General features: G+C 68.0%; 52 protein-coding genes (2 of these 52 only partly in view). 19 read left to right on the top strand and 33 right to left on the bottom strand.

Going from position 1 to position 57,284, the window contains the following annotated elements; translation table 11 throughout:
* Positions 1-2,098: the 3' portion of an aminopeptidase N gene (pepN, locus tag DMB86_RS11230; protein WP_472239149.1), read on the top strand. 590 nt of this gene lie to the left of the window's left edge; only the last 2,098 of its 2,688 coding nucleotides appear in the window; its start codon lies off the left edge, out of view; it ends in the stop codon at positions 2,096-2,098.
* On the opposite strand, the gene DMB86_RS11225 is transcribed toward pepN, so the two are convergent.
* The 6 genes from DMB86_RS11225 to DMB86_RS11200 form a co-directional block, all read right to left on the bottom strand.
* The gene (locus DMB86_RS11225; RefSeq protein WP_113717893.1) at positions 2,095-3,198 is read right to left on the bottom strand and encodes a tellurite resistance/C4-dicarboxylate transporter family protein; all 1,104 of its coding nucleotides are present in this window, start codon (positions 3,196-3,198) and stop codon (positions 2,095-2,097) included. The two genes, pepN and DMB86_RS11225, sit on opposite strands and share 4 nt — an antisense overlap.
* Positions 3,177-4,238, bottom strand: coding sequence for a lipoate--protein ligase family protein (locus DMB86_RS11220; protein ID WP_113717892.1), 1,062 nt, complete (start codon positions 4,236-4,238; stop codon positions 3,177-3,179). The genes DMB86_RS11225 and DMB86_RS11220 overlap by 22 nt, the downstream gene beginning before the upstream one ends.
* 171 nt (positions 4,239-4,409) lie before the next feature.
* The gene (locus tag DMB86_RS11215; protein ID WP_113717891.1) at positions 4,410-4,664 is read right to left on the bottom strand and encodes a type B 50S ribosomal protein L31; all 255 of its coding nucleotides are present in this window, start codon (positions 4,662-4,664) and stop codon (positions 4,410-4,412) included.
* Between the two features lie 128 nt (positions 4,665-4,792).
* Positions 4,793-5,251: a peroxiredoxin gene (locus DMB86_RS11210; RefSeq protein WP_113717890.1), complete on the bottom strand. Its 459-nt coding sequence runs from the start codon at positions 5,249-5,251 to the stop codon at positions 4,793-4,795.
* Positions 5,252-5,260: 9 nt separating this feature from the next.
* Positions 5,261-6,076 (bottom strand): TrmH family RNA methyltransferase, encoded by an 816-nt coding sequence (locus DMB86_RS11205; protein WP_113717889.1) that lies wholly within the window; start codon positions 6,074-6,076, stop codon positions 5,261-5,263.
* A 52-nt stretch (positions 6,077-6,128) separates the two neighbouring features.
* Complete coding sequence (locus DMB86_RS11200; protein ID WP_113717888.1) at positions 6,129-6,914, bottom strand: ABC transporter ATP-binding protein; 786 nt, start codon at positions 6,912-6,914, stop codon at positions 6,129-6,131.
* A gap of 110 nt (positions 6,915-7,024) precedes the next feature.
* On the opposite strand from DMB86_RS11200, the gene serB reads away from it, so the two are divergent.
* Positions 7,025-7,930 (top strand): phosphoserine phosphatase SerB, encoded by a 906-nt coding sequence (gene serB, locus DMB86_RS11195; RefSeq protein WP_113717887.1) that lies wholly within the window; start codon positions 7,025-7,027, stop codon positions 7,928-7,930.
* Positions 7,931-7,970: 40 nt separating this feature from the next.
* On the opposite strand, the gene DMB86_RS11190 is transcribed toward serB, so the two are convergent.
* Entirely contained in the window at positions 7,971-8,711 is a 741-nt protein-coding gene (locus tag DMB86_RS11190) for an SDR family oxidoreductase (RefSeq protein WP_113717886.1), read from the bottom strand.
* 43 nt (positions 8,712-8,754) lie between these two features.
* Positions 8,755-9,489 (bottom strand): beta-ketoacyl-ACP reductase, encoded by a 735-nt coding sequence (locus DMB86_RS11185; RefSeq protein ID WP_113717885.1) that lies wholly within the window; start codon positions 9,487-9,489, stop codon positions 8,755-8,757.
* 120 nt (positions 9,490-9,609) lie between these two features.
* On the opposite strand from DMB86_RS11185, the gene DMB86_RS11180 reads away from it, so the two are divergent.
* From DMB86_RS11180 to DMB86_RS11165, 4 genes are read left to right on the top strand one after another with little or no spacing between them, the layout of a single operon-like run.
* On the top strand, positions 9,610-10,095 hold the full coding sequence (locus DMB86_RS11180; protein WP_227878327.1) for a DUF3099 domain-containing protein: 486 nt from the start codon (positions 9,610-9,612) through the stop codon (positions 10,093-10,095).
* Positions 10,096-10,106: 11 nt separating this feature from the next.
* Complete coding sequence (locus DMB86_RS11175) at positions 10,107-10,325, top strand: acetone carboxylase (protein ID WP_227878326.1); 219 nt, start codon at positions 10,107-10,109, stop codon at positions 10,323-10,325.
* Between the two features lie 3 nt (positions 10,326-10,328).
* Positions 10,329-11,222, top strand: coding sequence for an SURF1 family cytochrome oxidase biogenesis protein (locus DMB86_RS11170; RefSeq protein WP_113717883.1), 894 nt, complete (start codon positions 10,329-10,331; stop codon positions 11,220-11,222).
* A gap of 50 nt (positions 11,223-11,272) precedes the next feature.
* On the top strand, positions 11,273-11,764 hold the full coding sequence (locus DMB86_RS11165) for a YbaK/EbsC family protein (RefSeq protein ID WP_227878325.1): 492 nt from the start codon (positions 11,273-11,275) through the stop codon (positions 11,762-11,764).
* A gap of 18 nt (positions 11,765-11,782) precedes the next feature.
* Here DMB86_RS11165 and DMB86_RS11160 read toward each other — a convergent pair whose 3' ends face one another.
* Positions 11,783-13,381, bottom strand: coding sequence for an ABC-F family ATP-binding cassette domain-containing protein (locus DMB86_RS11160; protein ID WP_113717881.1), 1,599 nt, complete (start codon positions 13,379-13,381; stop codon positions 11,783-11,785).
* A gap of 136 nt (positions 13,382-13,517) precedes the next feature.
* On the opposite strand from DMB86_RS11160, the gene DMB86_RS11155 reads away from it, so the two are divergent.
* The 4 genes from DMB86_RS11155 to DMB86_RS11140 all read left to right on the top strand — a co-directional run bounded on the left by DMB86_RS11155 (position 13,518) and on the right by DMB86_RS11140 (position 18,657).
* Positions 13,518-14,165 carry a biotin transporter BioY gene (locus tag DMB86_RS11155; RefSeq protein ID WP_113717880.1) on the top strand — a complete coding sequence of 216 codons (648 nt, stop codon included), beginning with the start codon at positions 13,518-13,520 and terminating at the stop codon, positions 14,163-14,165.
* Positions 14,162-14,881, top strand: coding sequence for an energy-coupling factor ABC transporter ATP-binding protein (locus DMB86_RS11150; RefSeq protein ID WP_418202270.1), 720 nt, complete (start codon positions 14,162-14,164; stop codon positions 14,879-14,881). Before DMB86_RS11155 ends, DMB86_RS11150 begins: the two co-directional genes overlap by 4 nt.
* Positions 14,881-15,531, top strand: a complete 651-nt coding sequence (locus DMB86_RS11145; RefSeq protein ID WP_113717879.1) for an energy-coupling factor transporter transmembrane component T family protein — start codon at positions 14,881-14,883, stop codon at positions 15,529-15,531. The genes DMB86_RS11150 and DMB86_RS11145 overlap by 1 nt, the downstream gene beginning before the upstream one ends.
* Positions 15,532-15,675: 144 nt before the next feature.
* Entirely contained in the window at positions 15,676-18,657 is a 2,982-nt protein-coding gene (locus DMB86_RS11140; protein ID WP_113717878.1) for a hypothetical protein, read from the top strand.
* Here DMB86_RS11140 and DMB86_RS11135 read toward each other — a convergent pair.
* The 8 genes from DMB86_RS11135 to DMB86_RS11100 all read right to left on the bottom strand — a co-directional run bounded on the left by DMB86_RS11135 (position 18,641) and on the right by DMB86_RS11100 (position 26,607).
* Positions 18,641-19,903 (bottom strand): thiolase family protein, encoded by a 1,263-nt coding sequence (locus DMB86_RS11135; protein WP_113717877.1) that lies wholly within the window; start codon positions 19,901-19,903, stop codon positions 18,641-18,643. The two genes, DMB86_RS11140 and DMB86_RS11135, sit on opposite strands and share 17 nt — an antisense overlap.
* Positions 19,884-21,368 carry a class I adenylate-forming enzyme family protein gene (locus DMB86_RS11130; protein ID WP_113717876.1) on the bottom strand — a complete coding sequence of 495 codons (1,485 nt, stop codon included), beginning with the start codon at positions 21,366-21,368 and terminating at the stop codon, positions 19,884-19,886. The genes DMB86_RS11135 and DMB86_RS11130 overlap by 20 nt, the downstream gene beginning before the upstream one ends.
* A gap of 92 nt (positions 21,369-21,460) precedes the next feature.
* Positions 21,461-21,811: a metal-sulfur cluster assembly factor gene (locus DMB86_RS11125; RefSeq protein ID WP_113717875.1), complete on the bottom strand. Its 351-nt coding sequence runs from the start codon at positions 21,809-21,811 to the stop codon at positions 21,461-21,463.
* Between the two features lie 35 nt (positions 21,812-21,846).
* Positions 21,847-22,614 carry a Fe-S cluster assembly ATPase SufC gene (gene sufC / locus DMB86_RS11120; RefSeq protein WP_113717874.1) on the bottom strand — a complete coding sequence of 256 codons (768 nt, stop codon included), beginning with the start codon at positions 22,612-22,614 and terminating at the stop codon, positions 21,847-21,849.
* A gap of 47 nt (positions 22,615-22,661) precedes the next feature.
* Positions 22,662-23,024, bottom strand: a complete 363-nt coding sequence (locus DMB86_RS11115) for a non-heme iron oxygenase ferredoxin subunit (protein ID WP_113717873.1) — start codon at positions 23,022-23,024, stop codon at positions 22,662-22,664.
* Complete coding sequence (gene sufD / locus DMB86_RS11110) at positions 23,024-24,361, bottom strand: Fe-S cluster assembly protein SufD (RefSeq protein ID WP_171814450.1); 1,338 nt, start codon at positions 24,359-24,361, stop codon at positions 23,024-23,026. The genes DMB86_RS11115 and sufD overlap by 1 nt, the downstream gene beginning before the upstream one ends.
* On the bottom strand, positions 24,362-25,837 hold the full coding sequence (sufB, locus tag DMB86_RS11105; protein ID WP_113717872.1) for a Fe-S cluster assembly protein SufB: 1,476 nt from the start codon (positions 25,835-25,837) through the stop codon (positions 24,362-24,364). It lies immediately after the preceding gene.
* A complete protein-coding gene (locus DMB86_RS11100; protein ID WP_113717871.1) occupies positions 25,837-26,607 on the bottom strand; it encodes a helix-turn-helix transcriptional regulator in 771 nt (256 codons plus the stop codon). The genes sufB and DMB86_RS11100 overlap by 1 nt, the downstream gene beginning before the upstream one ends.
* Before the next feature lie 172 nt (positions 26,608-26,779).
* Here DMB86_RS11100 and DMB86_RS11095 point away from each other — a divergent pair, with 172 nt between their 5' ends.
* Genes DMB86_RS11095 through DMB86_RS11085 form a run of 3 tightly spaced genes read left to right on the top strand, consistent with a single transcriptional unit; the run spans position 26,780 to position 29,495 of the window.
* Positions 26,780-27,766 (top strand): ABC transporter ATP-binding protein, encoded by a 987-nt coding sequence (locus DMB86_RS11095; protein WP_113719503.1) that lies wholly within the window; start codon positions 26,780-26,782, stop codon positions 27,764-27,766.
* On the top strand, positions 27,763-28,533 hold the full coding sequence (locus tag DMB86_RS11090; protein ID WP_113717870.1) for an ABC transporter permease: 771 nt from the start codon (positions 27,763-27,765) through the stop codon (positions 28,531-28,533). The genes DMB86_RS11095 and DMB86_RS11090 overlap by 4 nt, the downstream gene beginning before the upstream one ends.
* 14 nt (positions 28,534-28,547) lie before the next feature.
* Positions 28,548-29,495 carry a COX15/CtaA family protein gene (locus DMB86_RS11085; RefSeq protein WP_227878324.1) on the top strand — a complete coding sequence of 316 codons (948 nt, stop codon included), beginning with the start codon at positions 28,548-28,550 and terminating at the stop codon, positions 29,493-29,495.
* 269 nt (positions 29,496-29,764) lie between these two features.
* Here the strand turns inward: DMB86_RS11085 and DMB86_RS11080 are convergent, their stop codons facing one another.
* Positions 29,765-30,745 (bottom strand): heme o synthase, encoded by a 981-nt coding sequence (locus DMB86_RS11080; RefSeq protein WP_113719502.1) that lies wholly within the window; start codon positions 30,743-30,745, stop codon positions 29,765-29,767.
* Between the two features lie 363 nt (positions 30,746-31,108).
* On the opposite strand from DMB86_RS11080, the gene tkt reads away from it, so the two are divergent.
* From tkt to pgl, 6 genes are all read left to right on the top strand, one after another.
* Positions 31,109-33,265 (top strand): transketolase, encoded by a 2,157-nt coding sequence (gene tkt, locus DMB86_RS11075; RefSeq protein WP_113717868.1) that lies wholly within the window; start codon positions 31,109-31,111, stop codon positions 33,263-33,265.
* Between the two features lie 67 nt (positions 33,266-33,332).
* The gene (gene tal, locus DMB86_RS11070; protein WP_113717867.1) at positions 33,333-34,454 is read left to right on the top strand and encodes a transaldolase; all 1,122 of its coding nucleotides are present in this window, start codon (positions 33,333-33,335) and stop codon (positions 34,452-34,454) included.
* A 2-nt stretch (positions 34,455-34,456) separates the two neighbouring features.
* Positions 34,457-36,094: a glucose-6-phosphate isomerase gene (locus DMB86_RS11065; RefSeq protein ID WP_113717866.1), complete on the top strand. Its 1,638-nt coding sequence runs from the start codon at positions 34,457-34,459 to the stop codon at positions 36,092-36,094.
* Positions 36,095-36,110: 16 nt separating this feature from the next.
* The gene (gene zwf / locus DMB86_RS11060) at positions 36,111-37,655 is read left to right on the top strand and encodes a glucose-6-phosphate dehydrogenase (protein WP_113717865.1); all 1,545 of its coding nucleotides are present in this window, start codon (positions 36,111-36,113) and stop codon (positions 37,653-37,655) included.
* Positions 37,652-38,593 carry a glucose-6-phosphate dehydrogenase assembly protein OpcA gene (locus DMB86_RS11055; protein ID WP_113719501.1) on the top strand — a complete coding sequence of 314 codons (942 nt, stop codon included), beginning with the start codon at positions 37,652-37,654 and terminating at the stop codon, positions 38,591-38,593. Before zwf ends, DMB86_RS11055 begins: the two co-directional genes overlap by 4 nt.
* The gene (gene pgl / locus DMB86_RS11050; RefSeq protein ID WP_113717864.1) at positions 38,590-39,390 is read left to right on the top strand and encodes a 6-phosphogluconolactonase; all 801 of its coding nucleotides are present in this window, start codon (positions 38,590-38,592) and stop codon (positions 39,388-39,390) included. Before DMB86_RS11055 ends, pgl begins: the two co-directional genes overlap by 4 nt.
* Before the next feature lie 175 nt (positions 39,391-39,565).
* Here pgl and secG read toward each other — a convergent pair whose 3' ends face one another.
* The 15 genes from secG to DMB86_RS10975 form a co-directional block, all read right to left on the bottom strand.
* Positions 39,566-39,811 carry a preprotein translocase subunit SecG gene (secG, locus tag DMB86_RS11045; RefSeq protein WP_113717863.1) on the bottom strand — a complete coding sequence of 82 codons (246 nt, stop codon included), beginning with the start codon at positions 39,809-39,811 and terminating at the stop codon, positions 39,566-39,568.
* 235 nt (positions 39,812-40,046) lie between these two features.
* Positions 40,047-40,862 (bottom strand): triose-phosphate isomerase, encoded by an 816-nt coding sequence (gene tpiA, locus DMB86_RS11040; protein WP_113717862.1) that lies wholly within the window; start codon positions 40,860-40,862, stop codon positions 40,047-40,049.
* A gap of 99 nt (positions 40,863-40,961) precedes the next feature.
* Entirely contained in the window at positions 40,962-42,200 is a 1,239-nt protein-coding gene (locus tag DMB86_RS11035) for a phosphoglycerate kinase (RefSeq protein WP_113717861.1), read from the bottom strand.
* A gap of 31 nt (positions 42,201-42,231) precedes the next feature.
* Entirely contained in the window at positions 42,232-43,239 is a 1,008-nt protein-coding gene (gene gap, locus DMB86_RS11030; protein ID WP_113717860.1) for a type I glyceraldehyde-3-phosphate dehydrogenase, read from the bottom strand.
* Between the two features lie 214 nt (positions 43,240-43,453).
* A complete protein-coding gene (locus DMB86_RS11025; RefSeq protein WP_113717859.1) occupies positions 43,454-44,077 on the bottom strand; it encodes a superoxide dismutase in 624 nt (207 codons plus the stop codon).
* 110 nt (positions 44,078-44,187) lie between these two features.
* Positions 44,188-45,168 carry a DNA-binding protein WhiA gene (whiA, locus tag DMB86_RS11020; RefSeq protein ID WP_113717858.1) on the bottom strand — a complete coding sequence of 327 codons (981 nt, stop codon included), beginning with the start codon at positions 45,166-45,168 and terminating at the stop codon, positions 44,188-44,190.
* Between the two features lie 3 nt (positions 45,169-45,171).
* Positions 45,172-46,200, bottom strand: coding sequence for a gluconeogenesis factor YvcK family protein (locus tag DMB86_RS11015; RefSeq protein WP_113717857.1), 1,029 nt, complete (start codon positions 46,198-46,200; stop codon positions 45,172-45,174).
* Between the two features lie 3 nt (positions 46,201-46,203).
* Entirely contained in the window at positions 46,204-47,124 is a 921-nt protein-coding gene (gene rapZ / locus DMB86_RS11010; RefSeq protein WP_113717856.1) for an RNase adapter RapZ, read from the bottom strand.
* 126 nt (positions 47,125-47,250) lie between these two features.
* Positions 47,251-49,221 (bottom strand): excinuclease ABC subunit UvrC, encoded by a 1,971-nt coding sequence (gene uvrC / locus DMB86_RS11005; RefSeq protein ID WP_113717855.1) that lies wholly within the window; start codon positions 49,219-49,221, stop codon positions 47,251-47,253.
* A 2-nt stretch (positions 49,222-49,223) separates the two neighbouring features.
* Positions 49,224-49,892 (bottom strand): lysophospholipid acyltransferase family protein, encoded by a 669-nt coding sequence (locus DMB86_RS11000; protein ID WP_113717854.1) that lies wholly within the window; start codon positions 49,890-49,892, stop codon positions 49,224-49,226.
* Positions 49,879-50,664, bottom strand: coding sequence for an HAD hydrolase-like protein (locus DMB86_RS10995; protein ID WP_227878322.1), 786 nt, complete (start codon positions 50,662-50,664; stop codon positions 49,879-49,881). The genes DMB86_RS11000 and DMB86_RS10995 overlap by 14 nt, the downstream gene beginning before the upstream one ends.
* Before the next feature lie 88 nt (positions 50,665-50,752).
* On the bottom strand, positions 50,753-53,641 hold the full coding sequence (uvrA, locus tag DMB86_RS10990) for an excinuclease ABC subunit UvrA (RefSeq protein WP_113717853.1): 2,889 nt from the start codon (positions 53,639-53,641) through the stop codon (positions 50,753-50,755).
* Between the two features lie 143 nt (positions 53,642-53,784).
* Positions 53,785-54,168 carry a GntR family transcriptional regulator gene (locus DMB86_RS10985; RefSeq protein WP_113719499.1) on the bottom strand — a complete coding sequence of 128 codons (384 nt, stop codon included), beginning with the start codon at positions 54,166-54,168 and terminating at the stop codon, positions 53,785-53,787.
* Positions 54,169-54,173: 5 nt separating this feature from the next.
* Positions 54,174-56,111: an ABC transporter ATP-binding protein gene (locus DMB86_RS10980; RefSeq protein WP_171814449.1), complete on the bottom strand. Its 1,938-nt coding sequence runs from the start codon at positions 56,109-56,111 to the stop codon at positions 54,174-54,176.
* On the bottom strand, positions 56,108-57,284 hold the 3' portion of the coding sequence (locus DMB86_RS10975) for an ABC transporter ATP-binding protein (RefSeq protein WP_113717851.1). The gene runs 566 nt beyond the window's last position; only the last 1,177 of its 1,743 coding nucleotides appear in the window; the start codon falls outside the window, past its right edge; the stop codon is at positions 56,108-56,110. Before DMB86_RS10975 ends, DMB86_RS10980 begins: the two co-directional genes overlap by 4 nt.

Here is a 57,284-nt window from a genome sequence, read left to right as displayed (position 1 = left end):
CTGCTGGGACTTTGCGCCCACGCTGCCGATCTCCACGTACATCACCACCATCCTGGCCGGGCCGTACTTTAAAGTCTCTGACCATTTCAGCATGGTGTTCGGCACGGACAGCGCGCATGCCGGAAAGTCCCTCGAGATCCCGCTGACCGCCTACTGCCGCGCCTCCCTGGCGGATCACTTCGACACCGATCCCATCTTCGCGGTCACCAAGGCGGGGCTGGCGTACTTTAACGAACTCTTTGACTACCCCTACCCCTTCGGCAAGTACGACCAAGCATTCGTGCCCGAATACAACCTTGGCGCCATGGAAAACCCGGGTCTCGTGACGTTCACCGAGGCCTACGTCCACACCTCCCGCGCCACCGACACCGAGTACCAGCAGCGGGCCAACACCATCATGCACGAGATGGCGCACATGTGGTTCGGCGACCTGGTCACCATGGGCTGGTGGGACGACCTCTGGCTGAAGGAATCCTTCGCCGACTTCATGGGCCACCTGGCCGTCGCCGACGCCACCGGCTGGGGGGCCAAGTCGTGGACGCTCTTCGCCAGCCGCCGCAAGGCCTGGGCCTACGTCCAGGACCAGCTGCCCACCACGCATCCCATTGTCGCTGACATCCCGGACCTTGAGGCGGCCAAGCAGAACTTTGACGGCATCACCTATGCCAAAGGCGCCTCGGTGCTCAAGCAGCTGGTGGCCTACGTGGGCCGGGACGCGTTCATGGCCGGCTCCCGGGAATACTTCCGCACCCACGAATATTCCAACACCTCCCTGACGGACCTGCTGGCGCCCTTGGAGGCGGCGTCGGGCCGCGGCCTGGCGCAGTGGGCCGCCGGCTGGCTCAAGACCGCCGGCATCTCCACGCTCACGCCCACGCTCACGGCGGCGGACGGGCTGATCACGTCCTTCTCCATCGCCCAGGAGGCCGTGGATCCCACCACGGGCCGTCGCGCCCTGCGCCCACACCGGCTCTCGGTGGGCCTGTTCAACTTTGGCACGTCCACGGACGACGTCGGACGGCTGGTCCGCACCCATTCGGCGGCCGTCGACGTGGCCGGGGACGTGACGGACGTGGCCTCGCTGGCAGGCCTGCCCGAGCCGGCGCTGATAGTGGTCAACGACCAGGACCTCAGCTATGCAAAGGTGCGGCTTGATCCTACGTCCCTTAAGACCGCGTTGGCGTCGGTGGACGTCGTTGAGGACCCGCTGGCCCGCAGCCTGGTGTGGTCTTCGCTGTGGAATGCCGTCCGTGATGCGCAGCTGCCCGCCAGCAGCTATGTGACGGCCGTGTGCCGTCACGCCGCCGGCGAGCCCGACATCGCCCTCCTGCAGACGCTGGCGGACAACGCGCGGTTTGCTGCCGCAAACTATTGCCCGCCCGGAACGCGTGGCCGGGTCCAGGCGGAACTGTTGGCCGCCGTCGAACGCCACCTGGACCAGGCGGCGGCGGGCAGCGACGAACAGCTGGTCTGGGCGCGGGCCTTCGCGTTGCTGGGCCGTGGCAGCGACGCCTCCACGGCAAGGATCCGGGGACTGCTGGCCGCGGAGGCCGTCCCTTCCGGGCTGGGAGTCGACAGCGGGCTGCGTTGGCTGCTGTGGGAAGCGCTGGCGGCACGCGGAGAGGCAACCGTGGCCGAGCTGGACGGGGAACTGGCGCGCAAGACCACCGCGGAAACACGGTCGGCCCGGACCACTGCGGTCGCCGCCCGGCCTGCGGAGGACGCCAAAGCGGCGGCCTGGGAGGACGCGGTGGTGGGGACGGCGTTGACCAACGAGCTCCTCAGCGCCACCATCGAGGGCTTCATGGCAGGCAGCCATGCACTGCTTGACGCCTACGTGGAACCGTATTTCGCGGTGCTGGCGGACGTCTGGGACAAACGCAGCATTGAAATAGCCGGGCGGATTGTGCGCGGGCTCTACCCGGCGCGTCAGGACCTGGAGCCCGGGATGGATCCGGCGGCCCACCCGGTGGTGGTGCGCACTGATGTCTGGCTGGCAGAGAATGCCGACTCGGCTGCGGGACTCCGCCGCCTGTTGGTGGAACAGCGCGACCACCTGGTGCGGGCCCTTGCCGCCCAGGCAGCCGCCGGGTCTTAGCTGCCTGGCGTCCGGCGGAGGAAGGCCACCGCGGTGGCGGCCATCCCGGCCACCACCAGGAGCCACGTGCCCGCGGCGATCCAGTTGGCCCACCGGCCCAGCAATGCCACCAAAGGCATGCCGTTCTCATTCCCGAAGTGGTACGTGGCCACGGCAAACATGCCCAGGGGAAACACGATCGACCACAGGGCCGTGGTGTATTTCAGCGGTTCGCGCCGGACAATGTGGCGCCAGACGCCAAACGCCACCAGCAGCGGCACCCACCACAGGCCGAAGGCCCACAGCAGGTAGCTGATGCCGCCCACCGTCGGGGCGGCCAGCTCCAGCACCGGGACACCGGCCGGCAGGTGCAGGATCATGGACCCGGCCAGCACCGTGATGGCCGTGGCGCCCATGAAGATCCAGTTGGCCGGGACAATGCCGCCCCTGTTTTCGCCGCCGGTCAACAGGCGCAGGATCACCAGGGTGGTCAGGGCCAGGTACAGCATGATGCCGATGCCCCAGAAGGCGACGGCCAGGTCGCTGAGCAGGCGGATGGACGTGTCGGCGACGGCCAGCGTGGCGGCGGCAACGGAGAGCGACTGCGTCGAGACCACCCACAGGAACCAGGTGCCGTCCACGGGCAACAGCCGGGGCCGCTGGATGTCCCCCATTTCCGTGCGCAACATCATGGACAGGGGAATGCCGTAGGCCAGAAACAGCCACAGCGGAAAGCTGAGGATGCCCAGGATCCAGGTGACGGTGGGATGGCTGTCATGGAAGCCGGCGCCCACCACGTTCATGGCGGCGACCATCGTCAGGTAGCCAAAGCCGGCGTGCGGGTTGCGGAAAGCGTCCACAGCGGCAGTGCGTCCGATGGAAAGCCTGCCTGCGAGGCCGATGGTGAGCACCACCAGCCCGGCCGCTGCGAGCCAGAGCAGCACCGTCCCGGCCGGGCCCCAGCCCGCATCCTTCAGCGCCGCCGAAACTATGCCCGTTGCCATGACGAAGGCGAAGGCCGCCGGGGGCTGGCCGCGCCACCAGCTCCTCATCAGCGACAGCGGCGCCGACGTGTCGGGCCGCACGGCGCCGGCGCCGCTCACGGGATCCTGTTGAGCCATGCCGGCGTGCCAAACTTGGTGGTCACGCGGCGGGCGGCCTCGGCCAGTTCGTGCTCCGTCAGCTCCGACCGGGATGCGCTGTAGCGTGCCGTGAATGTCTCCATCATGCGTTCCAGGATTTCCCGCCGCGCCAAGCCCGTCTGCCGCCGCAGGGGATCAACTCGCTTTTTGGCCGAGCGGGTCCCCTTGTCGGAGAGTTTTTCCTGGCCGATCCGCAGGACTTCCACCATTTTGTCGGCGTCGATGTCATAGCTCATGGTGACATGGTGGAGAAGGCCGCCGTTGCTCAGGCGCTTCTGGGCGGCGCCGCCGATCTTGCCCTGGTCGGTGGCGATGTCGTTCAGGGGCACGTAAAAGGCCTCCACACCGATGGATTCCAGCGCGGCCATGACCCAGCTGTCCAGGAACTTGTAGGAGTCTTCAAAGCTGAGACCGTCCACCAGGCTCTGCGGGACATAGAGCGAATAGGTGATGCAGTTGCCCGCCTCCATGAACATGGCCCCGCCGCCGCTGATTCGCCGCACCACGTTGATGCCATACCGTTCGACGCCGGCCGGGTCCAGCTCATTGCGCACGGACTGGAAGCTGCCGATCACCACGGAAGGCTCGTTCCAGTCCCAGAAGCGCAGCGTTGGGTTGCGCCGCCCGGCGCCGACCTCCTCGGACAATACCTCGTCGAGGGCCACATTGACCGCCGTGGGCAGGACCGTGGGGCCGATGATGTCCCATTCATGGTCAAGCCAGCCGGTGGCCTTGGACAAGGCGCGCCGTACGGCCACGGCCACGGCCTGGGCCGAAAATCCAAACAGGACGACGCCGTCCGGCAGGGCCGCGGTGATGGCGGCGGCCAGCTTGGGTGCCGCCACGTCGGCGGCCAACCCGGTCAGCGCGCCGTTGATGCTGTCCAGGGCCTCGTCAGGTTCCAGGAAAAAGTCGCCGCTGACGGAGACGTCCGCGAGCTTCCCGTCGGCGACATCCAAGTCCACCACCACCAGTTTGCCGCCGTGGACCTTGTATTCACCGTGCATGTGCGTTGCCATGACCTTAGTTTCCCAACTAATGCGCCGGTGGCGCAAAACCTGGCGCCACGCTGGGTGGCCGTGGAATCACGCGCCGGGATTGGACCCTGGATTTAAGCACGGCAGGCCCGCACCGGGCGGTGCGGGCCTGCCGTGGATAAAACCTTGGATGAAACCGAAAAGAAGAAGCGCTTACTTCTTGCCGAAGCCTGCGAAGCGGGCGTTGAACCGCTCGACGCGCCCGGCGCTGTCCATGATGCGCTGCTTGCCCGTGTAGAACGGGTGCGACTCGGAGGAGATTTCGACGTCGATGACCGGGTAGGTGTTGCCGTCTTCCCACTCGATGGTCTTGTTCGACTTCGCGGTGGAGCGCGTCAGGAACTTGGTACCGGAGGCCAGGTCGTTAAAGACGATGGCTTCGTACTTGGGGTGGGTGTTCTGCTTCACGGTTTACCTCTGAATGTGATCGTCTGGTTTTTGCCAGACTGATGAATGTTATGGCCACACGGGCCAGCTGTAAACTTTACCGGTTGCAGGGCGTTTATTCCAAGCCGGACCCGGACGCGCCGCCAGGTTCAGCCAAGCGTGCGCAGCGCGGCAAGGGCGCCGTCGGCGTGGACGTCCATGTTTGTCTCGCTGGATTTTTGGAAGCGCACCACCAGTGCCGGGTCCACGATGAACGTGGCGCGCTTGGTGGGCAGGGTCCTTGCCAGCAGGTGGCGGCGCACGCCAAACTGTTCCGTGACCTGCCCGCCGGCGTCGCTCAGGAGCGGGTAGCCGAAGTGGTTTTCCGTGGCGAAGGCCAGCTGCCTTTCCACGGAATCGGTGCTGATGCCCACGACCGAGGCGCCGACGGCGGAAAATTTCGGCTCCAGGTCCCGGAAGTGGCAGGCCTCCCGGGTGCAGCCGCCGCTGCCGGCCAAAGGGTAGAAGAAGATGACCAACGGCCCGCCGGCGGCAAGTGCGGAGAGCCTCCGGGGCGTGCCGTGCTGGTCCGGCAGTTCGAAGTCCGCCACCACGTCGCCAATTTTCATGCTGCCAGCCTACCCGCCTGTGCCGGCCGCCTGGGTGGCGAAGAAGGCCACCGCGCTGGCGGCCGCGACATTGAGCGAGTCCACCCCGGCGTACATGGGGATCATGACGGTGTGGTCCGCGTCCGCCACCGTTTGGGCACCCAGCCCTTCGCCCTCGGTGCCCAGGATGAGCGCGAGCCTTTCATCGTGGCGGGCGGCAAGTTGCTGGATGGAAAGCGAATCGGGCTTCAGTGCCAGGGCCGCCGTCGTAAATCCGGCCGACCGCAGCATGTCCATGCCCTCCGGCCATGCCGGCAGGCGTGCCCAGGGCACCTGGAAGACGGCGCCCATGCTGACCCGGATGCTGCGCCGGTACAGCGGGTCGCCGCAGCGCGGGCTGACCAGCACCGCATCCACGCCCAGGGCCGCTGCGGACCGGAAGATGGCGCCGATGTTCGTGTGGTCCACGATGTCCTCAAGGACGGCCACGCGCCGTGCATCCGCCAACAGGGTGGGAATGTCCGCAGCGGCAGGCCGTTGCATGGCGGCCATGGCCCCCCGGTGGAGGTGGAAGCCGGTGATGTCCTCGAGCATGCCCGCCGTGCCCACAAAGGCGGGGACGTCCGGGTGCGCGTCGATGACGTCCGCGAGCTCCGGCAGCCATTTACGCGCCATGAAGAACGAACGGGGCACATGTCCGGCCTCCAGCGCGCGGCGCAGGACCCGCGAGCTTTCGGCGATGTACATGCCTTCGGCGGGTTCGCGGACCTTGCGCAGCTGGACGTCGGTCAGGGAGGTGTAGTCGCTGACCCGCGGATCGGCCGGATCCTCAAGCTGGATGATCATGCGCCGGTAGTCCCCGCTCCCGGGCGGCCGGGCACTGACGATGGCAGCACCGCTAGTGGCGTGCCGTTGCCGCGTAGCGGCCGCCGTTGCGGGTGACGGTGAGCGGCAGGCCGAACGTGGCGCTGAGGTGTTCTTCCGTCAGCACGGTGTCGATGGGACCCTGTGCCACGATGCCGCCGTCGCGCAGCAGCAGGGCGTGGGTGAATCCCGGGGGGACTTCCTCCAGGTGGTGGGTGACAAGCACGGTGCACGGTGCAAACGGATCGGCCGCCAGTTCACCGAGGCGGCGGACCAGGTCTTCCCGGCCGGCCAGGTCAAGGCCGGCTCCGGGCTCGTCGAGCAGCAGCAGTTCGGGGTCGCTCATGAGGGCGCGGGCAATCTGGACGCGCTTGCGTTCCCCCTCGCTGAGCGAGGCAAACGGGCGGTTCAGGAACGTGGACATGCCCCAGTCCTCAAGCAGGCGGAAGGCGCGCCGCTCGTCGTCGCGCTCGTAGGCCTCGCGCCAGCGGCCGGTGACGCCGTAGGACGCCGTGACCACCACGTTGAGGACCTTTTCGTGCTCCGGTATCTGGCCGGCCAGCGTGGCGGACGCCAAGCCGATCCGTGGACGCAGCTCGAACACGTCGACGGCGCCCAGGACTTCATCCAGGATGCCCGCCACCCCGCGCGTGGGGTGCATGCGCGCCCCCGCGATCTGCAACAGCGTGCTCTTGCCTGCCCCGTTGGGCCCCAGGACCACCCAGCGTTCGCCGTCGGCCACGCGCCAATCGACGGAATCCAACAATGTTTTGGTGCCGCGGACCACGCTGACACCGGCCAAACCCAAGACTTCACTCATAAGCAATGAGCCTATGGCACGCGGGCCAGCCAGCGCGAACCGCGCGCGTGAACCGGGCGGCGGGTGCGGGCGGTGCGCCCTGCGGAGGCGCCCTTGGATAGAATCAGCCCATGCCCTCCACTTTTACCGCGGTCAGCTACGGCCCGACGCTCCCCCATGCTTCCCTCCGCCAGGTCCGCTCCGTGCTGGCGGCCAACGGGTTCGAGGTGGGCGCGGAGTCCCGCGAGAGCCACCCCGGCTTTGACTGTGCCACCTTTGCCCTGGCCTCGGTTGGAAGTGACAAGGGCGACGCCGTTGCCCGCCTGCGCGCGGCCCTCGCCGCCGCGCCGGTCGAGAACGTGGACACCGCCGTCGTGCCGGACACGCTGCGGACGGCGGAGCGGAAGTTCATCATCATGGACGTCGACTCCACGCTGATCCAGCAGGAGGTCATCGAACTGCTGGCCTCCCACGCCGGCACGGAGGCCGAGGTGGCGAAGGTGACCGCGGCGGCGATGCGCGGCGAGCTGGACTTCGCGCAGAGCCTGCACCACCGCGTGGCGACGCTGGCCGGGCTGCCGGAGAGCGTGCTGGCCGAGGTCGGCCGCAAGGTCAAGCTCTCGGTGGGAGCGGAGCGGCTGGTGACGCAGGCCAAGGCCGCCGGGCACACCGTGGCGGCGGTTTCCGGCGGGTTTTCCCAAATCCTTGCCCCGCTCGCCGCGAAGTTGGGGCTGGACTTTGCCCTGGCCAACGACCTGGAAATCATCGACGGCCGGCTGACCGGCAAGGTCTCCGGCGCCGTCGTCGACCGTGCCGCGAAGGCCGCCTCGCTGCGGGCCTGGAGCGCCAAGGCCGGCATCGGCCAGGGCGCCACCATGGCGATCGGCGACGGCGCGAACGATTTGGACATGATGGCGGCCGCGGCCCTCGGTGTGGCCTTCAACGCCAAGCCGGCGGTCCGGGCCGTCGCGGACGCGCAGATCAACCTGCCCAACCTGGACGTGGCGCTGGTCCTGGCCGGGATCCCCGGCGAGTAGCGACTCCCGGGGCGGAGGGCCCGCCCGCTCGCCGGCGGGCCTACTTGAAGTAGTCGGCGCCGCCCACGTACTCGGTGTGACCGGTTTCGACGTCGGCCGTGGCCATGGTGGCGATTTCCGCCGCGAACTCGGCCACGGAGTACAGCCGGCCGGCCTCGGCACGGCGGGCCTCGATGGCGCCCGGGTTGGCGCGGTCCAGCAGGGTCGCCGTCACGGTGCCTTCGATCATGTCGCCGGAAACCACCACCAGCGAGATGTCCTCTTCGGCAAGGTTGGGGATCAGGGCGCGCAGCGCGTCCTCGCCGGCGCGCTTGCTTCTGGCAACGGGCTCGTATTCGGGCATGGTGGGCACGGTCTCGATGAAGTGGGCCTGGTGGCTGGTGACGAACACCACACGTGACCCGGCCTTCATGAGGGGCAGCGCCGCGTTGAGCAGGTTGACCTGGGCGTCGCGGTTGAGCTTCAGCGCGTAGTTCTCCGCCATGCCGCTTTCCATGCCGCCGGAGGCGTTGAGGACCACCAGGTCCAGCGAACCGTAGTTCTCCATGGCGGCGCTGACCAGCGACTGCACGCCTTCCTGCGTGGTCAGATCGGCGCCGACGGCCACCGCGCGGCCTCCGGCCTCGGTGATCTGGGCGACCACCTTGTTGGCCCGCGGCGCCTTCTGGCGGTAGTTGACCACCACCGCCGCGCCTTCCGCGGCGAGGAATTTGGCCACGTCGGCTCCCACTCCCCGTGAGGATCCTGTAACGATTGCTGTCTTTCCGTCAAGCTTTCCCATAAACATTCCTTCGTTTCTCAAATGGTGGCGTGAAGTGCGGGGCCTAGTGGCCCATGCCCAGTCCGCCGTCGACCGGGATCACCGCTCCGGAGATGTAGGCGGCCTCGTCGCTGGAGACCCAGCGGACCACGTTGGCGACCTCTTCGGCCGAACCGAAGCGGCCGGCCGGGATGCTGGAGAGGTACTGTTTCTGGGTCTCCTCCGGCAGGGCGCCGGTCATGTCGGTGCTGACGAAGCCGGGGGCCACGACGTTGGCCGTGATCCCGCGGGAGCCCAGCTCCCGCGTCAGCGAGCGGGCGATGCCCACGAGCCCGGCCTTGGAGGCGGCGTAGTTGACCTGACCCGGGGAGCCGTACAGGCCCACGACCGAGGAGATCAGCACAACACGTCCCTTGCGGAGGCGGATCATGCCCTTGGAGGCGCGCTTGATGACGCGGAACGCCCCGGTGAGGTTGGTGTCCACCACCGAGGTGAAGTCGTCCTCGCTCATGCGCAGCAGCAGGGTGTCCTTCGTGATCCCGGCGTTGGCCACCAGCACCTCGACGGGTCCGTGGGCGGTTTCAACCTCCGTGAAGGCGGCATCAATCGAGGCCGCGTCCGTCACGTCCGCCTGCACGCCGAGAACGCCATCGGGCAGTTCCGACGGTGTCCTGAACGTGATGGCGACCTTGTCCCCGTTGGCCACAAACGCCTTCGCGATGGCGAGGCCGATCCCGCGGTTTCCGCCGGTGACCAGGACGCTGCGGCCCTGGCCGGGTGCACTTGCTGGTGCAGTCATGTATTCCTCCAAGATTTTTAGCTCGCATTGAATCCTACGGTGAAAGCGGACCCCCGACCCACTTTCGCTTTTGGTTGTCCCCAACGGCAGTGAGAGAATGAAAACGTCCCTTGGAGTGTGATGAAAGACCAGTCAGCCATGCCGTCCTACGGCACCCCGCACAGGAAACAGTACCGGCACAGTGCCGCCGTTCCCGAAGTGCAGTCCATCACCAACGCGCAAGAGGCCCACAGCCAGGAAATGCACGGAAGGCTCGTCAAGTACTCCCTTGCCATGGGAATCCGCATGGTGTGCATCGCTCTGATCTTTGTGGTTGACGGCTGGTTCAAGCTGGTGCCCATGGTGGGCGCCGTGGTGCTGCCGTGGATTGCGGTGGTCATTGCCAACGGAGGCTCGGACACCAACCACCAGGAAAACACCGCCCTTTTGGATGCGGCCCCCCTGTTTGAACTCTCCGGGGACCTCCCGGAGGACGACGACGGGTCCCCCGTGGTGCTCGAAGGGGAACTGGCCGACGATGATCCGGAAGAGCAGCCGCACGGAGCCACGCCAGGGCAAGCTGACGGCTCCGGCGACACCGGACCATCAGACGGGGAGCGGCAATGAACGTGTTGGGCATGACCGTACCCGATCCGGCGGAGGCGATCTGCTCCCGTAAGGGGTGCCGAAACACGGCCACAACCCGGTTGTTGTGGAACAACCCCAAAATCCACGCGCCGGAACGGCGCAAGGTCTGGCTGGCATGCGACGACCACGCCACCTGGCTCCAGGACTACCTCCAGGAGCGGTCGCTGTGGAAGGAAACCCTGCCCATGACATCCGAGGGACCCGCCTGATCCATGAAAACGTACAAGTTCCTTTTTTCCAGCAAGTGGGCCGGCTACTTCGTGGTGGCCGTGGTATTTGCCATTGCCTGTGTGGCACTGGGCAACTGGCAGATGAACCGAAACAACGACACCATGGCCGGCATCGCCAAGATCACGGCCAACTATTCGGCAGCCCCGGTGGCCTACCAGTCGCTGAAAGGCAACTTCGAGCACTTGGACGCCGCCAAGGAATGGACGCCGGTCGCCATGAGGGGGACCTACCTGACGGCGGACCAGCGGGTGGTCCGCAACCGGCCCCTGAACGGCGCGCCCGGCTACGAGGTCCTGGTGCCGCTGAAGCTGGACAATGGCGACACGGTGATCATCGACCGCGGGTGGCTGCCCATTGGCAACAAGGTTCCCGGGCACCCGGATTCCGTGCCCCAGCCGCAGTCCGGCGAGGTGACGGTGGTGGCCAGGCTGAGGCCGCCCGAGCCCAAGCTGGATCGCGGTGCGCCCGCCGGGCAGATCGCCTCCATCGAGCTGAACGACTATGCCTCCCAGCTCAGCTACCCGATCAAGACCGGCGCGTACGGCCAGCTGGCCAGCGAGTCACCCGCCGCCGCCGTCAATCCCACCCCGTTCCCCGCACCGTCCATCGATCCGGGCTCCCACCTCAGCTATGCGCTGCAGTGGATCTGCTTTGGCGTCCTGGCGTTTGTGGGCTTTGGCTATGCAGCGCGCATGCAGCGACGCAACGACGAGTATGACGCGATGGAAGCCGCGGAATCCGGCGTCCCTGTCGAGGAAGTCTATGGACGCGGCTCGGCGTTCCACCCGCGGCCCACCAGGAAGGTGCGCAAGCCCGGTGCCCGCCCCACGGCCGAAGAGGAAGAGGACGCGCTTCTGGATTCACAGGGCTTTTAGCGCCTGTGGCGGCCGCCAATGCCGGCTGGCGGCGTCATAGACTGGGCCGTGTGACTACCGATGTGAACGCAGAAACCGTGGACCCCGTCGTCGAAAACGTCAGGGCGGCGCTGCTGGCCGCCGGCCTGCCTGACACGGTGGTGGTGGTTGGCGACAAGGTCGCAACGGCCGCGACCGCGGCAGCAGTCCTGGGTTGCGACGTGGCCGCCATCGCAAACAGCCTGATCTTTGAGTGCGGCGGCGAGCCGTTGCTGATCCTGGCCAGTGGCGCCGCCAAGGTGGACGTGAAGCGCGTGGCCCGCGAACACGGCCTGCCGAAGATCACCCGCGCCACCGCCGACTTTGTGCTCGAACACGCGGGACAGCCGGTGGGCGGGGTGGCCCCGCTGGGCCACCCCCGCCCGATCCGCACCTTCCTGGACACGGAGCTGGCACGCCATCCCGTCCTGTGGGCCGGGGCCGGCAGCCACCAGGCCATGCTGTCGATCAGCTATGCGGACCTGGCACGGGTCACCGGAGCCGTGCCAACGGCCGTCCGCTGAGGGTGGAGCGGCTGGGGCTCATGCCAGCGTGATCAGGTCCAGGTAGTCCCGGCTCCAGAGGTCCTCGTCGCCGTCGGGCAGCAGGACCACGCGTTCGGGGTCCAGCGCCTCCACGGCACCTTCGTCGTGGCTGACCAGGACGACGGCGCCGCTGTAGTTCTTCAGGGCGCCCAGGATCTCGGCGCGGCTGGCCGGGTCGAGGTTGTTGGTGGGTTCATCGAGCAGCAGCACGTTGGCCGAGGACGCAACAATCGTGGCCAGGGCCAAGCGCGTCTTTTCGCCGCCGGAGAGCACCCCGGCGGGCTTGTTGACGTCGTCCCCCGAGAACAGGAAGGAACCGAGGATGCCGCGCACCTCGGCGTCGTTCATGGTCCCGGCGGAGGCGCGCATGTTTTCCAGCACCGTCCGGGTGACGTCCAGGGTGTCGTGCTCCTGGGCGTAGTAGCCCACCTTGAGTCCGTGTCCGGGGATGATCTCCCCGGTGTCCGGCTGGGAGACGCCGGCCAGCATGCGCAGCAGCGTGGTCTTGCCGGCACCGTTGAGGCCCAGGATGACCACCTTGGAGCCGCGGTCGATCGCCAGGCTGACGTCGGTGAAGATTTCCAGCGAACCGTAGGACTTGCTCAGGCCCTCGGCCATCAGCGGGGTCTTGCCGCACGGTGACGGGTCCGGGAAGCGCAGTGCGGCGACCTTGTCCTGGGCGCGGACGTCCTCCAGACCCGCAAGGAGCCGTTCCGCGCGCTTGGCCATGTTCTGCGCGGCCACGGCCTTGGTGGCCTTGGCGCGCATCTTGTTGGCCTGGTCCATGAGGACGCCGGCCTTCTTTTCAGCGTTGGCGCGTTCCCGGCGCCGGGCCCGCTCATCCGTCTCGCGCTGGGCCAGGTACTTCTTCCAGCCCAGGTTGTACTGGTCGATCGTGGCCCGGTTGGCGTCCAGGTGGAACACCTTGTTGACCGTGGCCTCGAGCAGCTCGGTATCGTGGCTGATCACGATCAGCCCACCCTGGTGGCTCTTGAGGAAGTCCCGCAGCCAGGCGATCGAGTCGGCGTCGAGGTGGTTGGTGGGCTCATCCAGGAGCATGGTCTGGGCGCCGGAAAACAGGATCCGGGCCAGCTCCACCCGGCGCCGCTGTCCGCCGGAGAGCGTCTTCAGGGGCTGGTTGAGGATGCGCTCCGGCAGGGCCAGGTTGGAGGAGATGGCGGCTGCCTCGGCCTCGGCCGCGTAGCCGCCGCCGGCCAGGAACTCCTGCTCGAGCCGGTCATAGCGGCGCATGGCCTTGTCCCGGACGTTGTTGTCCTCGCTGGCCATGTCATGTTCTGCCGCGCGCAGCTTCGTGATGACCTTGTCCAGGTCGCGGGCGGCCAGGATGCGGTCCTTCGCCAGCTGCTCCATGTCGGGGGTGCGGGGATCCTGGGGCAGATAGCCGATCTCGCCGCTGCGGGTGACCTTGCCGCCGGCGGGCAGGCCCTCGCCGGCCAGCACGCGGGTCAGCGTCGTCTTGCCGGCACCGTTGCGCCCCACCAGGCCGATCTTGTCACCCTTGTCGATCCGAAATGACACTTCGTCCATGAGCAGGCGCGCCCCGGCGCGTAACTCAAGGTCTTGGACCGTAATCAACGTAGTAACCTTTCACATATGGGGGGCAGGTGATGCAAAACGCACACCGCCGGCGGTTGGGCACACGCTGCGCAACCTATCCAGTCTAACGACGTCCGGGGCCAACCACGTCCCGTCGCGAGGAAAGTCACGCACAATGAATCGAACATCACGGCCGCACGCCCTCGACGGGCCGGCCAAGGGCACGACGCAGACCGCCTCCACCGCCGGCCGGGCGGTCCGCCGCCAACGCTGGGGCGCCGTGGACCTCTCACTCGTTGCCGTCTTCGCGGCGCTGCTGGCCGCCTCCATCGCCGTGCCGGGAATCAATGTGGGCCCGCTTGGCGTGGCGATCACGCTGCAGACCCTGGTGGTCAGCCTGTGCGGGCTGGTGCTGGGCTTTGGCCGCGGCACCGCCGCCGTGGGCCTGTACATTCTGCTGGGCCTGGTGGGGCTGCCCATTTTCAGCGGCTTCAGGGCCGGCCCGGCCGTGCTGGCCAGCCCATCCGCCGGCTACATCATCGGCTTCATTTTCGGCGCAGCCGTGGTGGGGCTGCTGTCCGTGTGGGCCGTGCGCAGCCGCTTCCGCGGCGCTGCCCTGTTCGGTGCCGCCCTCGCCGGCATGGTGGTCATCCACCTCTGCGGCATTCTCGGCCTCGCCCTCAAGGGCATGGGGCTGGCCGCGGCGGCCGGCGCAGACGTCATCTTCCTCCCCGGCGACATCCTGAAGAACGTCATTGCCGTCGCCATCGCGCTGAGCCTGCACCGGGCCTTCCCCGACCTTTTGGTGCGCCGCCGCCGGTGAACAACCCACCACGCCACGCGATTGTGCTCTCCTCCGCCGGGGTCAGCATTCCGCCGGACGGGGCGGGCGGTGACGGCCCCAAGACCATCCTGAAGCCGCTGGACCTGGAACTGGCGCAGCGGCGCATCGCCGTCATCGGGGCGAACGGTTCGGGCAAGTCCACGCTGCTGCGCCTCCTCAACGGCCTGGTGCTCCCCAGCACCGGAACGGTGCGGGTCAACGGGCTGGACACTGCCCTGGACGGGGCCGCGGTCCGCCGCACGGTGGGCTTTGTATTCACGGATCCCCTGTCCCAGCTGGTCATGCCCACGCCGGTGGAGGATGTCGAGCTGTCGCTGCGCCGGCTCAAGCTGCCCAAGCGGGAGCGCCGGCAAAGGGCGCTGGACCAGCTTGCCGGATACGGCCTGGCGCACCTGGCATCCAACAGCATCTACGAGCTCTCCGGCGGCGAGCGGCAGCTGGTGGCGCTGGCCGCGGTCCTGGCCGTGGAGCCCGCCATCCTGGTGCTGGACGAACCCTCCACGCTGCTGGACCTGCGCAACACGCGGATGCTGCGTGAACTGCTGGCCGGGCTGCCCCAGCAGGTGATCATGTCCACCCACGACCTTGACCTGGCCGCCAGCTGCGAGCGGGTGCTGGTGGTGGACGACGGCGGCATCGCCTTTGACGGCCCGCCCGGGTACGCCGTGGACCGGTACCGGGCCCTGGTGGCCTGATGCGCGGCCACGCCCACTTGGTGGCCGGGTACATCCCGGGCCATTCTCCCGTCCATCGTCTTCCCCTGTGGCCCAAGGCGGTGCTGCTGCTGGCGGTTGCCGTGCTGTGCCTGGCCTCCCCCGCCATTTCCGTGGCTGCCGGGGCGGCCGCCACCACGGCCGTCCTGCTGCTGGTGGTCTTGGGGCACGCCCTGGCAGGGCTGCCGTGGAGGCGCCTGTGGCGTGCCATCAGGCTCATGCTGGTGTTCCTGGTGCTCATTGCCGCCTACCAGTGGTGGCAGCACGGGGCCGTGGTGGCCTGGCAGGTGGTGGCAGCCATTGTGGCCACGGTCCTGGCATCGAACATCCTCACGGCCACGACGCCGGTGGATGAGCTCCTGGACGGATTGGCAGCCGGCGTGCGGCCGCTGGAGCGGCTTGGCGCGGATCCGGAACGTTTCTCGCTCACCGTGGCGCTCATGCTGCGCAGCATCCCTTATGTGATCGGCGCGTTCAGCGACGTCCGCGACGCCGCCCGGGCCCGTGGGCTCGAACGGAACCTGTTGGCCCGGTCGCTGCCCGTGGTCATTGCCACCGTCGGCTACGCACGGGCCACGGGCGAGGCTCTGTCGGCCCGCGGCCTGGGCGACCCCGACCTGGCTGAAGACTAGCACCGCCCGGCGCCCACGCGGTGCCTCCCCGTGGCCGCCAAAAACCCGCCGCGGCCCCTGTACTGTCCCGTCCATCAGTTGTATCATGCCGGACAAGACACCTCTGCAGGGTCGGCGGCGGTGGACACAGGGGCGGGGTGCGCGATGACGGCAAACAGCGAATTCGAAGACGGCGGGGCCGCACTGCGGGGCATCGTCCGCAAGGTCGAGCCCGGCACCGGGCCGGTGGGCGGCGACCTGACGTTCAGCCCGGACTACACGGTCACGAGCACGGACGACAAGGGCGGCCGCGTGCTCACCGGCGTCGAGGTCATCATCATTTTCTGGGGCAGCTTTTGGAGTGCCACGCCACCGCCGTCCCCGTCCCGGGACCAGTACGAGCAGGCCATGCGGGGGATCGTGACGGGGCCGTACATGAGCGGCCTGGGCCAATACCGCGGGGTGGGCCAGGGCAGCGTCATCTACAGTGAGATCTTCGACGGCACGAGCCCGGCCAACGGCTACACCGACGCCGACGTCGTGGCGATGCTGAAGGCCCGTTTCGCGAACAACAGCTCGATGCCGCAGCCGGCCGCCGGCCACAACCGCTTCTACGCGGTCATCGCACCCCAGGGAGTCAGCAACAGCAACAGCGGGCTCGCCGGCCAGCACCAGAGCCTGACGTACAACGGCAACACCGCGTACTACGCCTGGGTGGACAACACCGGCTCGCTCACGGGCCACGATTGTGTGACGAAGGTGTTCTCGCACGAACTCGTCGAGGCCTGCACCAACCCTGACGTCGACACCTCGAACAACAGCATCCTCGTCCAGGGCACGAACCCGGACGGGACCACGGTGACGAACGACGAGATCGGTGACACGTGCAACAACGACTTTGCCACCGTCGACATGAACGGCGTCACCTGCTCGGTCCAGAGCTACTGGAGCAAGTCGGACAACACCTGCATCCTTCCGCTGGGCACGGTGTCCTTCTGGGTCGACAAGGACACGTTCGGCAGGGACGAGGTCCAGGACCTGATCAACACCAACGGCGGCAAGGCGGAGAACGCGTTCTGGCTCGTCGTCGAGGGCTTCAGCCAGACCACCTTCGGCTCGCTGCACGCCTCGGTGCCGACACCGACGGGACCCTTCGCCGGCATCCCCGGGGTCACGATCGCGGCGAACGGCGCCGTCGACTTCGAAAACGCCGCGCAACCCGACCAGCAGCAGCGGATCAGGGTGGCATTCGACATCACCTTCTCAGCCCAGTCGCTGACGCACTTCCCAAGCGCCGGAAGCCAGACGTACCCGCTGGACGCGTACCTCGCCACCGACGGCACCAAGGTGCCCTCCACCGACACGTCGACCCTGTTCGAGCTCGTCGCCGGCGCCGACCCTTATTTCACCAACATCGACCCGGCGCAGGGAAACGTGTTTTACCTGAGCCAGGACCTGCGCGTGTTCACGGCGACGCCGGCCGCCGACGGGACACCCGTTCCCGGCGGGCCGGCCTTCCTGGCCGACAACCCGGCCGGGGCCTACGACTACGCCCAGCGGCTCCTCACCTGGCTCAACGCGACGTATGCCGACCCCGCCGGGAGCGACCCCTTCGCCACGGTGCTCCCGGGACAGGCCGCCGCCCTGAGCGGCGACTCGTCGGTGACCCCCTTCACCGTCGACTTCGGCCACTTCCCGCCCCAGGTGCACAGCAACTACCAGTTCGCCGTGGCGCGCGTGCGGCTCCGCGGGTCCTCGGGCCCCGCGGGCGCCGCCAACGGGGTGCGCACCTTCTTCCGGCTCTGGTCCTCCCAGACGGCCGACACCGACTACCAGACGGGCTCGACCTATCCGAGCGCCACCGATGCGAACGGCCTTCCCGCTTCACCGCAGCTTGGGGCGGGGCATACGACGCTGCCGTTCTTCGCGTCGGGCAACCTCGGGGCGAACACGGACTACGGCACCGGCGGCGCCAATACCCGGGATGTCGTGATCCCCACCGGCAAGGACAGCGTGTGGGCGTACTTCGGGTGCTTCCTGAACATCTACGACGCGTCGTACGTCATCGACGGCCGGCCGGTGCAGGGCTGGCTCAACGGCACCCACCATTGCCTGGTCGCCCAGATCGCCTTCGACGGCGCGCCGATCTTCGCCGGGGCGACCCCGGAGGGCTCGGACAAGCTCGCGCAGCGCAACCTGCAGGTGACGCACTCCGACAACCCCGGTCCCGCGTCCGCGCACCGCATTCCGCAGACCTTCGACCTGCGGCCCAGCCCGCTCGGGGCAATCGACGGGGTCGACGAGTTGATGATCGATTGGGGCCGGATCCCCTCCGGCAGCACCGCATCGATCTTCTGGCCACAGGTCGACGCCGGCGACGTCGTCGACCTTGCCTCGGCTGCCCACCCGGCGCACGGGCTCACGGTGGCTGATCCGCACACGATCCGTTGCCAGGTGACCGGCGGCGTCACCTATGTGCCCATTCCCGCCCGGGCCGGCGAGAACCTCGCGGGCCTGCTCACGCTCGACCTGCCGACCACCGTGCACACGGGCGACGAGTTCGACGTCGTCGTGCGGCGGCTGGGCAACAAGGCCAACCGGGTGATCGAGTTCCCCAAGGGCCGCGAGGACGGCGGCGAGCATCGTCCCGTCCGCGCCGGAACGACGTGGCGCTACGTCATCGGGACGTTCTCGGTCAAGATTCCGGTGGGCACCGCCACATCCATGCTCCTGCCCGAGGAGAACACCCTGGCCATCATGCGGTGGCGGCTGGGCCAGCTCCCGCCGGGCGACCGCTGGCATCCGGTCCTGAAACGCTACGTCGACTATCTCGCCGGCCGTGTAGCAGGACTCGGGGGCAACCCGGGGTCAATCCTCCCGTCTCCGTCCGGCGTGCCTCCGCGCCAAAAGGAACCATGCGGCGACCTGGTCGAGCACTCCGGGCGCGTCGCGGAGATCGTCTTCGACTGCCACGGGCGCATTGAGGGCTTCGCCATCGCCGGCTGCTGCGACGGACACCGCTACGTCACGCGGGACCCGGACCTCGCCAAGCTGCTCCTGCGGGCCCGGCGCGATCGGGTCGACCTGGCTGTTCTCTCTCCCCGGCTCCGACCCACGGACGTCGTGCGGATCATCGTGCGGGCCTGACGGTCCACGCCGGATCCCCGCCCCCATGCGGGTCTCGGAAGGCGCGCCACTCGAAGGCGGCGCTGACGCCCATGCCGCCCGCGGCGCTGACCATGGCCACCCCGCCCAGTCCGGATTCACCGCGCGCCAGTGACTGGGCAAACAACCTCGTGACGAGCACGGCGCCCGACGCCCCGTAGGGGTGCCCCAGGGCCAGGGCGCCGCCGTCGCGGTTGAAGGCTGCGGGGTCGATGCCCAGCAGCCCGGCGCACGCGAGGACCTGGGAGGCAAAGGCCTCGTTGAATTCCAGCAGCCCCCGCGCCAGCCCTGCCGGGCCGGTTCCCAGGGACTGCAAAAGGGCCAGGGTGGAGTGTGCGGCGCCCACCCCCATCAACGAGGGACCCGTCCCGGCTGCCGCACTCCCCCGGAACACGAGGCCGTGCGCCGCCAGGCGCCGCGCCTTCGCCAGCGTGGTCACGACGACGGCCGCGGCACCGTCGCTGTAGGGGCACGAGTTCCCCGCCGTGACGGTCCCGCCGTCCACGAAGGCCGCGGGAAAGCGGGCCATGAGCCGCGGGGTCAGCGTCCTGCGCGGCCCCTGGTCGGCGCTGAGCCCGGCCAGCGGCACCATCTCCCGGTCGAACACGCCGTTGTCCGCCGCGGCGCAGGCCCTGCGGTGGCTCCCCAACGCATACGCGTCCTGACGTTCGCGGCTGATGCCGAACCGGGCTGCCACGTTTTCGGCGGCCACTCCCGCGTCCGGGTCCCCCGATGCCAGCGGGGCGAACTGGGCCCGGTCATAGAACTCCAGGCCGCCGCCGTCCAGCCGGTGGGCGCGGGCCGGGGCCGTGCTGATGCTCTCGGCTCCCCCGGCGAGGTACAGCTCCCCCGCACCGGCCTGGATGAGGCGGCAGGCCAGCACCACCGCCTCCAGCCCGGACGCGCACTGGCGGTCCACGGTGAGGCCCGGCACGGCGTCCGGGAGCCCCACCGTCAACGCAGCCAGCCGCGCCATGTTGCCCCCGCCGCCGGTGGCGTTGCCCAGGATGACGTCGTCGACGTCGGCCGCGGGCACCCCGGAATCGTCCAGGACCGCCCGGAGCACCGGTGCCGCCAGCTCGTGGACGCGCAGCTTGCGGTAGGCGCCGCCCGCCTTCGCTGTTGCCAGCCGGCGGGCGGCGATGATGACCGGCGTGCGGGCGTCGTCGGGCCCGACGACTGGTTCGGCCGCGTCGGCGGTGTCGACCTCAGTGGATCCGCTGCGCACGGGCGTCCCCTTCGCCGATCCAGGCCTGCAGCAGGGTGCGGCTGACCTTCCCCCTGCCGGTCAGGGGCAGTTTCGCCAGGGCGTAGTAGCGGGTGGGGCGCTGGTGCGCCGGGAGGGCGGCCGCCCTCCGGCGGCAGGCGGCCAGCAGCTGTCCGGCCGTCTGGGGGGCCTCGCCCCGCCGGCCCGCGCCCGGGATGAGTCCGGCCACCACGCGCTGTCCGCGCACGGCGTCAGGCACGCCCGTGACCACCACGGTGCCGTGGCCGGCGTCGGCCTCCAGGTCCGCCTCCACCTGCTGGGGGTAGACGTTGGCGCCGCCCGTGACGATCATGTCCGACGCCCGTCCCACCACATGGAGCCTGCCGGAGCCGTCCAGGAAGCCCTGGTCGTGGACCGTGTACCAGGGGCCGCCGGAAGCGTCGCCGCCGGGCAGCACGTTGAAGGCGAGGCCGTCGTCGCCCCAGGCATAGCCGTTGCTGACATAAGGCCCGCGGACGTAGATGCTGCCACACTCCCCCACGGATGCCGGCAGCCCTCCGGGTCCGCGGACGGAAACGTCCGCCCCCGGGAATGGGCGGCCGGCGCACACCTGTTCCTGCGGCGTTTCACCGCCGGCCGGCCCGATGCGGTCACCGGCCTCCGACGCCGCGACAAAGCCAAGCTCGGACGCGCCGTAGTACTGGAAGAGCCTGGCCCGGGGCGCCCACTGCCGGACCAGCTCCACCACGTCCGCGGGCAGTGCCGAGCCGGCGCACACAATCGAGGTGAGCCCGCCCGGCCCCTGGCCCGTCTCGAGTCCGCGCCGGGCCAGCAGGGCCAAAACGGTGGGGACCAGCACCAGGCGGGTGGCGCCGTCGTGCGTGACGGAGCGAAGGGCCACATCGGCGCTGAACTCCGGGAGGGCCACAAAGGTGGAGCCCGTGAACAGGGCCTCGCCCAGGGCATAGAGGTTCATGCTCGCAGCCATGGGGCCCGGGGCCAGCGTGACGTCCTCCGCGGTGACGCCGAAGTAGGGGGCACTCGCAACGAAGGAGGCCCGCCACGACTGGCGCGACCGCGTAAAGGCCTTGGGCACACCGCTCGTCCCGGAGGAAAGGCCCAGCAGGAACGTTGAGCGCGGCGTGCCGTCGCCGAAGCCCGGTTGCGTGGCCGGAGGTGCGGGCTCGCCCGCGGCCCATGCCCGCGCCCGGTCCGTGATGGCCGCCTTCAGTCCCCGCGGCCAGCTTGAGTCCAGCACGGCCGCCACGCCGTGGCCGGCCACGGCACCCACAAAGCGTGCAGCCAGCGCGGTGCCGTCCGGCTCGTCAATGACGGCCAAGGCCGCGCCGCCACCTGACTGCGGGGCCGGAAAGGCCGTGGCGGATTCCACGAGCTGGGCGAAACTGAGCCGCTGCGTGCCGACCACGACGGCGGCCCGGTGCGGATCCGCGCGGGCCCAGTGCTGCAGCTGGTCAATGAAGGGCATTGGCCCCATCTTAAACTGGCCCGCAGCAGATGTCGAAAAACGGCGCGGAAACGCGATTTTTCGACATCTGCTGCGGGCCAGTTGCCGTGGTGCTAGATGTTGAAGCCGAGGGCGCGCATCTGGTCGCGGCCGTCGTCGGTGATCCGCTCCGGACCCCACGGCGGCATCCACACCCAGTTGATCCGCCATTCGTCCACGAGGGGCGAGAGGCAGTTTTCCACCTGTTCCTCGATGACGTCCTGAAGCGGGCAGGCCGCCGTGGTGAGCGTCATGTCCAGCAGCAGGGCGCCGTCGTCGCCGTAACGCAGCCCGTAAAGCAGGCCCAGGTCCACCACGTTGACACCGAGTTCGGGGTCGATGACGTCCTTGAGGGCCTCCTCGACGTCTTCGAGGTCGGCCTGCGCGCTGGGTGCCGCGGCACTTGATTCGCTGATCTCAGTCATGATTTGTGTCTTCGCTTTCGCTTGGGAAGTGGCTGTTAGGCCGTGGCCGTGGCCTCGGCCAGGTAGCGGTCGTAGCCTTCTTCTTCCAGGCGGTCCGCCAGCTCGGGGCCGCCCTGCTCGGCGATGTTGCCGTCCACGAAGACGTGCACAAAGTCGGGCTTGATATAGCGCAGGATGCGCGTGTAGTGGGTGATGAGCATGGTGCCCAGCCCGCCGCCCTCGATGGCGCGGTTGACGCCTTCGGAGACAACCTTCAGCGCGTCGACGTCCAGGCCGGAATCGGTCTCGTCCAGGATGGCGATCTTGGGCTTGAGCAGTTCCAGCTGGAGGATCTCGTGGCGCTTCTTCTCGCCTCCGGAGAAGCCTTCGTTGACGTTGCGCTCGGCGAATTCGGGCTCGATGCGCAGCTGGGCCATGGCAGCCTTGACGTCCTTGGTCCAGGTGCGCAGCTTGGGGGCTTCGCCGTCGATCGCGGTCTTGGCGGTGCGCAGGAAGTTGGTCATGGTGACGCCCGGAATTTCCACGGGGTACTGCATGGCCAGGAACAGTCCGGCGCGGGCGCGCTGGTCCACTGTCATCGCGAGGACGTCCTCGCCGTCGAGCGTGATGGAGCCGCCGTCCACCGTGTAGCGGGGGTGGCCGGCGATGGTGGAGGCCAGCGTGGACTTGCCGGAGCCGTTGGGCCCCATGATCGCGTGGGTTTCACCGGTCTTGATGGTCAGGCTGACGCCCTTGAGGATCGGCTTGACGCCCTGCTCGGTGGCGATGCTGACGTGCAGGTCCTTGATTTCCAGAGTCGACATGCTCTTTGTTTCTCCTAAGAATTTTTGGTGTGCTGGTGCGCGGGACGCTACTGCGTGCTGACGCCGTTGATGATGTTGGTGACGTCCACGTAGACGTCGCCGCCGTGGACTGACAGGGCAAAGACGGGCACCGGCTCGAAAGCGGGGAGGGTCAGGGGTTCGCCTGTCTTGAGGTCGAACGAGCTGCCGTGTGCCCAGCATTCGATGGTGCAGCCTTCCACGTCGCCCTCACTGAGCGAGATTTCCGCGTGTGAGCAGGTGTCGCCAATGGCGTGCAGCTCGCCGTAGGAGTCGCGGACAATGGCGATGGGGTAATCGCCAATTTCCACGAGCAGGGCGGACTTCACCTCGACGTCGCTGTCCTGGCAGACAACCACGCCGGTGGGCGTCGTGGTGGATGGCTCGGTCATTACAGTGCGCCTGCCGCCAATTCACGTTCCACGGCGTCGCGCATGCGCTCTTCCAGTGCGGGAACCTTGATGTGCTGTATGACCTCGTTGAGGAAGCCGCGCACCACCAGGCGGCGGGCAACGTCTTCCGGGATGCCGCGGGCCTGCAGGTAGAACAACTGCTCGTCGTCAAAGCGGCCGGTGGCGCTGGCGTGGCCGGCACCCTCGATGAGCCCGGTCTCAATTTCCAGGTTCGGCACCGAATCGGCGCGGGCACCCTGGGTCAGGATCAGGTTGCGGTTCATCTCGTACGTGTCGGTCCCCTCGGCCTCCTTGCGGATCAGCACGTCGCCGATCCACACGGCGTGCGCGCCGTCGCCCTGCAGGGCACCCTTGTACGTGACGCGGGACTTGCACTTCTTCGTGGAGTGGTCCACGAACAGGCGCTGTTCCAGGTGCTGGCCGGCGTCGGCAAAGTACAGGCCGTACATTTCAACCTCGCCGCCCGTGCCCGTGTAGCGGGCCGACGGCGTGGTGCGCAGCAGGTTGCCGCCCAGGTTGACGACGACGTGCTTGACCTTCGCGTCCCGGCCCACCGAGAGGTGCTGGGCGCTGGCGTGGACTGCGTCGTCATTCCAGTCCTGGATGCTGACAACCGTCAGGTTGGCGCCGTCCTCGACCAGGACTTCCACGTTTTCGCTCAGCACGGCCGAGCCGCGGTGGTCCAGGACCACGACGCCGGTGGCGAACTTCTTGGCGTGCACCACAATGTGTGAGGCGGCGGGGGTGAGCCCGGCGCCCGTCAGGGTCAACGTGGTGACGTCCGCGGCCGTGCCCTGGTATTCGGCGGGCAGGGTGACAACCGTGGCCACGGTGAAGTGCTCCCACGCGGCGGCTGCCACGCGGTCCTCGGGGATGCCGGCGGAGCCGATGCGGGTGTCGCCGCGCCCCACGGTCTCAACCGTGACGGCGTCGGGTTTGGACACCTCGACGGCAGGCGCGTCGCCGTTGAGCTCCTGGCCCTTGACGCCCACGCGGTCCAGGCCGCGCAGCCGCTTGAGCGGGGTGAAACGCCAATCCTCTTCCCGGCCGGTGATCAGCGGGAAGTCGGCCAGCCTGTAGGACGTCAGGCGGCCGGCGCGCGAACTGTCCGGCACGCCGACGCCGCCGCCGTGGCTGTCGCCATGGCTGTGCGCCTTGACGGCGCTGCCGCCGAGGGGACCGGATTCGGGGTTGAGGTCGGAAAGCTTCTCGCCTTCCTCGGTCATGCCCTTGATGAAGCCCTGCGACCAAACCTTGCCGTCGTGCCCTTCAGGGACAGTGGTGTCAATAACTTTTTCTTCGGTGAGCTCGGTCATTTAGCCGACGGCCCCTTCCATCTGCAGTTCGATCAGGCGGTTCAGTTCCAGCGCGTATTCCATGGGCAGTTCCTTGGCAATCGGCTCGATGAAGCCGCGCACGATCATGGCCATGGCCTCGTCCTCGGGCATGCCGCGGGACTGCAGGTAGAACAGCTGCTCCTCGCTGACCTTGGACACGGTGGCCTCGTGGCCCATGGAGACGTCGTCCTCGCGCACGTCCACGTACGGGTACGTGTCGGAGCGGGAAATGTTGTCCACGAGCAGCGCGTCGCAACGGACCGTGTTGGCCGAGTGGTTGGCGCCCTCGCGGATCTGGACCAGGCCGCGGTAGGCCGAGCGGCCGCCGCCGCGTGCCACGGACTTGGAGATGATGGACGACTGCGTGTTCGGCGCAATGTGCACCATCTTCGAGCCGGTGTCCTGGTGCTGGCCCTCGCCGGCAAATGCCACGGACAGGGTCTCGCCCTTGGCGTGCTCGCCGACCAGGTAGACGGCCGGGTACTTCATGGTCACCTTGGAGCCGATGTTGCCGTCGACCCATTCCATGGTGGCGCCTTCGTGTGCGATGGCGCGCTTGGTCACCAGGTTGTACACGTTGTTGGACCAGTTCTGGATGGTCGTGTACCGGACGCGGGCGTTCTTCTTCACCACGATTTCAACGACTGCCGAGTGCAGCGAGTCAGAGGTGTAGATCGGGGCCGTGCAGCCCTCGATGTAGTGGACGTAGCTGCCCTCGTCGGCGATGATCAGCGTGCGCTCGAACTGGCCCATGTTCTCGGTGTTGATGCGGAAGTAGGCCTGCAGCGGAATTTCCACATGGACGCCCGGGGGAACATAGACGAAGGACCCGCCGGACCAGACGGCCGTGTTCAGTGAGGCAAACTTGTTGTCGCCCACCGGGATCATGGTGCCGAAGTATTCCTGGAAGATTTCCGGGTACTCGCGCAGTCCGGTGTCGGTGTCGGTGAAGATGACGCCCTGGGCTTCGAGGTCCTCGCGGATCTGGTGGTAGACCACCTCGGACTCGTACTGCGCCGTGACACCGCCCACGAGGCGGTTGCGCTCCGCCTCGGGGATGCCGATGCGCTCGTACGTGTTGCGGATGTCCTCGGGCAGGTCTTCCCAGGTCTGGGCCTGCTTTTCGGTGGAACGGACAAAGTACTTGATGTTGTCGAAGTCGATGCCGGAGAGGTCTGCACCCCAGGTGGGCATGGGCTTGCGGTCAAAGTACTTCAGGCCCTTCAGGCGCATGTCCAGCATCCACTCCGGCTCGCCCTTTTTCGCCGAGATGTCGCGGACGACTTCCTCGCTCAGGCCGCGGCGGGCGTTGTCGCTGGCGGTGTTTTTGTCCGACCAGCCAAAGGCATAAGTGCCCAAGCCCTCCAGCTCCGGGTTTCTTTGGAGGATATCGTGGTTGGTGGAGTCTTCCACCGCACCATCCACGCGGACATCCTGCGCTAGTTGATCCGTCATCACGGCCTTTCTTGCTGATGGTTGGAAATAATTGGCGACGGTCCTGACGCGTCCGCAGGCGCAGTGTCGCGCTTGCGGACCACGGCACGGCCCGTTGGTACATGGGTGGTGCACACGTGCCCGCCACTGGCCATCGTGGAGAGCCGGCGCACGTCGACGCCAAGGAGGCGGGAAAACACTTCCGTCTCGGCGTCGCAGAATTCGGGGAAGGTGGTGGCCAGTTCCTGGATCGGGCAGTGGCCCTGGCAGAGCTGTTCGGCAGCCATGGCCGAGTGCGGGTTCAGGGAATTTGACGTGGCAACGAACCGGTCCGCGTTCAGGGCAGCGGCAAGTGCCTTGGACCGTGCGGCGACGTCGCTGCCGGCGGCGTCGACCAGCGGCCGGTAGCTGGCCTCCATGGCGGCGAAGCGGCGTTCGGCGAAGTCAATGACACCCTGGTCGCCGCGGATTGCCGAGAGTTCGGTCAAGGCCAGCTTGGCGATTTCCAGATAGTCGTCGCCGATTTCCGTCTGGCCCTGCCGGGAGACGACGTAGCGGCGGGCGGGCCGCCCGGCCCCGCTCTTGGCATTGCTGATGAGCTTGACTTCAATCACGCCGTGCCGGGACAGCGTGTCCAGGTGGCGGCGGACGGCGGCGGGCGTAAGGCCCAGCAGCTTGCCCAGCTGCGCGGCGCTGACCGGGCCGTGCTCCAGCACGGCAGTCAGGACGCGGTCGCGGGTTCTCTCGTCCGGCTCGAGGACGAGAGCCTGCCCTGCTAGCACTTCCGTCATTCCTGGCACCTCCGCCACTTGGATTGGGGACACAACAATAAACAACACTATTATGTCGTAATTGGCGCACGCATGCCAGTAAGGTGACCCTACCCGGGCACCCGGCGCGCGGGGGCCGCCGTCGGACACTTCACCGGTGGGGTACTACATCACGTAGAATAGGCCCGTGACGCTGACTTCCCCTCCCGCTCCCGACGCCGCCCTGGTCATCTCCGGGCTTGTCAAGGACGTTGGTCCCATCGCCGCCCTTGACGGGCGGATGAAGAGGATCATATCCAATATTAGCCTTCAGGCCCGGTTTGGCGAGGTGACGGCCCTGCTGGGCGCCAACGGCGCCGGCAAGACGACCACCATCGAATGCGCCCAGGGCCTGCAGAACCGCACCGGGGGCAGCATTTCACTGCTGGGCCGGGATCCGGATGATGCCGACGCGTCCCTCCGCGCCCGGGTCGGCGTGATGCTTCAGGACGGCGGACTTCCCCCCGCGGCGCGGCCCGTGACACTGCTTCGCCACGTGGCAAGCCTCTACAGCAACCCGCTCAGCGTTGACGCGCTCGTGGACCGGCTGGGCATCGGCGAGTTCTCCGGAACCACCATCCGCCGGCTCTCCGGCGGGCAAAAGCAGCGCGTGGCCCTGGCCGCAAGCCTGCTGGGCAATCCCGAGATCCTGTTCCTGGACGAGCCCAGCGCCGGGCTGGACCCACAGTCGCGCCTCATGGTCTTTGAGCTGATCCGCGAACTGCGCGACGCCGGCAAGGCCATCGTGCTCACCACACACCTGCTCGACGACGCGCAGAGGCTGGCGGACTACGTCTACATTGTCAACCACGGCGAATCGGTCACCGAGGGCACCGTGCCGGACCTGCTGAGCCAGTCGACGGCGTCGCAGTCCCAGCGTGTCATGACCTTCGAGGCGGCGCCGGGCCTGGACACGGCGGCCCTGGTCCACGACGGCGTGCGCTGCGAGGAAACCCGGCCGGGCAGCTACCGGCTGGGCGGTGCGCTGGAACCGGCGGACCTGGGCCGCTTCGGCCGGTGGTGCGCCGGGCAGGGCGTCATGCCGACCTCGGTCCACCTGGCGTCCCAGTCGCTGGAAGACGTGTTCCTGGCGATTGCCGCGTCCGAGGAACCCCAGGCAGTGAAGACGGAGACCCGATGAGCACCTTGTTCCACGACGCCGCCGCCGGCCTGCCGGCCTCCCTCCCGCGCCGGGTCATCAGCCAGGGCCGCTACGAGGCCGCCGCCATGCTCCGCAACGGCGAGCAGCTGGTGCTGATGATCGTCATGCCCCTGCTGGGCCTGATCGCCCTCGCCGTGACGCCCATCCTGGACGGCATGGGCAATTCCCGGATCAACATTGCCACGCCGGGCATCCTGGCGCTGTGCGCCCTGTCCACCGCCTTCACCGGGCAGGGCATTGCGACGGGCTTTGACCGGCGCTACGGCGTGCTCCGCTTCCTCTCCACCACACCGCTGGGCAAGGCCGGGCTCATTGCGGGCAAGGTCATCGCCGTGCTTGTGGCGCTGGCCATCCAGGTCGTCATCATCTCCACGGTGGCCGCCTTCCTGGGATGGCGTCCGTCGGCCGCCGGCGTTGCGCTGGGGATCCCGCTGCTGGTGCTGGGCGCGGCCACGTTTACCGCGCTGGGCCTGTTGATCGCAGGGACCGTCCGGCCGGAGGCCACCCTGGCCATCACCAACCTTGGCTGGATCCTGCTGGCTGCCCTGGGCGGGATTGTCCTGCCGGCCGCCAAGTTCTCGGCCACCATGGCCGGGATCGTGGCCTGGCTGCCGTCCGGCGCGCTGGGGACCCTCATGCGGGCCGCGCTGCTCCAGGGCCGCGTTGATGTTTTTGCAATTGTCATCCTGCTTGCCTGGGCCGTTGCCGGTTCCATCGCGGCGATCAAGTGGTTCAAATGGAACTGAAAGATGTGAATGAAGTGAGTCAAAGCAACACACTACGATCCTTCACGGACAAGCTGCCCACCACCGTGACGCCCGTGATCCGCCGCCTCTCCGTGGGGCTGCTGATCGGGCAGGGAGTGCTGATTGTCTCCGGCGGCGTGGTGCGCCTGACCGGCTCCGGGCTGGGCTGTCCCACGTGGCCCGACTGCACGGCGGGGTCGCTGACCAACACGCCGGCCATGGGCATCCACGGCGTCATTGAGTTCACCAACCGGACGCTGACCTTTGCCCTGGCAGCCGTGGCCCTGGCGCTGCTGGTGGTGCTGTGGAACCTCCGCAAGGAACGCAAGGACCTGTTCTGGCTCACGTTTTCGCTGCTGGCCAGCATCCCGGTCCAGGCCGTCATTGGCGGCATCACGGTGCTGACGGGCCTGAACCCCTACGTGGTGAGCCTGCACTTCCTGGTCTCGGCGGCGCTGGTGGTCTTCTCCATGCTGCTGGTCAACCGGGCCTACGGCCGCGCGGGCACGACCGCGCCATCTGGTGTTCTCCGGCCCCGCAAGACCATCCGCCAGCTAAGCGTGGTGGCCGCCGTGTGCACCTATCTTGCCGTCATCCTGGGGACCCTGGTCACGGGAACCGGCCCGCACTCAGGCGATGCCTCATCCCCGCGCACCAACCTCGACGGCTACCTCGTCACCCGCATCCACGTGCTGCCGGTCTATATCCTGGTGGCCGTGTCGGTGCTGCTGGTGGTCCTGCTGTGGGCCCGCGGCAGGGACGACATCCTCCGCAACGCGGCCCTGCTGCTGATCGTCACGGTTGTGTACCAGGGCGCGATCGGCTACTGGCAGTACTTCACCGGAGTGCCGGCATTCCTGGTCGCACTGCACATGGTGGGCTCCTCCCTGCTGCTGGCCACCGGGACAAACATGGTGGACCTGGCCCTGCGCCGCGGCAGGGACAGCGTCCGCACCGCGTAGCTGCCCGTTCCGCCGGGCGGAACCTTCACCGCGCCTCCCGCGCACGACGGCGGCCGGCCCCCTTCCACGCGAAAGGTGGCCGGCCGCCGTCGCGCGCGGGGACCATCCCGTGCGTGGGGACCATCCACGGTACAGTCCCGGCGGGTTGGCGGGTCCGGGCCCCCGCCCGTTGTACAGATGGGGTGGCCTGGCGGGTCGCCAGGTCGCCGGAACCGTACAGTCGGCGGTCCGGGTTCGGGTGGGTGCCGCCGTCGAACGTCAGGGAAGGGTCAGCGCATCAAGGCCGGCCCGACGAAGGGGTCGACCGCCAGGGAGAGGAACACCAGCGTCAGGTAGGTGATGGAGACGTGGAAAACCTTCATGGCGTTCTTCTTGGTGACCAGGTCCTTCTTGGAGTTGCTGTAGAGCATGTGGGCCTCGTACAGGAACCAGGCCCCGGCAGCGACCGTCACCACGGTGTACACAATGCCGGCGCCCCCCAGCGGAATCAGGAGCAGCGAGCACGCGACCATGGCCCACGTGTACAGGACCACCTGCACTGCCACGGTGCGTGTGCCCGCCACCGCCCCGAGCATGGGGACGTTGACGGCGTTGTAGTCGTCGCTGTAGCGCATGGACAGCGGCCAGTAGTGCGGCGGCGTCCACAGGAAGATGATCATGAACAGGATCACGGCAGGCCACTGGACGCTGTTGGTGACGGCGGACCACGCGATGAGCACCGGCATGCAGCCGGCGGCGCCGCCCCAGACAATGTTTTGCGTGGTGCGGCGCTTGAGGATCAGCGAGTAGACCACCACATAAAGGAAGATGGCGCCGATGCCCAGCAGGCCGGTCAGCGGGTTGATGCTCCAGAGCAGGGCCACCGCAAGGACGGTGAGGACCCAGGAAAAGACCAGTGCCTCACGCGGGGTGATGACGCCGGTCACGAGCGGCCGCTTGGACGTGCGGTGCATGACCTTGTCGATGTCGCGGTCAATGTAGCAGTTGAACGCGCCGGAGGCGCCGGCGGCCAGGGCGCCCCCCACCATCGTCGCAACCATGAGCCACAGGCCCGGGACGCCGCCGCGGCCCGAATAACCCTGGGCGAAGAACATGGTGGGCAGCGTGGTGACCAGCAGCAGCTCGACCACCCGCGGCTTCGTCAGGGCCAGATACCCCTTGGCTTTAGCGGAAAATCCCACCCGTGCCCCGGGGGCTTCCGGTGGGGTTCCAGCGATCGGGGCATGCGTTGCACTCACGTGTAATGTCACCATGTTCTCATCGGTCGTTCACGTTCATTGTCATCGGCCCGGCGCCGTCCTTGGGCCGGCGCCGCCGGCGGCAACCGGGCGCCCGGCACACGGGCCAAACCTCTCAATATCATAGCTGGCCGGGCGGGAAAAGGCATGACCGCGCATAAGTCAAGCCTTAACGCCAAGTTGGCGCAAACTAGATCAAATGCCATTCCGCACGCGGGTTTGTGAATGACGGCCGCCGCCGCGGGTTGGCCATCGGCGGCACCCGGGGCACTAAGCTGAAGAACAACAACGAAGTTTCAATGCTGGACAGTGCGCGGCAGCCGATGGCGGGCGAGTTCACGCCCGCAGGCCATCTGTGTGCCCCACACTTGTTTCATGCACGCATCCAACGAGAGGGACCTGTCAGTGTCACATCCTGAACCAGCACCATTTACGTGGACCGACGAAGACAAGAAGGCCGTGGACACCGTCCGCGTCCTGGCCGCGGACGCCGTTGAGAAGGTGGGCAACGGACACCCCGGAACCGCCATGTCCCTCGCCCCCGCCGCCTACCTCCTGTTTCAGAAGGTCATGCGCCTGGACCCGAAGAACCCGGACTGGATGGGCCGCGACCGCTTCATCCTCTCCCCCGGCCACACCTCCCTGACGCTGTACATCCAGCTCTTCCTCTCCGGCTACGGCCTGGAACTGAAGGACCTGGAAGCCCTGCGCACCTGGGGTTCCCTGACGCCGGGACACCCCGAATACAAGCACACCAAGGGCGTGGAGATCACGACCGGCCCCCTCGGACAGGGCCTTGCCTCCGCCGTCGGCTTCGCCTACTCCCAGCGCCGCATGCGCGGGCTCATGGACCCCGAAGCCGCCCCCGGCACCAGCCCGTTCGACCACACCGTGTGGGTCATCGCGTCCGACGGCGACCTCCAGGAAGGCGTGACCAGCGAGGCCTCCTCGCTGGCCGGCCACCAGGAGCTCGGCAACATGGTGGTCATCTACGACTCCAACCACATCTCCATTGAAGACGACACGAACATCGCCTACTCCGAAGACGTGCTCAAGCGCTACGAGGCCTACGGCTGGCACGTGCAGCGCGTGGACTGGACCAAGACCGGCGAATACGTCGAGGACGTCGCCGGGCTGAACGCGGCGCTGGAAGCAGCCAAGGCTGAAACGTCCAAGCCGTCCATCATCCTGCTGCGCACCATCATCGGCTACCCGGCACCCAAGAAGCAGAACACGGGCGGCATCCACGGCTCGGCCCTCGGGTCCGACGAAGTCGCCGCGCTGAAGAAGGAACTCGGCTTCGACCCGGACAAGCACTTCGTCGTCGATCCGGCCATCCTGGCCCACGCACGCAAGGTCGCCGACCGCGGCGCGGCCGCCCACAAGGAATGGGACGCCGGCTTCGATGCCTGGAAGGCCGCCAACCCGGAGAACGCCGCCCTGCTCGAACGCATCGAGGCGAAGGAGCTGCCGGCCGGCTGGGAAGCCAACCTTCCCTCCTTCGAGGCCGGCAAGGACGTCTCCACCCGTGCGGCGTCCGGCAAGGTCCTCAACGGCATCGGCGGCGTCCTGCCCGAACTCTGGGGCGGCTCCTGCGACCTCGCCGGCTCCACCAACACGACCATTGAGGGTGCCGGTTCCTTTGTGCCCGCGTCGAAGCAGACAGACACCTGGTCCGGCGGCCCCTACGGGCGAGTGCTGCACTTCGGCATCCGCGAGCACGCCGCCGCCGCGATCGTGAACGGCATCCACCTGGGCGGGCCCACCCGGGCCTTCGCCGGCACGTTCCTGATCTTCAGCGACTACCAGCGCCCCGCCATCCGCCTCTCCGCCCTCATGGGCGTCCCGTCCATCTACGTCTGGACGCATGATTCGATCGGCCTGGGCGAGGACGGCCCCACCCACCAGCCCGTCGAGCAGCTCGCTTCCCTGCGCGCCATCCCCGGTCTGGACGTGGTCCGTCCCGGCGACGCGAACGAGGTTGCCGCCGCGTGGAAGAAGATCCTCGAAACCACCGACCACCCGGCCGGCATTGTGCTCACCCGTCAGAACATCCCCACCTACGCCCGCGGCACCGGCACGGCGACGGCCACCGAGTTCGGCTCCGCGGCTGGTGTGGCCAAGGGCGGCTACGTACTGGCCGAGGCAGTGCGCGACGGCGCCGTGGTCACCCCGGACGCCCTGCTGATCGCCACCGGATCCGAGGTCCAGCTGGCCGTCGAGGCCCGCGAGGCCCTCGCCGCTGAAGGCATCGCCGCCCGCGTGGTCTCCATGCCGTCGGTGGAGTGGTTCCACGCCCAGTCCGCCGACTACCGCGAATCCGTGCTCCCCGCGGCCGTCAGGGCCCGCGTCTCCGTCGAGGCCGGGGTCGGCCTGACCTGGCGCGAGTTTGTCGGCGACGCCGGCCGCTCCATTTCGCTGGAGCACTTTGGCGCCTCCGCCGACTACAAGCGCCTGTTCCAGGAGTTCGGCATCACCGCCGAGGCCGTCACGGCCGCGGCCAAGGAGTCGCTGGCCGCCGCCGGCGCCTAGGCAAGCAGCGCCGGCGGACCGCCGACTCCCCCTGTCCATCATTTTTGAAGGAAAGAAGCAAGCAGACATGACTACCAACTCACCCACCGCACAGCTCTCCGCCGCCGGCGTGTCCATCTGGCTCGACGACCTCACCCGCACCCGCCTGACGGACGGCAGCCTGCAGACGCTCATCGACGAGAAGAACGTCGTCGGCGTCACCACCAATCCCAGCATCTTCGAGGCCGCCATCACCAAGAGCGACGCGTACAGGTCGTCCCTGAAGGACTTCTCGGCCAAGGGCGTCCCGGCCGAGGAAGCCGTGTTTGACATGACCACCGAGGATGTCGCCAACGGCTGCGACGTTTTCGCAGGCGTGGCCGCGGCCACGAAGGGCGTGGACGGCCGCGTCTCCATCGAGGTGGACCCCCGCAAGGCCTGGGACACGGAGGGCACCATCGCCGAGGCCAAGCGCCTCTACGCGAAGGTCAACAAGAAGAACGTCTACATCAAGATCCCGGCCACGGTCGAGGGCCTCGAGGCCATCACGGCAACCCTGGCCGAGGGCATCAGCGTCAACGTCACGCTGATCTTCTCGCTGGAACGCTACCGCGCCGTCGTCAACGCCTTCCTCAGCGGCCTGGAAAAGGCCAAGGCCAACGGCCACAACCTCGCCGACATCCACTCCGTGGCCTCCTTCTTCGTCTCCCGGGTGGACACCGAGATCGACAAGCGCCTGGACGCCCTGGGCACCGACGACGCGAAGGGCCTGAAGGGCAAGGCCGGCCTGGCCAACGCCCGCCTGGCCTACCAGGTCTTCGAGGAAGTCTTCTCCTCCGAGCGCTGGTCCCTGCTGGCCGACGCCGGGGCCCTCCCCCAGCGGCCCCTGTGGGCTTCCACGGGCGTCAAGGACCCGGCCTACCCGGACACGCTGTACGTCACGGGCCTGGTGGCCAACAACGTGGTCAACACCATGCCGGAAAAGACGCTCGACGCGACCTTCGACCACGGTGAGGTCACGGGCGACACCGTCACGGGCACGTACGACGAATCCAACGCGCTGCTGAACCGGCTCGAGGGCCTGGGCATCTCCTACAACGACGTCGTCGGCCTGCTGGAGACCGAGGGCCTGGACAAGTTCGTGGCCAGCTGGCAGGACCTGCTCGACCACGTGCAGGAGGCCCTGGACGCCGCCGGAAAGGAGGCATGAGCATGACCTCCCTGGCATTCGCCGCCACGGGCGCCGCGCAGGCCGCCGGTGCGGTCCACCTTGAAACGCTGGTCTCCGACCAGGTCGCGTCCAAGATCTTTGCCAAGGACGCCACACTGTGGGGCCCCGACGCCAAATCCGAAGCCGCCGTCAGGCTGGGCTGGGTGGAGACCCCGGACGTGTCGGCGCCGCTGGTGGCCGAAATCAACGCGCTCCGCGACGCCTTCACGGCCGAGGGCGTCACCCACATCGTGCTCTGCGGCATGGGGGGCTCCTCCCTGGCGCCCGAGGTCATCACGGCCACGGCCGGCGTCGAACTGACCGTGCTGGATAGCACCGAGCCCGGCCAGGTCCGCGCGGCCGTGCAGGACCGCCTGGCCCAGACCGCCATTGTCGTCTCCTCCAAGTCCGGCTCCACCCTGGAGACGGACTCGCAGCGGCGCATCTTCGAGCAGGAGTTCACCGCGGCGGGCATTGACGCGAAGCAGCGCATCGTCATTGTGACCGACCCCGGCTCGCCGCTGGACAAGTCGGCCCGGGAGGCCGGCTACCGCAAGGTGTTCAACGCGGACCCCAACGTGGGCGGGCGCTACTCCGGCCTGACCGCCTTTGGGCTGGTCCCTTCCGGCCTGGCAGGCGTGGACGTCCAGGCCCTCCTTGACTCCGCCGAGGAAGCCGCGGAGTTCCTGCGCGAGGACGACGCCGACAACATCGGGCTGCGCCTCGGCGCGGCCCTGGGCGGCACCGTGCCGCTGCGCAACAAGATCGTGATCGTGGACGAGGGGTCCGGCATTGTTGGATTCGCCGACTGGGCCGAACAGCTCATCGCCGAATCCACCGGCAAGCTGGGTACCGGCCTGCTGCCCGTGGTCGCCGATCCCGGCTCTCCCGAGGTCGCCGAAGGCCTTTCCGACGTCCTGGTGGTCAGGCTGGTGGCCGGGGACGCCGACGTCGAACTCCGCGCCAATGAAGTGTCCATCGCCGGTGACCTGGGCGCCCAGATGATGGTGTGGGAGTTCGCCACGGCCGTGGCAGGACGGCTGCTCGGCATCAACCCGTTCGACCAGCCGGACGTCGAGGCCGCCAAGGCCGCCGCCCGCGGCCTGCTCGACGCCACGCCGCAGCCCACGCCCGCCCTCTTCACCGACGGCGCCATCGAGGTCCGCACCGCCAACGACGACGCCAGTTGGCTCACGGGGGTGTCCACCGTTGCGCAGGCCCTCGAGGCCCTGCTGGGGACGCTGGACACGGACGGGTACCTCAGCGTCCAGGTCTACCTGGACCGGCTGGCCAACGCCCCCCTCGCCGGAGTCCGGGACGAGCTGGCAGCGGCAGCCGCCCGTCCGGTCACCTTCGGCTGGGGTCCGCGGTTCCTGCACTCCACCGGACAGTTCCACAAGGGCGGTCCCGCCATTGGCGTCTTCCTGCAGGTCACCGGGGAGGCAGCGGAAGACCTGGCCATCCCTGACCGGCCGTTCACCTTCGGCCAGCTCATAGCCGCCCAGGCGGCCGGCGACGCCCAGGTTTTGGCCGACCACGGCCGTCCCGTGCTGCGCTTGCACCTGACGGAAACCACCGATGGTGTTGAACAATTCAAGACTGCCGTGGCCGCGCTTGCCGGCCGCCGCACCGACGCGTAAGGCCGAGCCCCCACACATGCCCACGAATGCCGCAACATATCAAGCAAACCCGCTTCGGGACAGCCGCGACCGCAGGCTGTCCCGGGTGGCGGGCCCATCGTCGCTGGTGCTCTTCGGGGTGACCGGGGACCTGGCGCGCAAGAAGCTCATGCCGGCCGTGTACGACCTGGCCAACCGGGGGCTGCTGCCGCCGAGCTTCGCGCTGGTGGGCTTTGCCCGGCGCGACTGGGACCGTGAGGACTTCGCCGCGGAGGTCCGGGCCTCCGTCCAGGCGCACAGCCGCACCCCGTTTGACGAGGCCGTCTGGAGCCAGCTGAGCGACGGCATCCGCTTCGTGCAGGGCACCTTCGACGACGATGCCGCGTTTGAACGGCTCAAGGTCACGCTCGCCGAGCTCGATGAGCAGCGCGGCACGCAGGGCAACCACGCGTTCTACCTCTCGATCCCGCCGAAGGCCTTTGAACAGGTGTGCCGCCAGCTCTCCGGGCACGGCCTGGCGCAGGGCGGGGCGGACGAGTGGCGCCGGGTGGTGATTGAGAAGCCGTTTGGCCACGACCTCGCCTCGGCCAGGGCGCTCAATGACATTGTTGAATCGGTGTTCCCGCCGGACGCGGTGTTCCGGATCGATCATTACCTGGGCAAGGAAACCGTCCAGAACATCCTGGCCCTGCGCTTCGCCAACCAGTTCTTTGAGCCGTTGTGGAACGCGAACTATGTGGACCATGTGCAGATCACCATGGCCGAGGACATTGGCACCGGTGGCCGTGCCGGTTACTATGACGGCGTGGGCGCGGCCCGCGACGTCATCCAAAACCATCTCCTGCAGCTGCTGGCGCTCACGGCCATGGAGGAGCCCATCTCCTTCAACGCCGAGGACCTGCGCGCGGAGAAGGAAAAGGTCCTCGCGGCCGTGAAGCTGCCGGCGGATCTGTCCGGCCATTCCGCGCGCGGCCAGTTCGCCGGCGGGTGGCAGGGCGGGGAGCAGGTGCTCGGCTACCTTCAGGAGGACGGGATCCCGGCGGACTCCACGACGGAGACGTACGCGGCGGTGCGGCTGGACATCAACACCCGGCGCTGGTCGGGGGTGCCGTTCTACCTGCGGGCCGGCAAGCGGCTGGGCCGGCGCGTGACGGAGATCGCGGTGGTCTTCAAGCGGGCCCCCAACCTGCTGTTCACCGACCACGCCGAGGACGACTTTGGCCAGAACGCCGTGGTGATCCGTGTCCAGCCCGACGAGGGCGTCACGATCCGCTTTGGCTCCAAGGTCCCCGGGACACAGATGGAGGTGCGCGACGTGACGATGGACTTTGGCTACGGGCACGCGTTCACCGAATCCAGCCCCGAGGCCTATGAGCGGCTGATCCTGGACGTCCTGCTGGGCGAGCCGCCGCTGTTCCCGAGGCACCAGGAGGTGGAGCTGTCCTGGAAGATCCTGGACCCGTTCGAGGAATTCTGGGCGGCTGAAAACATCCAGCCCGAGGCCTACGAGCCCGGCAGCTGGGGGCCGGGCTCGGCCGATGACCTGTTGAAGCGAGACGGAAGGACGTGGCGGCGACCGTGATCGTTGACCTACCCAACACCACCACCTCGAAGATCACCAAAAGGATCGTCAAGATGCGCGAACAGGGCGGCGTTGTCACCCTGGGCCGGGTCCTGACACTGGTGGTCATCACCCAAAACGGGCAGGAGGAGGAAGCCATTGCGGCGGCCAACCTGGCCAGCCGCGAGCATCCCTGCCGCATCATCGTGCTGGCCGCCGGCTCGCCGGAGGAACCCACCCGCCTGGACGGGGAAATCCGCGTGGGCGGGGACGCGGGGGCCTCCGAGGTGATCGTGCTGCGCGGTTTTGGCGAACTCGCCGCCGAGAGCGAGTCCGTGGTCTCCGCGCTGCTGCTGCCGGACGCCCCCATCGTGGCCTGGTGGCCCAACAACGCCCCCGATTCCGCGAGCAAGAGCCCGGTGGGGCGCATCGCGCACCGCCGCATCACCGACTCGGCCTCGCAGGCGGAGCCGCGCGCGGCGCTGGAGCACATTGGCGCCACCTACGCCGCGGGCGACACCGACCTCGCCTGGACGCGGCTGACGAACTGGCGCATCCAGCTCGCGGCGGTCCTGGACCAGCTGGATTCGACCGGCCCGATCACGGGGCTGCAGGTGGAAGGCGCCAGCGACTCCCCCAGCACGCTCCTGCTCGCGGCATGGCTGCACCGCGCTCTCCAGGTGCCCATCACCGTGACGGAAGACCCCCGCGGCACCGGCATCCGCCGCGTGGTGCTGGAACGCGCCGGCGGCAACGTCGAACTCCACCGTCCCGGCTCCATCGACGCCGTGCTGACCCAACCCGGCCAGCCCGACCAGCAGCTCTCCCTGCCGCGGCGCACCCTCCAGGACTGCCTGGCCGAGGAACTGCGCCGGCTCGACCCCGACGAAGTCTTTGGCGAAGTCGTCACCGAAGGCATGAGGAAGCTGCTGGCGGAAGAAGAGGTAGTCCCGGCATGAACCGAAACGTACGCATCACCTTGCACCCGTCCTATGACGTGCTTGCCGCCACCACGGCGGCCCGGCTCATCACGCGCCTGCTCGATGTCCAGAGCGAGCGCGGCGAGGCGACGGTGGTCCTGACCGGCGGCAGCGTGGGAATTGCCACCCTCAAGGCCGTTGCCGAGTCGCCGGCCCGGCTCGCCGTGGACTGGGCCAAGGTCAACTTCTGGTTTGGCGACGAGCGCTTTGTGCCGGCCGACTCCCCCGACCGCAACGCCGGCCAGGCAGCGGACGCGCTGCTGGACCGCGTGGGGGTGGACCCCGCCCGGGTCCACGTCATGGCAGCCGCCGACGCTGTGGCCGACGTGGAGGCGGCCGCCGCCGACTACACGGCCCAGCTCGCCGCGGCGGCCCGGCGGGAATGGGACGACGAGGACGGCTCCGGGGACGCACCCGCCGTCCCGCGTTTCGACGTGCTGCTGCTGGGCCTGGGGCCCGACGCACACATCGCGTCCCTGTTCCCAGAGATGTCCGGGATCCGCAGCCGCGGGGTCCCCGTGGTCGGCGTCACGAACTCCCCCAAGCCGCCGCCCACGCGTGTGTCACTGACGCTGGAAGCCATCAACACGGCGCAGGAGATCTGGATCGTGGCGGCCGGCGCGGACAAGGCAGCCGCCGTCGGGCTGGGCCTGGCCGGGGCCAGTCCCGTGCAGGTCCCCGCCTCCGGCGCACGCGGCGTCAACAAGACCATGTGGCTCATCGACCAGGAAGCCGCGGCCAAGTTCCCGGAGCAGCTCATGCGCCGCGACACCTGACCACCCCCTTCGTTGAGGTTCGAGATAACGCCCTCTGAACGGCGCCCTGGGGGCGCCGGAGAGGGCGTTATCTCGAACCTCAACCCGCCCGGGGGTGGTTATCTCGAACCTCAACGAAGGAAAGGTCCCGTCCGGAAGATTTCCGGACGGGACCTTTCTGCCTTTGCGGTGCGCCTTAGCTGGCGTAGGACATGACCAGGCCCAGGCCGATGATGACCAGGCCCCAGGTGATGCCCAGCACCACAGTGAAGCGGTTCAGGTTCCGTTCGGCCACACCGGACGAGCCGAGGTTGGAGCTCATGCCGCCGCCAAACATGTCCGAGAGTCCTCCGCCACGGCCCTTGTGGAGCAGGATCAGCAGGGTCAACAGCAGGCTGGTGACACCCAGCAGGATCTGCAGGGCAATTTTCAGTGCTTCCACTTGTGGCCTTTCAGCGTGGTTCGTCTCATTGTCTAAGTCGTCCCCAAGTCTAGCGGTGTCCGTCCATGCATTGCGAACGGACACGGGTGGGCGGGGAGGGCGTGCTGGGCCCACGCGCCCGAGGGGCCCGCGCCGGCTCGCTTGCGAGCCAGGGCGGGGAGGGCGTGCTGGGCCCACGCGCCCGAGGGGCCCCGCGCCGGCTCGCTTGCGAGCCAGGGCGGGGAGGGCGTGGGGACTAGCTCGTGACGAGGTGGTTTTCGAAGCGGGCGATGTTGGCGAACTCGCCGGCGTCCAGGCTTGCCCCGCCCACCAGCACGCCGTCAACGTCGCGCTCGGCCATGATGGCCGCAACGTTGGCCGCCTTGACGGATCCACCATACAGCAGCCGCGTCTTGGCGGCCGTCTCCGCGTCGAACAGCTTGGCCAGTTCGGCGCGGATGGCCAAGCACAGTTCCTGTGCGTCCGACGGACCGGCCACTTCACCGGTGCCGATGGCCCAGATCGGTTCGTAGGCGATGACGAGCTGAGCTGCCTGCTCGGCGGTGAGTCCCGCGACGCCGGCGCGCACCTGGGCGAGCGTGTGTTCGACGTGGGTTCCGGCCTGGCGGACCTGGAGGCCCTCACCGGCGCACAGCACCGGGGTGAGTTCGTGGCGGAAGGCGGCCTTGACCTTGGCGTTGAGCAGTTCGTCGCTTTCACCGTGGATCTCGCGCCGTTCGCTGTGGCCCACCAGCACGTAGCTGCAGCCGAGCTTGTTCAGGAACGCACCGGAGACGTCCCCGGTGTACGCGCCGGAATCCTTGTCGGAAAGGTCCTGGGCGCCGTAGCTGAGCTTGAGCTTGTCGCCCTGCACCAGGGTCTGGACGCCGCGGAGGTCGGTGAACGGGGGGAAGACGGAGACTTCCACGCGGGCAAAGTCGTGGCGCGCGTCGGACAGGGTCCACGCGAGCTTCTGCAGCAGGGTGATGCCCTGGACGTGGTCCATGTTCATCTTCCAGTTGCCGGCAATCAGCGGCGTGCGGTCAAATTTCCCGTTGGTCGAAGTCGTCATCGCTCTCTCGTTTCTTGCAGTGCTCTCAAAGGTTTTTGGGGAGGTTCGCACGCGGGCGCACCAAGGGTGGCGGCGGTGGTCCGCCGCCACCCGGTGGCGCTAGCGTTCCAGGGCGGTCAGGCCGGGCAATTTCTTGCCTTCGAGGAATTCCAGGCTGGCGCCGCCGCCGGTGGAGATGTGGCTGAAGTCGTCGTCGGCGAAGCCGAGTGTGCGCACGGCGGCCGCGGAATCCCCGCCGCCGACGACGGTGAAGCCGCCCTTGGCCGTGTTCTCCGCCAGCGCGGCAGCGATGGCGCGTGTGCCCTCGGCAAACGCCGGGAACTCGAACACGCCCATGGGGCCGTTCCAGAACACGGTTTTCGCCGTGGAAATGGCCTCCGCGAAGGCGGCACCCGTGTCCGGTCCGATGTCCAGCCCCAGCCCGGATGCACCGAAACTGGACGATTCGATGGCACCGGCGGCAACGGTTTCGTGGGCCGCATCCGCGGAGAAGCCGGCGGCCACCACGATGTCGGTGGGGAGCACAAAGGTGGTCCCTGCCGCCTCGGCGCGCTTGAGGTAGTCCTGGACGACGGGAATCTGGTCCGCTTCCAGCAGGGACGCCCCCACCTGGTGGCCCTGGGCGGCCAGGAAGGTAAAGAGCATCCCGCCCCCCACCAGGATGGTGTCGGCCTTGCCGAGGAGGTTGTCGATGACGGCCAGCTTGTCGGAGACCTTGGAGCCGCCGAGGACCACCACGTACGGGCGGACCGTGCCGGTGGTCAGCTTGGTCAGCACGTCCAGTTCCGTACGCACCAGGTCGCCCTGGTAGGACGGGAGTACCTTGGTGATGTCACAGACGCTGGCGTGCCGGCGGTGGACGGCACCGAAGGCGTCGTCCACGTACGCGCCGTGCTCCCCCGTGAGGGCGGCGAGCTCGGCCGCGAAAGACGCCCGTTCGGCGTCGTCCTTGGACGTTTCACGCGGGTCGAAGCGCACGTTTTCCAGGACCAGGACGGAGCCTTCCGCCAGGCCCGCCGCGGCAGCCTGGGCGGCCGGACCGGTGATGTCGGCTGCCAGCGTGGCGTTCAGTTCGGGGGCGAGCTCGGCCAGGCGGTCCACTGCCGGTGCCAGCGAGTATTTCGCGTCGGGCGCGCCCTTGGGCCGCCCCAGGTGCGCGCTGACCAGTACCTTGGCACCGGCGCCGGCCAGCGCCTTGATGACGGGCAGTGACGCCTTGATGCGGCCGTCGTCACTTACCGAAGCGCCGTCGAGCGGCACGTTCAAATCACTACGGATGAGAACGTACCGCCCGCGGACACCTTCATCGATGAGTTCGCTGAGGGTGTGAAGTGTCATGCTTTCCTTGCCTTTGCCTGGAGCCGGTGTCTTAGAGCTTGGATGCAACGAGTTCGGTCAGGTCGACCAGGCGGTTGGAGTAGCCCCACTCGTTGTCGTACCAGGAGACGACCTTGACCTGGTTGCCAATGACCTTGGTCAGGCCGGAATCGAAGATGGACGACGCCGGGTCCCCGACGATGTCCGAGGACACAATCGGGTCCTCCGTGTAGGTCAGGTAGCCGGCGAGGCGGCCGTCGGCTGCGGCGGCCTTGTAGGCGGCATTGACCTCCTCGACGGTGACCTCGCGGCTGACCGTGGCGGTCAGGTCGGTGGCGGAACCGGTGGGGACGGGAACGCGGATGGCGTAGCCGTCCAGCTTGCCCTTGAGCTCCGGCAGGACCAGCCCGATGGCCTTGGCGGCACCGGTGGAGGTCGGGATCATGTTGATGGCGGCGGCGCGGGCGCGGCGCAGGTCCCGGTGCGGGCCATCCTGCAGGTTCTGGTCCGCCGTGTAGGCGTGGATGGTGGTCATGAGCCCGCGCTCAATGCCGAAGCTGTCGTTGAGGACCTTCGCCAGCGGACCCAGGCAGTTGGTGGTGCAGGAGGCGTTGGAGATGATGTGGTGCGCGGCGGGGTCGTACAGTTCGTCGTTGACGCCCAGGACGATCGTGATGTCCTCGTCGGAGGCCGGCGCGGAAATGAGGACCTTCGTGGCGCCCGCATCGATGTGCTTCTGTGCGTCCGAGGCCTTCGTGAAGAATCCGGTGGACTCGACGACGACTTCCACGCGCAGCTCGCCCCAGGGCAGCTTGGCGGGATCGCGCTCGGCCAGGACCTTGATCTTCTTGCCGTCCACCACCAGGTGGCCGTCGACGACGTCAACGCTCACGGGGAGGCGGCCGTTGACGGAGTCGTACTTGAGCAGGTGGGCCAGCGCCTCGGGGCTCGTGAGGTCGTTGACCGCGACGATGTCAAGGTCGGCACCCTGTGCCAGCGCTGCGCGGAAGTAGTTGCGGCCGATCCGGCCGAATCCGTTGATGCCAATACGAGTAGTCACTGATTCTCTCTCCTTGGTGCCTGGGGCACCCATTGTCTGGTTGGGTGGGTCACTCAACCGGTGGTTCCCGCACGACGTTGGGCAGAGATTGTTTCTGGCGCGCAAGCGTGGTGCGCGCCGTGATCCATATTACGTTCCGTGGTGCCCGCCCCGCCAATGTGACGGGGCGGACAGCGTGGAAGCGGCCGCCGGAGTGACGCGGCGGCACTGCGGGCTACGGCAGGATCAGGCCTGTGGCGTTCTTGCGCGCGGCGTCGAAACGCTTGGCGACGTCGGCCCAGTTGACGATGTTCCAGAAGGCCTTGACGTAGTCGGCCTTGACGTTGACGTAGTCCAGGTAGAAGGCGTGCTCCCACATGTCCAGCATCAGCAGGGGGGTGGTGGCCACGGGCACGTTGCCCTGCTGGTCGAAGAGCTGCTCGATGACAATGTTGCCGCCGAGGCCCTCGAAGGACAGCAGCGCCCAGCCGGAACCCTGGATGCCCATGGCGGCCGCCGTGAAGTGCGCGCGGAAGGCGTCGAAGGAGCCGAAGGCGTCATCAATGGCCGCGGCCAGCTCGCCCTCGGGCTTGTCGCCGCCCTCGGGTGAGAGGTTGTTCCAGAAAATGGAGTGGTTGGTGTGTCCGCCAAGGTTGAACGCGAGGTCCTTGGAGTACTTGGCGACGTTCGCGAAGTTGTTGGTGTCGCGGGCTTCAGCGAGCTGGTCCAGTGCCGTGTTGGCGCCGGCCACGTACGCCGCGTGGTGCTTGCTGTGGTGCAGCTCCATGATGCGGCCGGAAATGTTCGGCTCCAGGGCAGCGTAGTCATAGCTGAGTTCTGGAAGTGTGTACTTAGTCACGGTTCCTCCGTTGCAATTTTTCTGGTGGGTTGGCACCGGGTTTCCACCCGTGCAAACTACATAACCACTGTGGTGCCGGTTATGTTTCTACTCTTTCATATTAGGCACGTTTACGACTCCAACATGTCGAAGGTGACATTCGACTCCGTTCCGGGGATGCCCGTCTCCTGTGCCTTTTTGTCCGCCATGGCCAACAGGCGGCGGATCCTTCCGGCGATGGCGTCCTTGGTCAGCGGAGGATCCGCCAGGCGGCCCAGTTCGTCCAGGCTGGCCTGCTTGTGGGCCACACGCAGTTCGCCGGCGTACTTGAGGTGTTCGGGCACGTCGTCGCCGAGGATCTCCAGCGCCCGGTCCACGCGGGCGCCGGCGGCCACGGCGGCCTGCGCGGAGCGGCGCAGGTTGGCGTCGTCAAAGTTTGCCAGCCGGTTGGCGGTGGCCCGCACCTCCTTGCGCATGCGACGCTCCTCCCACACGAGCAGCGTCTCGTGGGCGCCCATGCGCACCAGCAGCGCGGCGATCGTGTCGCCGTCGCGGATCACCACGCGGTCGATCCCACGCACCTCGCGGGCCTTCGCGGCGATGTCGATGCGCCGGGCGGCGCCCACCAGTGCCAGCGCGGCCTCCGGGCCGGGGCAGGTGACCTCCAGGGCGGAGGAACGGCCCGGTTCTGTCAGTGAGCCGTGGGCCAGGAAGGCGCCGCGCCACACGGCTTCGGCGTCCGACGCCGAGCCGTTGACGACGGCGGACGGCAGGCCCCGCACTGGCCTGCCCCGCCCGTCCAGCAGGCCCGTCTGCCGCGCCAATGCCTCGCCGTCGCGGACCACGCGCACCACGTAGCGGCTGCCGCGGCGCAGCCCGCCGCCGGAAACAACGATGATTTCGCTCTGGTGGCCGTAGATCTCGGCAATGGCCACCCGAAGGCGCCGGGCCGTGGCGGCGGAATCGACTTCCGCCTCAATCACGATCCGCCCGGAAATGATGTGCAGCCCCCCGGCGAAGCGAAGGAGGGCCGATACTTCCGCCTTGCGCACTGAGGACTTCTTGATGTCCAGCCGGGACAATTCCTCTTTGACCGCCGTTGTCAGTGCCATGGTTCAGCCCTTCGCTTTCAAATTCCAGTTGTCCCCAAAAATGTCCCGGTAAGCCGCGGCCAGCCGCAGTGGGTCGTGGACGGAAGTGCCTGCGGAGCTACCCACCTTACCGAAGACCACCTCAGCCCCGAGCATCGCGGCGGACTCGGTGAACCCGGCCATGTCGGCGATGGACGACGGATCGGCCAGGACGACGTCGACCCCGAATTCCGGTGCGTAGCGGGAAATGACGCGCAGGTGCCCCGCGGCGTCCAGGCCGGTGGCCTCCAGGTCGTTGACGTCGAGGTTCATGGTCAGCAGCCGCCTGGCCTTGGTGGTGCACAGGGCCTCCCGCATCTCCGGCAGCAGCAGGTGCGGCAGGACGGAGGTGTACCAGGAGCCGGGGCCGAGCACGACCCAGTCGGCGTCGTGGATGGCCTGCACCGCTTCGGCGCAGGCCGGGGCGTTCTCGGGCAGCAGCCGGACATTGTCCAGCCCGCCGGCCTTGGCCAGCCGGGCCTGGCCCCTGACGACCTGGCCCTGGGGGTGGGCGGCGTCCACGGTGGCCACGACGCGTCCTTCAATGGTCAATGGCACGCTGGCCATGGGCAGGACCTCGCCCCGGGCGCCGAGCAGCGCCCCCGCCCAGCGCAGCCCGGCGACGGTGTCGCCCAGCAGCTCCCACAGCGTGACGATGAGCAGGTTCCCCAGGGCGTGGTTGTCCAGCGAGCCTGCGGTCCCGTTCCGGGAGGTAAAGCGGTGCTGCATGACATCGCGCCAGGTCCTGCCCCAGTCAGTGTCGTCACACAGTGCGGCCAGGGCCATGCGCAGGTCCCCGGGCGGAAGGACGCCCAGCTCTTCGCGCAGGCGGCCGGAGGAGCCTCCGTCGTCGGCGACTGTGACCACCGCCGTCAGGTTGCCGGTCAGCAGGCGCAGCGCCGACAGGGACGCGGCGAGGCCGTGGCCGCCGCCCAGGGCAGTGACCTGTACCTCGGACTCGAAGGCGGGCAGCCGGCCGCCGGCCGGAATGATCGGCAATATGCCCGTGTACACCCGCTACTCCCGGCCCAGGTCGCGGTGCCTGATGCTGGTGGTGACGCGCGGGTACTGGCTCAGCCGCTTGGCCAGCTCGATGGCCACGGCCACGGAACGGTGCTTGCCGCCCGTGCAGCCGATGGCCAGGGTGGCGTAGTGCTTGTTTTCGCGGCGGTATCCCTCCAGGACCGGTTCCAGCGCGTGGACGTACCGTTCCACGAAGTCCGCGGCGCCGTGGTCCTTGAGCACAAAGTCGCTCACGGCCGCGTCCTCGCCCGTGAGCGGTCGAAGCTGCGGCACCCAGTGCGGGTTGGGAATGAAGCGGACGTCCGCCACGTAGTTCGCGTCCACGGGCAGGCCGTACTTGAAGCCGAAGCTCATGATGGTCAGCGCCAGCACCACGGGGCCGGATTCGGAGAACAACTCGGTCACGGCGGCGCCAAGTTCATGCACGTTCAGGGCGGTGGTGTCCAGCACCATTTCGGCCTGCGCCTTCATCTCCGCCAGCAGCAGGCGTTCGGAGCCGATCCCGTCCAGGACGCGGCCGTCCTTTTGCAGCGGGTGCGGGCGGCGGGCCAGCTCAAAGCGGCGCACCAGGGTTTCGTCGCTGGCGTCCAGGAACAGCACCCGGTACGCCACCCCGGCGGCGGAGAGGGCATTGAGGGATTCGCGGATGTCGGCAAACAGGGCCTTGCCGCGCACGTCGATCACCACCGCCAGCTTCGGCAGCGCCCCGGGCATGCGCGAAACCAGTTCGGACAGGGCCGCCAGCATCTGCGGCGGCAGGTTTTCAATCACGTACCAGCCCAGGTCCTCCAGGGCATTGGCGGCGGTGCTCCGGCCGGCCCCGGACATGCCGGTGACGACCAGGAGTTCGGGCTCGACGGGTTTCACCGGGGTGAGGGTCGCGTGGTCGGTTGCTGGCTCGTGGTGCCCTGTCATTGCACTCCCTTGAAATCAGTGGCGGGGACTCCCCGGCTGCAGTCCGGCATGGGGAGTAGTCCTACCTGCAAGCCTAAAGGAATTTCGGCACGGCTTGGAATCCCGCCCGGGACGGGGCGCGGCCGCTCAGTCAAGGATTTCGCCGGTGGCCATGTTGACGGCGGGCGCGTCCGCCTCCCGGCCGGCGGCGAGGGTGTCGTGGATGGCCCGGGCCAGGACGGGGCCTATCCCCCTGGCCTGTGCCAGTTCCTCCACCGTGGCGGCCCGGACCTTTTTCAGCGAGCCGAAATGGCCCAGGAGCGTCTTTTGCTTGGCGGCCCCCAGGCCCGGTACCGCGTCCAGCGCGGAGGCGGTCATGGCCTTGCCCCGCTTGGCCCGGTGGAAGGTGATGGCGAAGCGGTGGGCCTCGTCGCGGATGCGCTGGAGCAGGTACAGCCCTTCCGAGGAGCGGGGCAGGATGACCGGGAAGTCGCTGTCCGGCACCCACACCTCTTCCAGGCGCTTGGCCAGGCCCACCACGGCGACGTCGGTGATGCCCAGTTCGGCGAGGGCGCGGGACGCGGCGGCCACCTGGGGCACGCCGCCGTCGACCACCACGAGGTTGGGCGGGTAGACAAACTTGTTCCGGGCCGGCTCGCGCGCCGCGTCCGCCGCGGCGATGTCGCCGGAGGCCGGCGTGTTGCCGGCCCGCTCCTCCTGCTCCGCCAGGTAGTTGCGGAAGCGGCGGGTGATGACGTCATGCATCGAGGCGGTGTCGTCAACGGCCGCCTCGCCGGTGATGGCGAACTTGCGGTACTCGCCCTTTTTGGCCAGGCCATCCTCCACCACCACCATGGAGGCCACCACGTTGGTGCCCTGCACGTGCGAGATGTCGAAGCATTCGATCCGCAGCAGCGGCATGGGCAGGTCCAGCGCCTCCTGCAGTTCGGCCAGGGCCAGGGAGCGGGTGGTGAGGTCCCCCGCACGGCGGGATTTGTGCAGCACCATGGCCTGGCGGGCGTTTTGCCGGACCGTCTCCATCAGGGCGGCCTTTTCCCCCCGCTGGGGCACCTTGATCTCCACCCTGCCCCCGCGCAGGCCGCCCAGCCATTCCGCCAGGTCCAGATGGTTCGCGGGCAGTTCGGGCACCAGGATCTGGCGTGGAATGGCGTCCTGCTGCTGGTCCTCCGCGCCGTAGACCTGCTGCATGAGGTGTTCCCAGAGGTCGGCGTCGGTGGCGTCCTCGACCTTTTCCACCACCCAGCCGCGCTGCCCGCGGATCCGTCCGCCGCGGACATAAAACACCTGGACTGCCGCCTCCAGCTCGTCCTGTTCGACGGCGAAGATGTCCGCGTTGGTGTCTTCCGACAGCACCACCGCGTTGCGTTCAAACACCTTTCTGAGGGCGATGACGTCGTCGCGAAGCCGGGCGGCCTGCTCGTAGTCCAGTTCGGCGACGGCGGCGGCCATGTCCTTTTGCAGGCGTCCGATGAACCGCTTGGCCTCTCCGCCCATGAAGTCGCAGAAGTCCTGGGCCAGCGCGCGGTGGTCCGGCTCGCTGATGCGGCCCACGCAGGGGGCCGCGCACTTGTCGATGTAGCCGAGCAGGCACGGGCGGCCGCTGCGTTCGGCGCGCCGGAACACGCCCGGGCTGCAACTGCGCACGGGGAAGACGCGCAGCAGTGTGTCCATGGTTTCGCGGATGGCCCCGGCGGTGTAGGGGCCAAAGTATTTGGTGCCCTTGCGCCGCTCGCCGCGCATGACCTGCACGCGCGGGAACTTCTCCCCCATGGAGACGGCCAGGTACGGGTACGTCTTGTCGTCCCGGAAGGCGAGGTTGTACCGGGGGGAGAATTCCTTGATCCAGGTGTACTCCAGCTGCAGCGCTTCAAGCTCGCTGCCCACCGTGGTCCATTGGACGCTGGCCGCGTGGTGGACCATGGCGTGGGTCTTCGGCAGCAGGCCGGCGGGGTTGGCGAAGTAGGAGTTCAGGCGGGAGCGGAGGTTTTTTGCCTTGCCCACGTAGATGATGCGGCCGTGTTCGTCGCGGAAGCGGTAGACCCCGGGGTCCGTGGGGATTTCGCCGGGCTTGGGGCGGTACGATGCTGGGTCTGCCATGGTTATTCCGTGCTGGGGCTTTGGTTGTACTTGGCGCAGCGCTGCTGGCCGGTGAGCGCGGCGATGGCGTCCATGATGGTGTCCGTGACGGCGCGGCGGGCTGGCAGCGAGTGGTCCGGGCCCGTCTTGTCGAAGGACAGCGGGGCACCGAATTTCAGCATGAACGGCGCCGGCTTGACAGTGTTTTTGCCCGCTGGCTGCAGTTTCTCGGTGCCGATGATGCCCACGGGCACCACGGGCGCCCCGGTGGTCAGCGCCAGCCAGCCGACGCCGGTGCGGCCGCGGTACAGGATGCCGTCGCGGGAGCGTGTGCCTTCCGGGTAGATGCCCACGCCGTCGCCGCGGCCCAGGATGTCCAGCAGGGTCTTCAGGGCCTGCACGCTCGCGGCCTGCTCGCCGCGTTGCACCGGAATGGAGTGCACGGACTCGAAGAACTGCTTCATGAGCCGGCCCTTGATGCCCTTGCCGGTGAAGTATTCGGCCTTGGCGAAGAACGACACCGGCCGGGGCGTGAGCGCCTGGACGATCACGGAGTCAAAGAAGGACAGGTGGTTGGGGGCCACGATGAACGGCCCGTGCGCGGGGACGTTTTCCAGGCCCTCGACGGTGGGCCGGCACAGGCCGCCGATGGTGCCCCGGGTGAGGACGCGGGTGAGGTCATACAGTGGCACGGGCGCCCTCTCCGGCGGCTGTCGGCCCGCCGCCGAGGATCTCCAGGAGATCCTGCGTGGAATGCGCGACGCCGGCCACGCCCGCCGCCTCCAGCTCACCGTGCGGGGCGAACCCCCAGGCGACCCCGACGCAGGCCAGGCCGTTGGCCCGGGCCCCGACCACGTCCTGGTGCCGGTCGCCCACCATGACGGCCCGGGCCGGGCCGCCGAGGGCCTCGAGGGCCGAGGCGATGATTTCCGCCTTGCCGGCGCGGTAGCCGGGCTCTCCGGGCATGATGGATTCGTCGGCGTGGGATCCGCGGATGACGTCAAAGCACCGGTCCAGGCCGTGGTGGGCCAGAAGGGTGCGCGCCAGCGGCTCCGGCTTCTGGGTGGCAACGGCCAGCTGCACGCCGCGGGCGCGAAGGCCGGCCAGCAGCTCCCTGATTCCCGGGTAGACCCTGGACATGCCCATGCCGCGTGCGGTGTACCAGGTGCGGTACTCGGCAATGACGTCCGCCACCTGCGGCTCCGGCACGCCGAGGATGCCCACCAGTCCGTCGGCCAGCTTGGGTCCGACCATCCGGCCGAGCCTCTCCGGTCCGGGCACGGGCAGATTCATGGCGCGCAGGGCATGCTCGATCCCGCCGGTGATGCCGCCGGCCGGGTCGACGAGGGTGCCGTCGAGGTCGAAGAGGACCGCGTCGAAGAGGACAGCATCGACGAAGGCGGCGTCGACGGCTGCTGCGGGAACGGGGCCGGCATCAACAACGGCGGGTTCGGCTATGGTCACGTCCCTAGTTTCTCATGAGCCGCACGGCCCGCCGCACAAGCATGCCCCGCAGGGCATGAACGGGCGGCGGCGCGCCGCCTGCCGGCTTTCAGGGTGTCAGTACCTCGCGCAGGAACGTGGCCGTGTAGCTCTCGGTGCTCTTGGCCACCTTTTCCGGCGTGCCGGCCGCGACCAGCTGCCCGCCGCCCGTGCCGCCGTCCGGGCCCAGGTCCACGATCCAGTCGGCGCTCTTGATGACGTCCAGGTTGTGTTCGATCACGATGACGGTGTTGCCCTTGTCGACCAGGCCCTGCAGGACCAGCAGGAGCTTGCGGATGTCCTCAAAGTGCAGGCCCGTGGTGGGCTCGTCCAGCACGTAGATGCTGCGGCCGTTGGAGCGCTTTTGGAGTTCCGCGGCCAGTTTCACGCGCTGCGCCTCGCCGCCCGACAATGTGGTGGACGCCTGGCCCAGGCGCACGTAGCCCAGGCCGACGTCGACCAGCGTGCGCAGGTGCCGGGCGATGGGCGTGAACGCGGCGAAGAACTCGGCGCCTTCCTCGATCGGCATGTTCAGCACGTCGGCAATGGACTTGCCCTTGTAATGGACTTCGAGGGTCTCACGGTTGTAGCGCGCGCCGTGGCACACCTCGCAGGGCACATACACGTCGGGCAGGAAGTTCATTTCAATCTTCAGCGTGCCGTCGCCCGTGCATGCCTCGCAGCGGCCGCCCTTGACGTTGAAGGAGAAGCGGCCGGGCTGGTAGCCGCGGACCTTGGCCTCGTTGGTCTCGGCAAAGAGCTTGCGGATGTTGTCAAAGACGCCCGTGTAGGTGGCCGGGTTGGAGCGGGGAGTGCGCCCGATGGGGCTCTGGTCCACGTGCACCACCTTGTCCAGGTGCTCCAGCCCGTCCACGCGCAGGTGGCGCCCGGCCACCTGCTTGGCCCCGTTGAGTTTGTTGGCCAGGACCTTGTAGAGGATTTCGTTCACCAGCGTGGACTTGCCGGAGCCGCTGACGCCGGTGACGGCGGTCATGACGCCCAGCGGGAAGGCGACATCGAGGTTGCGGAGGTTGTTTTCCCGCGCGCCGATGACCTTCAGCTCGCGCTTCTTGTCGTACTTGCGGCGCTTGGCCGGCAGGGGGATGCTTCTGCGGCCCGAGAGGTAGTCGCCCGTGAGCGACTCGGTGTTCTTCAGGAGGTCCGCCACGGAACCGGAGTGCACCACCCGTCCGCCGTGTTCGCCCGCGCCGGGGCCGATGTCCACGATCCAGTCGGCCTCGTTGATGGTGTCCTCGTCGTGCTCGACCACGATGAGCGTGTTGCCCAGGTCCCGCAGCCGGGTGAGCGTCTCGATGAGCCGGCGGTTGTCGCGCTGATGCAGTCCGATGGACGGTTCGTCGAGCACATACAGCACGCCGACCAGGCCGGAGCCGATCTGGGTGGCCAGGCGGATGCGCTGGGCCTCTCCGCCGGACAGGGTTGCCGAGGCCCGCTCCAGGTTCAGGTACTCCAGGCCGACGTCGAGCAGGAACCTCAGCCGGGCCTGGATCTCCTTCAGGACCTGGCTGGCAATCTGTGCCTCGCGGCCGGTCAGCACCAGGTTGGAGAGGAACGCGAAGCAGTCCCGCATGGACAGGGCGCAGACCTCGGCGATGGACTTGCCGTTGATCAACACGGACAGCGACGCCGGGTTCAGGCGTGCCCCGCCGCAGGCCGGGCACGGGACCTGGCGCATGTATTCCTCATAGCGGTCGCGGGCGGAGTCCGACTCCGTCTCGAGGTGCTTGCGCTGGATGTATTGCACGGCGCCTTCAAAGCCCGTGCTGTACTTGCGTTCCCGGCCAAAGCGGTTCCGGTACTGCACCACCACCTTGTGGTCCTTCCCATACAGGATGGCCTGGCGGGATTGGGTGCTGAGCTTGTTCCAGGAGTCCTCGAGGGAGAAGCCGAGGTCGTCCGCCAGCCCCTCCAGGAGCCGGTTCCAGTATTCGGTGGTGGCGGTGCCCAGCGACCAGGGGGCGATGGCGCCGTCGCGCAGCGACAGGAACGGGTTGGGGACCACCAGGTCCTCGTCCACCTCCAGCTTGCTGCCGATGCCGCTGCACGCCGTGCAGGCGCCGAAGGGGTTGTTGAAGGAGAAGGAGCGCGGTTCGATCTCGTCGATGGCCAGGGGGTGCTCGTTGGGGCACGCAAGGTTCTCGGAGAACTGGCGCACGCGTCCGGCGTCGGATTCTTCCAGGTCCACCAGTTCGGCGAGGACACGCCCTTCGGCCAGGCCCAGGGCGGTCTCCACGGAGTCGGTGAGGCGCTGCTGGATGCCTTCCTTGACCACCAGGCGGTCCACCACCACCTCGATGGTGTGCTTGAACGTCTTCTTCAGCTTGGGCGGGTCGGACAGCTGGACCTGTTCGCCATCCACCTTGGCGCGGGAATAGCCTTTCGCCGTCAACTCGCGGAACAGGTCCACGAACTCCCCCTTGCGGTCCCGGACCACCGGGGCCAGCACCTGGAAGCGGGTGCCCTCCGGCATTTCCAGGAGCTGGTCCACAATCTGCTGGGGTGTCTGCTTGGCGATGGGCTCGCCGCACACGGGGCAGTGCGGGGTGCCCACGCGCGCCCACAGCAGACGCATGTAGTCATAAATTTCGGTGATCGTGCCGACGGTGGAGCGCGGGTTTTTCGACGTCGACTTTTGGTCGATGGACACCGCCGGGGAAAGCCCCTCAATGAAGTCGACGTCGGGCTTGTCCACCTGGCCCAGAAACTGCCGGGCATAGGCCGAGAGGGACTCCACGTAGCGGCGCTGGCCCTCCGCGAAAATGGTGTCAAAGGCCAGCGAGGACTTGCCCGAGCCGGAGAGGCCGGTGAAGACGATCATGGCGTCGCGCGGGAGGTCCAGGTCCACGTTGCGCAGGTTGTGCTCACGGGCTCCCTTCACGACCAGTCGGGAAAGGTCGGGGCGCTTGATTTCCGGGGTCACGGTGGCAGGTTGGTACATTGCTTCCTTTTGTTTTTCCGTCCGGCATTGAGAAAGAATGGCGGACACGGCGCTGCGGTGGCACCACCCACCAGTATAGTCGAATCTTCGTTCGAACAACGCCTCTCGAACAGCGTTTTCGAACACGTTTTCAGGCGGCCGGGCTACCGGGCCGCGCCGCGTTCCAGGGCCGCCCGGACAATGGCGAGAGCCTTGGGCCCCGGGATCCCGAGGTCACGGACGACGGCGGCGTAAGTCTCCGCGGCCTCCGCCGCCTGCGCCCCGATCACGTCCCCGCCGGACGCGATGGCAGTGCCGCTGCGCCCGGCCGTGGCCACGATCCCCGCCTGCTCCAGCTCGCGGTAGGAGCGGGCCACGGTGTTGGCCGCCACGCCCAGGGACGTGGCCAGCGACCGCACCGGGGGCAGCTGGGCGCCGACAGCCAGGGCGCCGGACGCCGCGAGGTCCAGGATGCGCAGCCTGACCTGTTCATACGGCGGGACGGAGGACCCGGTGTCCAGCTTCCACTTGCGCAGGATCACATCCATGGCGTTCACGCAGTGCCCACTTCCTCCACCAACGGATCGCCGAATTGTGACATGTAGAGATCGTAGTAGAAGGAACGCTGCTCCAGAAGTTGTTCGTGGGTGCCCTGCTCGATGATCCGGCCGTCGTTCATGACGAGGATCAGGTCCGCGTCGCGGATGGTGGAGAGCCGGTGGGCAATGACAAAGCTCGTCCGGTCCTGGCGCAGGCGGTTCATGGCCTGACGGATCAGCACCTCGGTGCGCGTGTCCACTGAACTGGTGGCCTCGTCCAGGATCAGGATGCCGGGGTTCGCGATCCACGCCCGCGCAATGGTCATCAGCTGGCGCTGCCCCTGGCTCAGCCCGCCGCCGTCGTCCGTCAGGACCGTGTCGTAGCCGGCGGGCAGCGAACGGACAAAGTGGTCCACGTGGGTGGCCTCCGCGGCCTGGACAATCTCGTCCTCGGTGGCGTCCAGCTTGCCGTATGCCAGGTTTTCGCGGATGGTGCCGCCAAAGAGCCAGGCGTCCTGGAGCACCATGCCGAACTTGCGCCGCAGCTCGTCGCGGGTCAGTTCGGCGGTGTTGACCCCGTCGATGCTGATACGGCCGGAATCGATCTCGTAAAAGCGCATGAGCAGGTTGACCAGCGTGGTCTTGCCGGCCCCGGTCGGGCCCACGATCGCCACGGTTTCCCCCGGTTCGGCCACGAGGGACAGGTCCTTGATGAGCGGCTCGTCCTCCTTGTAGCTAAAGTTGACGTTTTCAAAGCACACGCGGCCGCGGACGGCGGGCAGGGTGGCGGCCGGCACGTGGTCCGGACGTTGTTCCTGGGCGTCGACCAGCTCAAAGACGCGCTCGGCGGAGGCCACGCCGGACTGGAGCAGGTTGATCATGCTGCCGATCTGCGCCATGGGCTGGCTGAATTGGCGTGAGTACTGGATAAACGCCTGCACGCTGCCGATCGTGATGATCCCGGACGCCACCTGGATGCCGCCCAGGACGGCCACCACCACGTAGTTGAGGTTGGAGACAAAGTTCATGCTGGGCATGATGATGCCGGAGATGAACTGGGCCTTGGCACTGGATTCGTACAGCTCGTCGTTGGAGGCCCGGAACTTTTCGATGGCGGCGTCCTGCTGGCCGAAGGCCTTGACGATCTCGTGGCCGGTGAACATTTCCTCCACGTGGCCGTTGAGGTCCCCGGTGGATTTCCACTGTGCCATGAACTGCACGCGGGAACGCTTGGCGATGGTGACGGTGATGCCGGCGATGATGGGGACGGTGAGCAGTGAAATGCCGGCCAGCAGCGGGGAGATGGAAAACATCATGGCCAGCACGCCCACCACGGTCATGGCGGCGATGAGCAGCTGCGTCAGGGTCTGGTTCAGCGTCTGGGAAAAATTGTCGATGTCATTGGTGACCCGGGAGAGCACGTCGCCGCGGGATTCCTGCTGGAAGTGCGACATGGGCAGCCGGTCCAGCTTGTCCTCGATCTGCCGGCGCAGCCGGTACATGGCGCGCTGGACGATGCCCGTGGTGATGTACCCCTGGGACCAGTTGAAGAAGAAGGACGCAATGTAGAGCCCCAGGACGATCATCAGCACGGCAGCCAGCGCGTTCAGGTCAAGTCCCTGGCCCGGGACCACGTTCATGCCGGAAAGCATGTCCGCCAGCTGGCCCTGTCCGGCGGCGCGCAGCGCGGCCACGGCCTGAGCCTTGGTGGTGCCCTTCGGGAAGCGGTCCAACATCTGTCCCACGACGCCGTTGAAGATGATGTCGGTGGCATGGCCCAGGACCTTCGGGGCCACCACGGACAGGCCCACGGACACCGCGGCGAGCACCACCACTCCGGCCATGCGCAGCCGGTCCACGGCCAGCAGGCCCAGGATGCGCCTGAGACTCGGCCCGAAGGCCATGGGCTTTTGCGTCGGAGCCCCCCTGCCCGCGCCCCTCATCATGCTCATGCCGCGGTCTCCTTGTCTTCGTCGGTCAGCTGCGAGGTGACAATTTCCTGATACGTGGGGCAGCTTTCCAGCAGTTCCTCGTGGGTTCCCTGGCCGGCCAGCTTCCCCTCGTCCAGCACCAGGATGTTGTCGGCGTCGCGGATGGTGCCCACGCGCTGGGCCACCACCAGCACGGCGGCGTCGGTTGTGACGGGCTTGAGCGCGGCGCGCAGCTTCGCGTCGGTGGCGTAGTCCAGGGCGGAGAAGCTGTCGTCAAAAAGGTACAGCGACGGTTTGCTGACGACGGCGCGGGCAATGCACAGGCGCTGGCGCTGGCCGCCGGAAACGTTGGAGCCGCTTTGTTCTATGGGCGCGTCCAGGCCGCCGGGCATGTCCCTGACAAAGCCGGCGGCCTGGGCCACCTCGAGGGCCGCCCACAGCTCGTCGTCCGTGGCATCCGGCCTGCCCATGCGCAGGTTGCTCGCCACGGTGCCGCTGAACAGGTAGGCCCTTTGCGGGACCAGCCCGATGGCGCTGCGCAGCGACTGCAGCGTCACGGCGCGGATGTCGTGCCCGCCCAGGGCGATGCTGCCCCCGGTCGCGTCGAGCAGCCTGGGTATGAGGTTCACCAGCGTCGACTTGCCGCTGCCGGTGGAGCCGATGACCGCCGTCGTGGTGCCCGGTGCCGCGTCGAAGCTGATGCCGGACAACACGGGGTCCTGGGCCCCGGGGTACGTGAAGCTTGCGTCGCGGACGGAGAGCCGGCCGTCCAGCCGGGCCACGGGGAGCGAGTCCGCGCTGTCCACCACCGACGGCTCCGTGTCCAGGACCTCCTGGATGCGCTCCGCACTGACGGCGGCGCGCGGGATCATCATGAACATGAACATGGCCATCATGACGGACATGAGAATCTGCATGATGTAGCTCAGGAAGGCGGTCAGGGCGCCGATCTGCATGCTCCCGCTGTCGATCCGCTGGCCCCCGAACCACAGCACGCCCACGCTGGTGACGTTGACGACGAAGAAGATGGTGGGGAACATCAGGGAGAGCAGCCGGCCGGCACGCAGCTGCGAGGCCGTCAAGGCGCCGTTGGCGGCGTCGAAGCGTTCGGCCTCGTAGTCGCGCCGCACAAAGGCGCGGATGACGCTGATGCCGGTGATCTGCTCGCGCAGCACGCCGTTGATGTCGTCGAGC

It is taken from the genome of Arthrobacter dokdonellae (assembly GCF_003268655.1).
In the GTDB taxonomy this organism is placed as follows: Bacteria; Actinomycetota; Actinomycetes; order Actinomycetales; family Micrococcaceae; genus Specibacter; species Specibacter dokdonellae.
This window is presented reverse-complemented; position numbering and strand designations above follow the sequence as displayed.

Coding starts and splice junctions, on each gene's coding strand:
- sufD (WP_171814450.1), bottom strand. CDS start 24,361: ATGACCGAGCTCACCGAAGAAAAAGTTATTGACACCACTGTCCCTGAA.
- DMB86_RS11100 (WP_113717871.1), bottom strand. CDS start 26,607: ATGACGGAAGTGCTAGCAGGGCAGGCTCTCGTCCTCGAGCCGGACGAG.
- uvrA (WP_113717853.1), bottom strand. CDS start 53,641: ATGTACCAACCTGCCACCGTGACCCCGGAAATCAAGCGCCCCGACCTT.
- rapZ (WP_113717856.1), bottom strand. CDS start 47,124: ATGACAGGGCACCACGAGCCAGCAACCGACCACGCGACCCTCACCCCG.
- tkt (WP_113717868.1), top strand. CDS start 31,109: ATGCACGCATCCAACGAGAGGGACCTGTCAGTGTCACATCCTGAACCA.
- zwf (WP_113717865.1), top strand. CDS start 36,111: ATGCCCACGAATGCCGCAACATATCAAGCAAACCCGCTTCGGGACAGC.
- DMB86_RS11220 (WP_113717892.1), bottom strand. CDS start 4,238: ATGGCAACGCACATGCACGGTGAATACAAGGTCCACGGCGGCAAACTG.
- sufC (WP_113717874.1), bottom strand. CDS start 22,614: ATGTCGACTCTGGAAATCAAGGACCTGCACGTCAGCATCGCCACCGAG.
- DMB86_RS11130 (WP_113717876.1), bottom strand. CDS start 21,368: ATGCCCTTCATTGACCAGCTGCAGCACTGGGCCCGCGCGGATCCGCAC.
- DMB86_RS11155 (WP_113717880.1), top strand. CDS start 13,518: ATGAATCGAACATCACGGCCGCACGCCCTCGACGGGCCGGCCAAGGGC.
- DMB86_RS11190 (WP_113717886.1), bottom strand. CDS start 8,711: ATGGGAAAGCTTGACGGAAAGACAGCAATCGTTACAGGATCCTCACGG.
- DMB86_RS11180 (WP_227878327.1), top strand. CDS start 9,610: ATGAAAGACCAGTCAGCCATGCCGTCCTACGGCACCCCGCACAGGAAA.
- DMB86_RS11210 (WP_113717890.1), bottom strand. CDS start 5,251: ATGAAAATTGGCGACGTGGTGGCGGACTTCGAACTGCCGGACCAGCAC.
- DMB86_RS11125 (WP_113717875.1), bottom strand. CDS start 21,811: ATGACTGAGATCAGCGAATCAAGTGCCGCGGCACCCAGCGCGCAGGCC.
- DMB86_RS10980 (WP_171814449.1), bottom strand. CDS start 56,111: ATGAGCATGATGAGGGGCGCGGGCAGGGGGGCTCCGACGCAAAAGCCC.
- DMB86_RS11140 (WP_113717878.1), top strand. CDS start 15,676: ATGACGGCAAACAGCGAATTCGAAGACGGCGGGGCCGCACTGCGGGGC.
- pgl (WP_113717864.1), top strand. CDS start 38,590: ATGAACCGAAACGTACGCATCACCTTGCACCCGTCCTATGACGTGCTT.
- DMB86_RS11035 (WP_113717861.1), bottom strand. CDS start 42,200: ATGACACTTCACACCCTCAGCGAACTCATCGATGAAGGTGTCCGCGGG.
- sufB (WP_113717872.1), bottom strand. CDS start 25,837: ATGACGGATCAACTAGCGCAGGATGTCCGCGTGGATGGTGCGGTGGAA.
- DMB86_RS11065 (WP_113717866.1), top strand. CDS start 34,457: ATGACCTCCCTGGCATTCGCCGCCACGGGCGCCGCGCAGGCCGCCGGT.
- tpiA (WP_113717862.1), bottom strand. CDS start 40,862: ATGACGACTTCGACCAACGGGAAATTTGACCGCACGCCGCTGATTGCC.
- DMB86_RS11185 (WP_113717885.1), bottom strand. CDS start 9,489: ATGACTGCACCAGCAAGTGCACCCGGCCAGGGCCGCAGCGTCCTGGTC.
- DMB86_RS11145 (WP_113717879.1), top strand. CDS start 14,881: ATGCGCGGCCACGCCCACTTGGTGGCCGGGTACATCCCGGGCCATTCT.
- DMB86_RS10985 (WP_113719499.1), bottom strand. CDS start 54,168: ATGGATGTGATCCTGCGCAAGTGGAAGCTGGACACCGGGTCCTCCGTC.
- whiA (WP_113717858.1), bottom strand. CDS start 45,168: ATGGCACTGACAACGGCGGTCAAAGAGGAATTGTCCCGGCTGGACATC.
- tal (WP_113717867.1), top strand. CDS start 33,333: ATGACTACCAACTCACCCACCGCACAGCTCTCCGCCGCCGGCGTGTCC.
- DMB86_RS11090 (WP_113717870.1), top strand. CDS start 27,763: ATGAGCACCTTGTTCCACGACGCCGCCGCCGGCCTGCCGGCCTCCCTC.
- DMB86_RS11170 (WP_113717883.1), top strand. CDS start 10,329: ATGAAAACGTACAAGTTCCTTTTTTCCAGCAAGTGGGCCGGCTACTTC.
- DMB86_RS11225 (WP_113717893.1), bottom strand. CDS start 3,198: ATGGCTCAACAGGATCCCGTGAGCGGCGCCGGCGCCGTGCGGCCCGAC.
- DMB86_RS11205 (WP_113717889.1), bottom strand. CDS start 6,076: ATGATCATCCAGCTTGAGGATCCGGCCGATCCGCGGGTCAGCGACTAC.
- DMB86_RS11175 (WP_227878326.1), top strand. CDS start 10,107: ATGACCGTACCCGATCCGGCGGAGGCGATCTGCTCCCGTAAGGGGTGC.
- DMB86_RS11200 (WP_113717888.1), bottom strand. CDS start 6,914: ATGAGTGAAGTCTTGGGTTTGGCCGGTGTCAGCGTGGTCCGCGGCACC.
- uvrC (WP_113717855.1), bottom strand. CDS start 49,221: ATGGCAGACCCAGCATCGTACCGCCCCAAGCCCGGCGAAATCCCCACG.
- DMB86_RS11115 (WP_113717873.1), bottom strand. CDS start 23,024: ATGACCGAGCCATCCACCACGACGCCCACCGGCGTGGTTGTCTGCCAG.
- serB (WP_113717887.1), top strand. CDS start 7,025: ATGCCCTCCACTTTTACCGCGGTCAGCTACGGCCCGACGCTCCCCCAT.